The sequence below is a fragment of the Kitasatospora sp. NPDC059327 genome, assembly GCF_042752535.1.
Lineage (GTDB): Bacteria > Actinomycetota > Actinomycetes > Streptomycetales > Streptomycetaceae > Kitasatospora.
In genome coordinates this window covers 111,052-167,859 of sequence record NZ_JBHYYB010000003.1, presented here as the reverse complement: position 1 = coordinate 167,859, position 56,808 = coordinate 111,052, and the positions used below count along the sequence as shown (strand labels likewise).

Annotated in this window: 52 protein-coding genes (2 of these 52 cut by a window edge); 26 read left to right on the top strand and 26 right to left on the bottom strand. The window is 74.5% G+C overall.

Annotated features, from left to right (window positions below; genetic code table 11):
- A protein-coding gene (locus ACFXHB_RS03210; RefSeq protein WP_380571594.1) for a hypothetical protein crosses the window boundary here: on the top strand, positions 1-98 show its final stretch. It extends 160 nt beyond the left edge of the window; 98 of the gene's 258 nt are visible here — the last part of the coding sequence; its start codon lies off the left edge, out of view; its stop codon occupies positions 96-98.
- 93 nt (positions 99-191) lie between these two features.
- Here the strand turns inward: ACFXHB_RS03210 and hemB are convergent, their stop codons facing one another.
- The 7 genes from hemB to ACFXHB_RS03175 all read right to left on the bottom strand — a co-directional run bounded on the left by hemB (position 192) and on the right by ACFXHB_RS03175 (position 7,606).
- Positions 192-1,172 (bottom strand): porphobilinogen synthase, encoded by a 981-nt coding sequence (hemB, locus tag ACFXHB_RS03205; RefSeq protein ID WP_380571593.1) that lies wholly within the window; start codon positions 1,170-1,172, stop codon positions 192-194.
- A gap of 81 nt (positions 1,173-1,253) precedes the next feature.
- A complete protein-coding gene (locus tag ACFXHB_RS03200; RefSeq protein WP_380571592.1) occupies positions 1,254-2,921 on the bottom strand; it encodes a uroporphyrinogen-III synthase in 1,668 nt (555 codons plus the stop codon).
- Positions 2,918-3,928, bottom strand: coding sequence for a hydroxymethylbilane synthase (gene hemC, locus ACFXHB_RS03195; RefSeq protein WP_380571591.1), 1,011 nt, complete (start codon positions 3,926-3,928; stop codon positions 2,918-2,920). The genes ACFXHB_RS03200 and hemC overlap by 4 nt, the downstream gene beginning before the upstream one ends.
- A gap of 41 nt (positions 3,929-3,969) precedes the next feature.
- Positions 3,970-5,307, bottom strand: a complete 1,338-nt coding sequence (locus ACFXHB_RS03190; RefSeq protein WP_380571590.1) for a glutamyl-tRNA reductase — start codon at positions 5,305-5,307, stop codon at positions 3,970-3,972.
- 100 nt (positions 5,308-5,407) lie between these two features.
- Complete coding sequence (locus tag ACFXHB_RS03185; RefSeq protein ID WP_380571589.1) at positions 5,408-6,301, bottom strand: redox-sensing transcriptional repressor Rex; 894 nt, start codon at positions 6,299-6,301, stop codon at positions 5,408-5,410.
- Between the two features lie 101 nt (positions 6,302-6,402).
- Complete coding sequence (locus ACFXHB_RS03180; protein ID WP_380571588.1) at positions 6,403-7,149, bottom strand: exonuclease domain-containing protein; 747 nt, start codon at positions 7,147-7,149, stop codon at positions 6,403-6,405.
- Positions 7,150-7,321: 172 nt separating this feature from the next.
- Positions 7,322-7,606 carry a glutaredoxin family protein gene (locus ACFXHB_RS03175; protein WP_380571587.1) on the bottom strand — a complete coding sequence of 95 codons (285 nt, stop codon included), beginning with the start codon at positions 7,604-7,606 and terminating at the stop codon, positions 7,322-7,324.
- Positions 7,607-7,755: 149 nt separating this feature from the next.
- Between ACFXHB_RS03175 and ACFXHB_RS03170 the strand changes: the two genes are divergently transcribed.
- The 3 genes from ACFXHB_RS03170 (at position 7,756) to ACFXHB_RS03160 (ending at position 11,715) form a co-directional block, all read left to right on the top strand.
- Positions 7,756-8,745: an HAD family hydrolase gene (locus ACFXHB_RS03170; protein WP_380571586.1), complete on the top strand. Its 990-nt coding sequence runs from the start codon at positions 7,756-7,758 to the stop codon at positions 8,743-8,745.
- A gap of 650 nt (positions 8,746-9,395) precedes the next feature.
- Complete coding sequence (locus ACFXHB_RS03165; RefSeq protein WP_380571741.1) at positions 9,396-10,130, top strand: ECF subfamily RNA polymerase sigma factor, BldN family; 735 nt, start codon at positions 9,396-9,398, stop codon at positions 10,128-10,130.
- Between the two features lie 280 nt (positions 10,131-10,410).
- Positions 10,411-11,715 carry a DUF5667 domain-containing protein gene (locus tag ACFXHB_RS03160; protein WP_380571585.1) on the top strand — a complete coding sequence of 435 codons (1,305 nt, stop codon included), beginning with the start codon at positions 10,411-10,413 and terminating at the stop codon, positions 11,713-11,715.
- 171 nt (positions 11,716-11,886) lie between these two features.
- Here ACFXHB_RS03160 and ACFXHB_RS03155 read toward each other — a convergent pair whose 3' ends face one another.
- The 8 genes from ACFXHB_RS03155 to proC form a co-directional block, all read right to left on the bottom strand.
- Entirely contained in the window at positions 11,887-12,897 is a 1,011-nt protein-coding gene (locus tag ACFXHB_RS03155) for a lysophospholipid acyltransferase family protein (protein WP_380571584.1), read from the bottom strand.
- A 7-nt stretch (positions 12,898-12,904) separates the two neighbouring features.
- Positions 12,905-13,999 (bottom strand): NAD-dependent epimerase/dehydratase family protein, encoded by a 1,095-nt coding sequence (locus tag ACFXHB_RS03150; RefSeq protein ID WP_380571583.1) that lies wholly within the window; start codon positions 13,997-13,999, stop codon positions 12,905-12,907.
- 149 nt (positions 14,000-14,148) lie between these two features.
- On the bottom strand, positions 14,149-14,247 hold the full coding sequence (locus ACFXHB_RS03145; RefSeq protein ID WP_003948845.1) for a 30S ribosomal protein bS22: 99 nt from the start codon (positions 14,245-14,247) through the stop codon (positions 14,149-14,151).
- A gap of 190 nt (positions 14,248-14,437) precedes the next feature.
- A complete protein-coding gene (locus tag ACFXHB_RS03140) occupies positions 14,438-14,647 on the bottom strand; it encodes a helix-turn-helix domain-containing protein (protein ID WP_148644250.1) in 210 nt (69 codons plus the stop codon).
- Between the two features lie 226 nt (positions 14,648-14,873).
- On the bottom strand, positions 14,874-16,070 hold the full coding sequence (locus ACFXHB_RS03135) for an acetoin utilization protein AcuC (protein ID WP_380571582.1): 1,197 nt from the start codon (positions 16,068-16,070) through the stop codon (positions 14,874-14,876).
- A 149-nt stretch (positions 16,071-16,219) separates the two neighbouring features.
- Positions 16,220-17,425: an MFS transporter gene (locus ACFXHB_RS03130; RefSeq protein WP_380571581.1), complete on the bottom strand. Its 1,206-nt coding sequence runs from the start codon at positions 17,423-17,425 to the stop codon at positions 16,220-16,222.
- A gap of 100 nt (positions 17,426-17,525) precedes the next feature.
- Entirely contained in the window at positions 17,526-18,179 is a 654-nt protein-coding gene (locus ACFXHB_RS03125) for an HAD family hydrolase (RefSeq protein ID WP_380571580.1), read from the bottom strand.
- A 22-nt stretch (positions 18,180-18,201) separates the two neighbouring features.
- Entirely contained in the window at positions 18,202-19,029 is an 828-nt protein-coding gene (proC, locus tag ACFXHB_RS03120) for a pyrroline-5-carboxylate reductase (RefSeq protein WP_380571579.1), read from the bottom strand.
- A 177-nt stretch (positions 19,030-19,206) separates the two neighbouring features.
- Between proC and ACFXHB_RS03115 the strand changes: the two genes are divergently transcribed.
- The gene (locus ACFXHB_RS03115; RefSeq protein WP_380571578.1) at positions 19,207-19,656 is read left to right on the top strand and encodes a hypothetical protein; all 450 of its coding nucleotides are present in this window, start codon (positions 19,207-19,209) and stop codon (positions 19,654-19,656) included.
- A gap of 112 nt (positions 19,657-19,768) precedes the next feature.
- Positions 19,769-21,040: a hypothetical protein gene (locus ACFXHB_RS03110; RefSeq protein WP_380571577.1), complete on the top strand. Its 1,272-nt coding sequence runs from the start codon at positions 19,769-19,771 to the stop codon at positions 21,038-21,040.
- Between the two features lie 15 nt (positions 21,041-21,055).
- Here the strand turns inward: ACFXHB_RS03110 and ACFXHB_RS03105 are convergent, their stop codons facing one another.
- From ACFXHB_RS03105 to ACFXHB_RS03065, 9 genes are all read right to left on the bottom strand, one after another.
- Positions 21,056-21,589: a hypothetical protein gene (locus ACFXHB_RS03105; protein ID WP_380571576.1), complete on the bottom strand. Its 534-nt coding sequence runs from the start codon at positions 21,587-21,589 to the stop codon at positions 21,056-21,058.
- 146 nt (positions 21,590-21,735) lie between these two features.
- Positions 21,736-23,580, bottom strand: a complete 1,845-nt coding sequence (ilvD, locus tag ACFXHB_RS03100) for a dihydroxy-acid dehydratase (RefSeq protein ID WP_380571575.1) — start codon at positions 23,578-23,580, stop codon at positions 21,736-21,738.
- A gap of 118 nt (positions 23,581-23,698) precedes the next feature.
- Positions 23,699-24,478, bottom strand: a complete 780-nt coding sequence (locus ACFXHB_RS03095) for a class I SAM-dependent methyltransferase (RefSeq protein WP_380571574.1) — start codon at positions 24,476-24,478, stop codon at positions 23,699-23,701.
- Between the two features lie 28 nt (positions 24,479-24,506).
- Positions 24,507-25,310, bottom strand: a complete 804-nt coding sequence (locus tag ACFXHB_RS03090) for a sugar phosphate isomerase/epimerase family protein (protein WP_380571739.1) — start codon at positions 25,308-25,310, stop codon at positions 24,507-24,509.
- A gap of 640 nt (positions 25,311-25,950) precedes the next feature.
- On the bottom strand, positions 25,951-26,913 hold the full coding sequence (locus tag ACFXHB_RS03085) for a Ppx/GppA family phosphatase (RefSeq protein ID WP_380571573.1): 963 nt from the start codon (positions 26,911-26,913) through the stop codon (positions 25,951-25,953).
- A gap of 131 nt (positions 26,914-27,044) precedes the next feature.
- The gene (locus ACFXHB_RS03080; RefSeq protein WP_380571572.1) at positions 27,045-27,905 is read right to left on the bottom strand and encodes a glycerophosphodiester phosphodiesterase; all 861 of its coding nucleotides are present in this window, start codon (positions 27,903-27,905) and stop codon (positions 27,045-27,047) included.
- A gap of 226 nt (positions 27,906-28,131) precedes the next feature.
- Positions 28,132-29,436: an SUKH-4 family immunity protein gene (locus ACFXHB_RS03075; RefSeq protein WP_380571571.1), complete on the bottom strand. Its 1,305-nt coding sequence runs from the start codon at positions 29,434-29,436 to the stop codon at positions 28,132-28,134.
- A gap of 85 nt (positions 29,437-29,521) precedes the next feature.
- Positions 29,522-32,449 (bottom strand): toxin glutamine deamidase domain-containing protein, encoded by a 2,928-nt coding sequence (locus tag ACFXHB_RS03070; protein WP_380571570.1) that lies wholly within the window; start codon positions 32,447-32,449, stop codon positions 29,522-29,524.
- Between the two features lie 189 nt (positions 32,450-32,638).
- Positions 32,639-33,082, bottom strand: coding sequence for a hypothetical protein (locus tag ACFXHB_RS03065; RefSeq protein WP_380571569.1), 444 nt, complete (start codon positions 33,080-33,082; stop codon positions 32,639-32,641).
- 257 nt (positions 33,083-33,339) lie between these two features.
- Between ACFXHB_RS03065 and ACFXHB_RS03060 the strand changes: the two genes are divergently transcribed.
- Entirely contained in the window at positions 33,340-34,173 is an 834-nt protein-coding gene (locus ACFXHB_RS03060) for a hypothetical protein (protein WP_380571737.1), read from the top strand.
- A 100-nt stretch (positions 34,174-34,273) separates the two neighbouring features.
- Here the strand turns inward: ACFXHB_RS03060 and ACFXHB_RS03055 are convergent, their stop codons facing one another.
- Both ACFXHB_RS03055 and ACFXHB_RS03050 read right to left on the bottom strand, forming a co-directional pair.
- Positions 34,274-35,443: an NADH-quinone oxidoreductase subunit D gene (locus ACFXHB_RS03055; protein ID WP_380571568.1), complete on the bottom strand. Its 1,170-nt coding sequence runs from the start codon at positions 35,441-35,443 to the stop codon at positions 34,274-34,276.
- Positions 35,440-36,459, bottom strand: a complete 1,020-nt coding sequence (locus tag ACFXHB_RS03050) for an SAM-dependent methyltransferase (protein WP_380571567.1) — start codon at positions 36,457-36,459, stop codon at positions 35,440-35,442. The genes ACFXHB_RS03055 and ACFXHB_RS03050 overlap by 4 nt, the downstream gene beginning before the upstream one ends.
- Positions 36,460-36,624: 165 nt before the next feature.
- Between ACFXHB_RS03050 and ACFXHB_RS03045 the strand changes: the two genes are divergently transcribed.
- The 19 genes from ACFXHB_RS03045 to ACFXHB_RS02955 all read left to right on the top strand — a co-directional run.
- Positions 36,625-37,818, top strand: coding sequence for a sensor histidine kinase (locus tag ACFXHB_RS03045; RefSeq protein WP_380571735.1), 1,194 nt, complete (start codon positions 36,625-36,627; stop codon positions 37,816-37,818).
- Between the two features lie 32 nt (positions 37,819-37,850).
- Complete coding sequence (locus tag ACFXHB_RS03040; protein WP_380571566.1) at positions 37,851-38,540, top strand: response regulator; 690 nt, start codon at positions 37,851-37,853, stop codon at positions 38,538-38,540.
- Positions 38,541-38,815: 275 nt separating this feature from the next.
- Positions 38,816-39,763, top strand: coding sequence for a Rossmann-like and DUF2520 domain-containing protein (locus ACFXHB_RS03035; protein ID WP_380571565.1), 948 nt, complete (start codon positions 38,816-38,818; stop codon positions 39,761-39,763).
- Positions 39,763-40,686 carry a pantoate--beta-alanine ligase gene (gene panC / locus ACFXHB_RS03030; protein ID WP_380571564.1) on the top strand — a complete coding sequence of 308 codons (924 nt, stop codon included), beginning with the start codon at positions 39,763-39,765 and terminating at the stop codon, positions 40,684-40,686. Before ACFXHB_RS03035 ends, panC begins: the two co-directional genes overlap by 1 nt.
- A 206-nt stretch (positions 40,687-40,892) precedes the next feature.
- A complete protein-coding gene (panD, locus tag ACFXHB_RS03025) occupies positions 40,893-41,342 on the top strand; it encodes an aspartate 1-decarboxylase (RefSeq protein WP_360640373.1) in 450 nt (149 codons plus the stop codon).
- 17 nt (positions 41,343-41,359) lie between these two features.
- Positions 41,360-43,033, top strand: a complete 1,674-nt coding sequence (locus ACFXHB_RS03020) for an L-aspartate oxidase (RefSeq protein ID WP_380571563.1) — start codon at positions 41,360-41,362, stop codon at positions 43,031-43,033.
- Between the two features lie 2 nt (positions 43,034-43,035).
- Entirely contained in the window at positions 43,036-43,998 is a 963-nt protein-coding gene (nadC, locus tag ACFXHB_RS03015; RefSeq protein ID WP_380571561.1) for a carboxylating nicotinate-nucleotide diphosphorylase, read from the top strand.
- A gap of 36 nt (positions 43,999-44,034) precedes the next feature.
- Positions 44,035-44,820, top strand: a complete 786-nt coding sequence (locus ACFXHB_RS03010) for a type III pantothenate kinase (RefSeq protein ID WP_380571559.1) — start codon at positions 44,035-44,037, stop codon at positions 44,818-44,820.
- A gap of 323 nt (positions 44,821-45,143) precedes the next feature.
- Positions 45,144-46,709, top strand: a complete 1,566-nt coding sequence (locus tag ACFXHB_RS03005) for a peptidoglycan-binding protein (protein WP_380571558.1) — start codon at positions 45,144-45,146, stop codon at positions 46,707-46,709.
- A complete protein-coding gene (locus ACFXHB_RS03000; protein ID WP_380571557.1) occupies positions 46,706-47,401 on the top strand; it encodes an ABC transporter ATP-binding protein in 696 nt (231 codons plus the stop codon). The genes ACFXHB_RS03005 and ACFXHB_RS03000 overlap by 4 nt, the downstream gene beginning before the upstream one ends.
- Positions 47,398-48,633 (top strand): ABC transporter permease, encoded by a 1,236-nt coding sequence (locus ACFXHB_RS02995; RefSeq protein WP_380571556.1) that lies wholly within the window; start codon positions 47,398-47,400, stop codon positions 48,631-48,633. The genes ACFXHB_RS03000 and ACFXHB_RS02995 overlap by 4 nt, the downstream gene beginning before the upstream one ends.
- 130 nt (positions 48,634-48,763) lie before the next feature.
- Positions 48,764-49,465 (top strand): hypothetical protein, encoded by a 702-nt coding sequence (locus ACFXHB_RS02990; RefSeq protein WP_380571555.1) that lies wholly within the window; start codon positions 48,764-48,766, stop codon positions 49,463-49,465.
- A 149-nt stretch (positions 49,466-49,614) separates the two neighbouring features.
- Positions 49,615-51,174: a bifunctional lysylphosphatidylglycerol synthetase/lysine--tRNA ligase LysX gene (lysX, locus tag ACFXHB_RS02985; RefSeq protein ID WP_380571554.1), complete on the top strand. Its 1,560-nt coding sequence runs from the start codon at positions 49,615-49,617 to the stop codon at positions 51,172-51,174.
- 4 nt (positions 51,175-51,178) lie between these two features.
- On the top strand, positions 51,179-51,301 hold the full coding sequence (locus ACFXHB_RS02980; protein WP_329488349.1) for a hypothetical protein: 123 nt from the start codon (positions 51,179-51,181) through the stop codon (positions 51,299-51,301).
- A gap of 117 nt (positions 51,302-51,418) precedes the next feature.
- A complete protein-coding gene (locus ACFXHB_RS02975) occupies positions 51,419-51,856 on the top strand; it encodes a BlaI/MecI/CopY family transcriptional regulator (protein WP_380571553.1) in 438 nt (145 codons plus the stop codon).
- A gap of 9 nt (positions 51,857-51,865) precedes the next feature.
- Positions 51,866-52,402 carry an amino-acid N-acetyltransferase gene (locus tag ACFXHB_RS02970; RefSeq protein ID WP_380571552.1) on the top strand — a complete coding sequence of 179 codons (537 nt, stop codon included), beginning with the start codon at positions 51,866-51,868 and terminating at the stop codon, positions 52,400-52,402.
- A gap of 92 nt (positions 52,403-52,494) precedes the next feature.
- Positions 52,495-52,845 carry an Lsr2 family protein gene (locus tag ACFXHB_RS02965; protein WP_380571551.1) on the top strand — a complete coding sequence of 117 codons (351 nt, stop codon included), beginning with the start codon at positions 52,495-52,497 and terminating at the stop codon, positions 52,843-52,845.
- A gap of 700 nt (positions 52,846-53,545) precedes the next feature.
- On the top strand, positions 53,546-56,065 hold the full coding sequence (locus ACFXHB_RS02960) for an ATP-dependent Clp protease ATP-binding subunit (RefSeq protein ID WP_360634506.1): 2,520 nt from the start codon (positions 53,546-53,548) through the stop codon (positions 56,063-56,065).
- 351 nt (positions 56,066-56,416) lie between these two features.
- Positions 56,417-56,808, top strand: partial view of an immune inhibitor A domain-containing protein gene (locus ACFXHB_RS02955; protein ID WP_380571550.1) — the start only. It continues 1,963 nt past the right edge of the window; the window shows 392 of its 2,355 coding nt (coding positions 1-392); it begins with the start codon at positions 56,417-56,419; its stop codon lies beyond the right edge, outside the window.

Here is a 56,808-nt window from a genome sequence, read left to right as displayed (position 1 = left end):
CCCACACCTCGCACATCCACACCGGCGCCCACGGCTGGGGCGCCGCCACCTCCACCGACGCGGTCGGTGGCGTGGAGGGCTTCGCCCACGTCGGCTGACGCCCGGGCGGCACGACGGAGGCCGGACCCCGTGCGGGGTCCGGCCTCCGTCGTGCGGCGGGGTGACCGCCCGGGCGAGCGGGCGGGCGACGGCTACTTGATCATCGCGGCGGTCTCGATCGCCCAGTAGGTGAGGATCTGTTCGGCGCCGGCCCGGCGGATCGAGGTCAGCGTCTCCAGGATCATCCGCTCCCGGTCGATCCAGCCGTTGGCCACGGCGGCCTCGACCATCGCGTACTCCCCGGAGACCTGGTAGGCCGCGACCGGGACCGGCGAGGCGTCGGCCACCTGGCGCAGGATGTCCAGGTAGGCCATCGCGGGCTTGACCATCACCAGGTCGGCGCCCTCGGCGACGTCCAGCTCCAGCTCGCGCAGCGACTCGCGGGCGTTGGCCGGGTCCTGCTGGTAGCCCTTGCGGTCGCCCTTCAGCGAGGAGCCGACCGCCTCCCGGAACGGGCCGTAGAACGCCGAGGCGTACTTGGCGGTGTAGGCGAGGATCCCGGTGTCCTGGTGCCCGGCCTCGTCCAGGGCCCGGCGGACCACCGCGATCTGGCCGTCCATCATCCCCGACGGCCCGACCAGGTGGACGCCCGCGTCCGCCTGCACCCGGGCCATCTCGGCGTAGCGCTCCAGCGTCGCGTCGTTGTCCACGCTGCCGTCGGCGGCCAGCACGCCGCAGTGGCCGTGGTCGGTGTACTCGTCCAGGCAGAGGTCGGACATGACCACCAGGGAGTCGCCGACCTCGGAGACCACGTCCCGGATCGCCTGCTGCAGGATGCCGTCCGGGTTGGTGCCCTCGCTGCCGACCGCGTCCTGCACCTCGGGCACGCCGAACAGCATGACCCCGCCCAGGCCCGCCTCGGCGGCCTCGACCACGGCCTTGCGCAGCGTGTCGCGGGTGTGCTGGACCACGCCCGGCATCGACGTCACCGGGACCGGCTCGCGGACGCCCTCGCGGACGAACAGCGGCAGGATCAGCTCGGCCGGGTGCAGCCTGGTCTCCGCGACCAGTCTGCGCATCGCCGGAGTCGAACGCAGCCGACGGGGACGCACGTACGGGAATTCAGCGGACACGGCTTCTCTCTCCGAACGGTTGAACGGCTCCGGGGGCGACGTTCGCCGCCCCCGGACTCGGGTGACTCGGGCGCCGGGGCCTCAGCGGGCCTTGCGGCGCGAGCCGGGACGACGCTCGCTGGGCCGGTAGACCGGCTCGCCCGCCGCGGTCGCGGTGTCGCGGCGCCTGGCCCCGAAGTCTGCCAGGGCCTGGGCCAGCGCGGCCGCCGACGGCGCCGGGGCCATCACGTCGACCCGCAGGCCGTGCTCCTCTGCGGTCTTGGCGGTGGCCGGGCCGATGCAGGCGATGACCGTGACGTTGTGCGGCTTGCCGGCGATGCCGACCAGGTTCCGCACGGTCGAGGACGAGGTGAACAGCACCGCGTCGAAGCCGCCGCCCTTGATCGCCTCGCGGGTCTCGGCCGGCGGCGGCGAGGCGCGCACCGTCCGGTACGCCGTCACGTCGTCGACCTCCCAGCCCAGCTCGACCAGGCCGGCCACCAGGGTCTCGGTGGCGATGTCGGCGCGCGGCAGCAGCACCCGGTCGATCGGGTCGAACACCGGGTCGTACGGCGGCCAGTCCTCCAGCAGCCCGGCGGCGGACTGCTCGCCGGACGGTACGAGGTCCGGCTTCACGCCGAAGTCCACCAGGGCCTGCGCGGTGGTCTCGCCGACCGCCGCGACCTTGATCCCGGCGAACGCCCGGGCGTCCAGGCCGTACTCCTCGAACTTCTCGCGGACGGCGCGCACCGCGTTCACCGAGGTGAAGGCGATCCACTCGTAGCGGCCGGTGACCAGGCCCTTGATCGCCCGCTCCATCTGCTGCGGGGTGCGCGGCGGCTCGACCGCGATGGTCGGCACCTCCTGCGGCACCGCGCCGTACGAGCGCAGCTGCTCGGAGAGGCCGGTGGCCTGCTCCTTGGTGCGCGGCACCAGCACGTTCCAACCGAACAGCGGCTTGGTCTCGAACCAGGAGTGCGAGGCGCGGTGGGCGACCTGCTCGCCCACCACGGCTATCACCGAGGTCGCCGGGTCCACCGGGGCGGAGACCGGCGAGGGCAGCACCCGGGCCACCTTGAGGTCCGCCGCGATGGTGGCCAGGGTGGCGGTGAAGGTGCGCTGACGGGTGGTGGTGCCGGAGAGCGTCGCGCTGAGCGCCGACTCCGGCTTGCGGCCGTTGGAGACCAGCGCGTTGGCGGTGGCCGGCAGCTGGCCCAGCGTGGTGCGCACCACCAGGGTGGTCTCCGGCGCGCCCAGGTCCACCGGGCTGCCGGCGAGCAGCGCCGCGCCGTCCACGAACCGGACGTCGGTGCCGCCCACGCCGCGCAGCGGGACGCCCGCGTAGGCCGGGACGCCGACCGACTGGGCGACGCCCGGGATCACCTCGAAGTGGATGCCGTGACCCGCGCAGCCGAGCATCTCCTCGGCGGCGCAGCCGTCCAGACCGGGGTCGCCGTCGACCGTCCGGACCACGTGCTTGCCCGAGCGGACCGCCTCGGCGACCAGCTCGGCCAGGTCGAACTCCGGGCCCTCGGCGCCGGGGGTGTGCACCTGCACACCGGCCGGACAGTGGCTGCGCACGGCGGCGGCGGTCAGCGGGTCGGCGACCAGGATGTCGGCCGAGGCCAGCACCTCGACCGCGCGCAGGGTCAGCAGGCCCGGGTCCCCGGGGCCCGCGCCCAGGAAGGTGCACCGGCCCGCGGCGGGCGCCCCGCCCGGGAAGGGGCTGTCGGCCGGGAACGGGGTCTCGGTGGCGGCGGTGGGGCTCATCGGGCTCGCTCCCCCATCAGGGTGGCCGCGCCCGCGTCGAGCAGCCGGGCGGCCAGGGCGCGGCCGAGGGCCGCCGCCTGCCGCTCGGCGGTCTCGTCGAGGACGATCGGACCGTTGGCGGACATCTTCAACAGGGTGGCGCCGTCGACGGTGCCGACCACGCCCTCCAGCCGCAGTTCGGACGCGTGGCCCCAGGTGGCCAGCGCGGCGACCGGTGCGGAGCAGCCGGCCTCCAGGGTGGCGAGCAGGGCACGCTCGGCGGCCACCGCGACCCGGGTGGGGGCGTGGTCGAGGGCGGACAGCGCGGCGGCCAGCCCGCCCTGGGCGGCGGTGCACTCGATGGCGAGCGCGCCCTGGCCGGGGGCCGGGATCATCAGCTCGGGGTCGAGGTGCTCGGTGATCTCGGCGGCGCGGCCGAGGCGGTTCAGCCCGGCGGTGGCCAGCACCACCGCGTCCAGCTCACCGGAGGACACGAAGCCGATCCGGGTGTCCACGTTGCCGCGGATCGCGACCGTCTCGATCTGGGCGCCGCGGGCGCGGGCCCAGGCGTTGAGCTGGGCCATCCGGCGCGGGGAGCCGGTGCCTATCCGGGCGGTGCGGCCGGCGCCGGCCAGCTTCTCCACCAGCTCGCCCAGCGCCAGGCCCTCGCGCGCCACCAGGGCGTCGCGCACGTCCTCGCGCACGGGGACGGCGGCCAGCGCCAGTCCCTCGGGCTCGGCGGTGGGCAGGTCCTTCAGCGAGTGCACGGCGAAGTCGATCCGGCCCTCCAGCAGTGCGTCGCGCAGAGCGGAGACGAACACGCCGGTGCCGCCGATCTGTGCCAGCGCCTCCCGGGAGGTGTCGCCGTAGGTGGTGATCTCCACCAGCTCGACGGGGCGCCCGGTGACCCTGGTCACCTCGCGGGCGACCATGCCCGACTGGGCCATGGCGAGCGCGCTGCGCCGGGTGCCGAGCCGCAGCGCTGCGGTGGCGGCCGGGGCCTGGTCGGTGAGCGGTTGACCATTCATGAGGTGATCGTCCCGGTGGTACTCGTGGGATGGCTGACGGTTCATCTGGCGCCCCCGCCCGAAGGCTGCTGGGTGCCGATCGGGGTGCCCGAGACCGCGTGCACGGCCGCCGGGTCGAGGTCGAACAGCTCGCGCAGCGCGTCCGCGTAGGAGGCGCCGCCCGGCTCGGCCGCGAGCTGCTTCACCCGCACGGTCGGGGCGTGCAGCAGCTTGTCGACGACACGGCGGACGGTCTGGGTGATCTCGGCGCGGGAGCGCTCGTCCAGGGCGGGCAGCCGCGCGTCGAGGCGGCCCAGCTCGGCGGCGACCACGTCGGAGGCCATCGCGCGCAGCGCCACCACGGTCGGGGCGATCCGGGCGGCCCGCTGGGCGGCGCCGAAGGCGGTGACCTCGTCGGCGACGATGCCGGCGACGGCGTCGACGTCCCCGGCGCCGGGGCTGGCGGCGTGGGCGTGCGAGAGGCTCTCCAGGTCGACCAGGAGCGCGCCGGGCAGCTCGTGCACGGCGTGGTCGACGTCGCGCGGCATGGCGAGGTCGAGCAGGGCGAGCGGGGTCTCGCCGGCCCGTGCGGCGACGGCGGCGGCGACCTCCTCGGCCCCGATCACCACGCCGGCCGCGCCGGTGCAGGAGATCACCAGGTCGACGTCGGCCAGGGCCTCGGGCACCTTGGCCAGCTCGACCGTCCGGGCCACGCCGGCGCCGAGGATCTCGACCAGGCGCTCGGCGCGCTCGGGCGTCCGGTTGGCGATCAGCAGGTCGGTCACGCCGGAGCGGACCAGCGTGGCGGCGGCCAGCGAGCTCATCGAGCCGGCGCCGACCACCAGGGCGCGCTTGCCCGCGATCTCGCCCGCGCCGGCCGCGACCTGCTCCAGGCCGAAGGTGACCAGCGTCTGGCCGGCCTTGTCGATGCCGGTCTCGCTGTGCGCCCGCTTGCCGACCCGCAGGGCCTGCTGGAACAGCTCGTTCAGACCGCGGCCGGCGGTGTGCTCGTCCTGGGCCTTGGCCAGGGCGTCCCGCAGCTGGCCGAGGATCTGGCCCTCGCCGACCACCATCGAGTCCAGGCCGCAGGCCACCGAGAAGAGGTGGTGGACGGCGCGGTCCTCGTAGTGGACGTAGAGGTGGGAGGTCAGCTCCTCCAGGTCCACCCCGCTGTGGTGGGCCAGCAGCAGCGACAGCTCGGCGACGCCGGCGTGGAACTTGTCCACGTCCGCGTACAGCTCGATCCGGTTGCAGGTGTTCAGCAGCGCGGCCTCGGCGACGGTCGCGGTGGCCGCCGCGTCGTGCAGCAGCCGGGTCGGGACGTCACCGGTCAGGGCGGCGCGCTCCAGCACGCCGACCGGGGCGGTGCGATGACTCAGTCCTACGACGAGAAGGCTCATGCCCGCCCCCTGGTGCCACGGATGCCGGTCGTCGTCCGCCCGGCCCGCGGGGCCCGGAGGCCGATGCGCACCGCGCACGCCTTCCCGATGGTTCGCTCGCTCACGCCGGCATCACCGCGGAGAGCTCGCCCTCGCCGCCGGCCTTGCCGGGCTTGGCCGTCGCCTCGCCGTCCTGGGCCGGCTCGACGGCGGGACGGGCCTTGCCGCCGCCGGCGGCGGCACGGCGCAGCTTGGCCGCGGCCGCGCGGACCGGGCCGGGGGCGCGGTCCAGTACCGACTCGGTGCGGTCCGGCTCCTCGCCCGCCTTGCGCTGCTCGTGGAAGGCCAGGATCTGCAGCTCGATGGAGAGGTCCACCTTGCGCACGTCCACGCCGTCCGGGACGGTCAGGACGGTCGGGGCGAAGTTCAGGATGCTGGTCACACCGGCCTCGACCAGACGGTCGCAGACCTGCTGGGCGGCGCCGGGCGGGGTGGTGATCACACCGATGGAGACGTGCTGGTTCTCCACGATGGACTCCAGTTCGTCCATGTGCCGCACCGGCAGGCCGGCCGCGCTGCTGCCGACCACGGCGGGGTCGGCGTCCAGCAGGGCCGCCACCCGGAACCCGCGGGAGGCGAAGCCGCCGTAGTTGGCGAGCGCGTGGCCGAGGTTGCCGATGCCGACGATGACGACCGGCCAGTCCTGGGTCAGGCCCAGCTCGCGGGAGATCTGGTAGACGAGGTACTCGACGTCGTAGCCGACGCCGCGGGTCCCGTACGAGCCCAGATAGGAGAAGTCCTTGCGCAGCTTCGCGGAGTTCACGCCGGCGGCGGCCGCCAGCTCCTCCGAGGAGACCGTCGGCACGGAACGCTCGGAGAGCGCGGTGAGTGCCCGCAGGTAGAGGGGAAGACGGGCGACGGTCGCCTCCGGGATGCCCCGGGCACGCGAGGGTCGGCGCGCGGCGCCCTGGTCGGGCGTCTGCGAACTGCTCTGTGGTGATCGGCCGATTGCCACGGTGCTCCTGTGGGTGAAGCTGGGCTTTGGCAGCCAGGCTATGCGTTTGTGAACGTGTGCACAAAGATGGTGTCCGTTTTGTCCCCGCACAGTGATGCGCATCACGCCGACGAGTCCATAGCACCGGTGTGCGACGGCGCCGCCGCCGGGGGCTGTGCACCGGGTGTCCGCGGGCCGTACGGCGGCTCGCGGCGGAGCACCGGGGCGACCGCGCCGGCCCCCTGCGAGCGGGCCCGGCCCAGCCTCGGCCACGGCACCCGGGCCGCCTCGCGCAGCGGCGCCGCCCAGTCGTCGGGCGGGGAGGACGGCGCCCCCAGGCAGTACCGGAGCAGGCCCGCGGTGGCCCGGGCGTCCCCCAGCGCGGTGTGCGCCGGGAACCGGCCGAGCCCGGCCGCCTCCGCGCAGGCCGTCAGGCCGAAGCCGCCCGCCTCCGCCAGGTGCGCGCGGGCCAGCCGCATCGTGCAGAGCAGCGGGACGGGCGGCAGCGCCACCCCGATCCGGGCGAACTCGCGATCGAGGAAGGCGTGGTCGCAGGTGACGTGGTGGCCCACCAGCACCCGGCCGGCCAGCAGCTCCAGCAGCCGCGGCGCGATCTCGCGGAACCGGGGGGCGCCCTCGACGTCGGCCTGGGCTATCCGGTGCACGTGGGTCGGGCCGACCGGGCCCGCCGGATCCAGCAGGGTGCAGAACTCGGCCTCCGGACGGAGCCGGTCGTCCAGCAGCACGACGGCGACCTCGACCACCCGGTGGCGCCACGGGCTGCGGCCGGTCGTCTCCACGTCCACCACCGCGAAACCCCCGGGCGCCGGCGGGGCGACGGGCGTCCCTGGGGTCGGGCCGGGAAGCATGGCGACACTCCTCGTGTGCTCAGCCCCCCATGGGCGCAAACGAGTTCGATCGTAAGCCGACCAACGGCGCGGGCCCCAGGCCCGCTCCGGGATTCTTCACAACGATTCGGCGAACCGCCCCCGCCGGTCGGCGGGGCGGCGGCGCCCTCGCGCCGGGCCGGGCCGGGCGGCCTCAGGCCCCGAGGGCGGCCCGCAGACGGCGCTCGTCGACCCGCCAGAAGTCGTGCTGGCGGCCGTCGATCAGGGTGACCGGAATCTGCTCCCCGTACGTGCGGTACAGCTCCTCGTCCTGGGTGATGTCCTTCTCCTCGAAGGCCGCGCCCAGCTCGCCGGTCACCCGGACGATCACCTCCCGGGCGTCGTCGCACAGGTGGCAGCCCGGCTTGCCGACCAGGGTCACGGTGCGGTCGGCCGGCTTCGGGCTCTGGTTCTTGTCACGTCGCAGCAGTGGGCTCACCCGGCCATTGTGCGCCCGCCTTACACCCGGCCCTCGCCGCGGCCGGCCCTCCGCCCGGCCGGCCCGCCGTGCGCCGAACCGGCGCTGTTCACCCCGTGGGCACGTCGCCGTCACGGCTCCTCCCGGCCCGGCTGGCTATGCTCGGAGGCATGGCCGTGCTCCGAAGGCTCACCCAGGCAAGGCGTTCCACCACCGAGCGGAGCGCCCTGGCCGGCGAGGCCGCCGCCGAGGCCGCGGAGGCCGCCCTGCGGGCCGCGCCCCAGGTCCCGGCCACCCCCGCCGGGCCGGCTCCGGCCGCCACCGCCCCGGACCGGACCGCGAAGGCCCCCAAGGCGCCCGCCGAGAACCACACCCCCGAGCGGGACGACCCGCGCGCCGCCGCCTTCTTCGACTGCGACAACACCATCCTGCGCGGCGCCGCGATCTTCTACCTCGGGGTCGGCCTCTACCGCCGCGGCTTCCTCACCCGCCGCGACATCGCCCGGTTCGCCTGGCAGCAGGCCTGGTTCCGGCTGCACGGCACCGAGGACCCGGACCACATGGCCGACGCCCAGCACACCGCGCTCGGCCTGGTCGCCGGCAAGCGCACCGCCGACCTCGAAGCCATCTGCGAGGAGGTCTTCGAAGAGGTCATCGCCGAGAAGATCTGGCCCGGCACCCGCGCCCTGGTCCAGATGCACCTGGACGCCGGCCAGCGGGTCTGGCTGGTCACCGCCGCCCCGCTGGAGGTGGCCCGGATCATCGCCCGGCGGCTGGGCATGACCGGCGCGCTCGGCACCGTCGCCGAGGCCCGGAGCGGCCTGTACACCGGCCGGCTGGTCGGCGAACTGCTGCACGGACCGGCCAAGGCGGCGGCCGTCCGCGCGCTGGCCCGCCGCGAGCGGCTCGACCTGGACCGCTGCGCCGCGTACAGCGACTCGGCCAACGACATCCCGATGCTCTCGCTGGTCGGGCATCCGTACGTGGTGAACCCCGACGGCGCGCTGCGCCGGCACGCCCGGGCCCAGGGCTGGCGGGTCCGGGACTTCCGGACCGGGCGGAAGGCGGCCCGGGTCGGCCTCCCGGCCGCCGCCGCGCTCGGCGTGGCCGCCGGGGCGACGGCCGCCGGCATCGCCCTGCACCGCCGCCACCGCGCCTGAGGCCGCGCCCGCGCCACACCCGGCCCGACACGCCCCTCGACGGGTGAGCGGCCGTCAATCCGTACACCGAACAGGGCGCCCGTACGGGCTAACCCCCCTCCGCCACCGGAGAGCCCGGAGCGTCCGACCGAACCTGTCAGCCGGTGACCGGTTCTGATCGTTCGTCAGACGGGGAAAGTCAGGGGTTACCGAGGCCAACCACGGGGAAACCGGCCGTCCGACCGCTGAATTGGTCACCCGGTGCACCTGTTCGATCACGTTGAGCCGGATGAACGATGACACGTTCGGTCAGTGTCAGCCGAATATGCACGCCATGTGGATCCCAAACGACCACTTCGACCACACGGTGTAGCTGTCATTGCACAAAGCGTTATTCTCTCCTGGATGCACGTCACCCACGCGCCCCGCTCGAACGGGCGGTGTGGGTGTGCTCTCCGCGCAGGCGGAGGTGATCCGTCCACAGTTCTGCCTCTGGGAGTCCCGTGTACCCACCCGTCCGGAACGACGCGCCTGCACCCTCCCGCCCGTCGCCCGCCCCCCTGCGCTCCCGCACCAGCCTGCGCGGCCGCCCGGCCTCGGCCCGGCAGATCTCCACCGGTCTGGAGCTGCTGCGCACCCTGCTGCGCAGCCAACTCGTCGTCTCGCCCCAGCTGGTGACCGCCGGAGCCCCGCTCGGCCACCAGCAGCCGCACCCGGCCGGCCCGGCCCTGCGCACCACCGCCGCCGGCTCCACCGGCACCGGCTCCACCGGCACCGGCTCGCGCGGGCGGACCGGAGCCGCCGGCACCAGCGGCCGCAGCCGGGCCCGGACGGCCCCGGCGCCCGGCTACGAGACCGAGCACAACCCGATCATGGAGTTGGTCGAGCGTGCCCAGGCCGGCGAGAGCGACGCCTTCGGCAGCCTCTACGACCACTACGCGGACACCGTCTACCGCTACATCTACTACCGGGTCGGCAGCCGGGCCACCGCCGAGGACCTCACCAGCGAGACCTTCCTGCGCGCGCTGCGCCGGATCGGCACCTTCACCTGGCAGGGCCGCGACTTCGGCGCCTGGCTGGTGACCATCGCCCGCAACCTGGTGGCCGACCACTTCAAGTCCAGCCGGTTCCGGCTGGAGGTCACCACGGGCGAGATGCTCGACTCCAACGAGTGCGAACGCAGCCCGGAGGAGTCGGTGTTGGAGTCGCTCTCCAACGCGGCCCTGCTGGACGCGGTGCGCCGGCTCAACCCGCAGCAGCAGGAGTGCGTCACGCTCCGCTTCCTGCAGGGGCTCTCGGTGGCGGAGACGGCCCGGATCATGGGCAAGAACGAGGGCGCCATCAAGACGCTCCAGTACCGGGCGGTGCGGACGCTGGCCCGCCTGCTGCCGCCCGACGCGCGGTGAACGGGCCGATGACCGGGGGCGGCGGCGCGGACGGCGCCGGAGAGATACCCGGTGGACCGTCACCCACGGCGGCGGTCCGACACGTCCGGGTGAACGGTCGATCCGATGATCAGCCGTGCGTAACCGACCGCCCGCGCCGCTCGTTGGCCAGCGTGCAAGCCTCCACCAGGCGTACGGTCAAGTCGAATTGCGACCTCTCACCCGATGGAGTGGCTTTGGCCCGCCGAGGCAACCGTCCGGCAGGCCGGGGTGTCGACAACGACGAAGGGAGGTGTGGCCCGTGACGGCAAACGTGCTGGAGCACCGGCGGGTGAAGGCCTTCGCCGAGGCGCTGGAGGCCCACCAGGCAGAGGAACGCGGCGACGCCAGTGCCGGAACGGCCAACACCGCTTCCACCGGCGCCGGTTCGGCCGCGATGGCGGAGCTGGTCGGCATGGCCGGCGCACTCGGCGCGCTGCCCGGCCCGGCGCTGGCGCAGGAGGTCCGAACCGTCCAACGCGCCCAGCTGATGGCCGCGTTCGAGCAGGCGTTCGCCGGCGGACCGGGCGCCGCGGTGCCCCGCCAGCGCGGGCACCGGGCGGTCCGGAGCGCTCCGCGCGGCCGCTGGAGCCGCCGCTTCGCGATCGGTGGCCTGGTCGCCGGGCTCGCCGTCGGCAGCCTCGCCGGCGCGGCCGCCGCGAGTGCCAACGCCCTCCCCGGGGACACGCTGTACGGCATGAAGCGCGGCCTGGAAGGCCTCCGGCTGGACCTCGCGGGCTCCGACAGCGAGCGCGGCGAGCTGCTGCTGGACAACGCCGCCACCCGGCTCGGCGAGGCCAAGAGCCTGGTCGGCCGGACGGACGCGGCCGGCTCGCTCAGCCCGGGCACCGTCGACCAGGTCCGCAAGGCACTGGACGACATGCACGCCGACGCCCTCAAGGGCCGCGACCTGCTGCGCTCGGTCTACCGCAGCAACGGCTCGCTGGACCCGATGCGCGCCCTGGCGGGCTTCGCCCAGGACGAGGACGGCCACTGGAGCGAGTTGCAGGGCCGGCTGCCGGTCCAGCTGACCTCCCAGGCGCACCTGGTGGACCAGCTGTTCGACGACATAAGCGAGGACGTCGCGCCCCTGCGACTGGTCCAGGCCCCCGCCAAGAGCGGTGGACCGGCCGGCAGCGGGGCGGGCGGCGGAGCGGGCGCCCCGGCCGACGGCACCTCCCCGGCCGACACCCCGGCCGTCGGCGGCAACGCCGCACCGGGCGCCGGACCGGCCAAGGGCGGCGGCGCGGGAACCGCGAACGGCGGCAAGCCCGGCACCGGGCTTCTGGCCCCGTCCGCCGGGGCGAGTACGCCCGGCACCGTCGGCGGCGGCGCGCCCAGCGGCGCACCGAGCAAGGCGGCGGACGCGGTCGGCGGTCTGGTCGACAACCTCACCAGCGGGCTGACCGGTGCGAAGCCCTCGCCGAGCGCGGACCCGGCGCCGGACCAAGCGGCCCCGCAGCCGTCCGGCTCGCCCAGTGCCGCCCCCGGCGCCGCACCGCAGGGCGTCGAGGTGCCGCCGCTGATCCCCGGGCTGCTGCCCGGTCTGCGGATCCTCGGCGGCTGAGCCGGTCGGCCGCCGCAGCGGCCCGGCGAGTCCGGCAAGTCCGGCGAGTCCGGCAAGGAGGGGCCCGGCGGATCCGCCGGGCCCCTCCCGGGGCTGCCGGGCCCACCCGCGCGAGCTCGGGCCGGCGACACCAGGAGGGGCCCCGGGCGACCCCAGAAGAAGCCCGCGACCTCAGAAGAACACCGAACGCCGCTGCACCAACAGCTTGTAGAGCGTGTGCTGGATGGTCTCCCGCACCTCGTCGGCGAGGTCGAAGACCAGCATCGGGTCCTCCGCGGCCTCCGCCGGGTACCCGTCGGTGGCGATCGGCTCGCCGAACTGGATGGTCCACTTGGTCGGCAGCGGCACCGCGCCGAGCGGCCCGAGCCACGGGAAGGTCGGCGTGACCGGCACGTACGGCAGCCCCAGCAGCCGCGCCAGCGTCCGGAAGTTGCCGATCATCGGGTAGGTCTCCTCCGCCCCGACGATCGCGCAGGGGACGATCGGCACCCGGGCCCGCAGCGCCGAGGAGACGAAGCCGCCGCGCCCGAACCGCTGCAGCTTGTAGCGCTCGGAGAAGGGCTTGCCGATGCCCTTGAAGCCCTCCGGCCAGACCCCGACCAGCTCGCCGCGCTCCAGCAGCGCCCGGGCGTCCTCGTTGCAGGCCAGCGTATGGCCGGCCTTGCGCGCCAGCTCGTTGATGCCGGGCAGGACGAACACCAGGTCGGCCGCGAGCATCCGCAGGAAGCGCCCGCTCGGGTGGTGGTCGTGGATGGCGACCTGGGTCATCAGGGCGTCCAGCGGGATCGTCCCGGAGTGGTTGGCGACGATCAGCGCGCCGCCCTCCGCCGGGATGTTCTCGATGCCGCGCACCTCGACCCGGAAGTACTTCTCGGCGAGCGGGCGCAGCAGCGAGAGCAGCACCTCCTCGGTGAGCTCGCGGTCGAAGCCGAACTCGTCCACCTCGTAGTCGCCGGTGATCCGGCGGCGCAGGAAGGCGAGGCCCTCGGCGGCCCGGCCCTCCCAGCCCTTGCCCAACAGCCGGGTGGCGGCCGGGCCGAGCCGCCCGGACAGTGCCCCGCCGACGGCGTCGGCGAGCTGGTCGGCCAGGCCGGCGGGCCGGTCGGGCTCGCTCCAGCTGGGCGCGGACTCGATCGGGATGACCTTGGCCTCGCCCGGCGCGTTCTCGGCTGCGGCACTCATCGCGGGTTCAGCTCCTGGGTGGGCTCGGGTGCGAACGGGCGGCCGGCGCGTACTCCGGCCCGAGCAGCGCGGCCAGTCCGTCGGTGACGGCGGCGAGCCGCGCGGGCGGCAGCAGGCCGGCGGACTGGGCGGCGGCGAAGTCGGCGAAGGCCTCCGGGGTGGTGAACGCCGGCCGGTACCCGAAGGTCTCGCGCAGCCGGGTGGTGTCCACGACCCGGCCGTGGGTGAGCAGCCGCAGCTGCTCGGGCGAGAAGTCGACCATCCTGGTCTGCCGGGCCAGCGCCGCCATCCAGCTGATCGCGGGCAGCAACAGCGGCAGGGTCGGCCGGCCGAGCCGACGGGCGCACTGGGAGAGCAGCAGGACGCCCTCCCCGGCCACGTTGAAGGTGCCGGTGTTGACGGTGCCCGGCTCCGGGGGCCGCGCCGCCCGGCAGAGCACGGCGAGCACGTCGTCCTCGTGGGCGAACTGCAGCCGGGGGTCGTACCCGAGGACGGTGGGCAGCACCGGCAGCGCGAGGTACTCGCAGAGCGGGGTGTCGGCGGCGGGGCCGACGATGTTGGCGAACCGCAGTACGGTCACCGCGACGTCGGGGCGGCGCCGGGCGAAGCCGCGGACGTAGCCCTCGACCTCCACCGCGTCCTTGGCGAAGCCGCCGCCCGGCAGGTTCTTGGGCTGGGTCCGCTCGGTGAACACGGCCGGATCGCGCGGCGCCGAGCCGTAGACGCCGGTGGTCGACTTCACCACCAGGCGGCGCACTCCGGGTGCCTTCTGGCAGGCGCCGAGCAGCTGCATGGTGCCGATGACATTGGACTCCTTGACCGCGGCGCGGTTCGTGGAGCCCAGCCCGGTGGCGCTGACGGCGAGGTGCACGACGGTGTCGACCCCGTGCTCGGCGATCACCCGGGCGACCGCCGGACGGCGCAGGTCCAGCTGCTGGAAGCGGTACGGGGCGGCGGGGCTCGCCGGCTCCTCGACGGGGTGCCGGGGCGGCTGCACGTCCACGCCGACCACCAGGTCGACGCCGGGCCGGCGGCGGATCTCCGCGACGAACCGGGCACCGAGGTGGCGGGCCACGCCGGTGACGAGCACGACCATGCCCACGGTGCTGCACCCCATTCCTCGGCCTGAACCGGCCCTGCGTGCACCGTACCGCGCTGCCCCGTCGGGCTGTGAAACGACACCGCCCGCCCGGGCCACGAGGGCCTGGACGGGCGGTGGAAGCGCCGGGCGCGCCAAGGCGCGGCGGGCGCTTACTTCTTGTTGCGACGCTGCACGCGGGTCCGCTTCAGAAGCTTGCGGTGCTTCTTCTTGGCCATACGCTTGCGACGCTTCTTGATGACAGAGCCCACGGAACAACCCTCGCTCACTGAGACTCCCGTCCGTGAGAGACGGAGTCCATACGACTGACGGAGGGCCTAAGCCTACCGTCCGCGCGGCCAGGGCCGTAATCGTGCTCTCCGGACCGGGAAACTCGCGGGAAATCTCCGGCAAACGAGCGCGGGGTCCACCGGCTGTGAACCCCGCCCCCGTCAGCCCGCCCTACGCGCTTTCGAGCCGCACGTAGGACTCCTTGAGGTACTCGTGCACCGCCTGCTGGGGCACCCGGAAGGACCGACCGACCCGGATGGCCGGCAGCTCTCCGCTGTGCACCAACCGGTACACCGTCATCTTGGACACCCGCATGACCGCGGCCACCTCCGCCACGGTCAGGAAGACGACTTCCTGCAGGGGGCGTTCGCCGGAACTCATGACCATCACCCGACCCTTACCCGTGTGCAAGGCACCGGCTTCCCCTCCGGTGACTCCACCGGCACACGTGTATCCCCAGAGTAGTTATGGGTGGTACCAGTGGGAAGAGGGGGAAGCCCAGTCCTCGTACGGTGAGAGATAGTCCTGTTGCAGTACGTAGTCACTCGGCGATCTGTAGCAGTGACCGTGCGCACCGCCCCGCTCCTCCACAACCGGGGGCCTGGATTCAGGGCAGCAGGCCGTGGTGCGGCAGGACGGCGCGGCGGGTGGCCAGGATCGCCTGGTCGAGGCGGTCGGCCGGATCGTATCCCGCGTCGAAGTCCCGCCAGACCGGCCGGGCGCCGTCGGTCATCCGCAGCGGGGCCGGGCGGCGGGTGCGCCGGTAGACCTCGGCGCGCCAGGCCTCCGGCGTCTCGGTGGCCGGGTCGACGGGCCGCCCGGCGGCGGTGGCGACGAGATGGGTCCAGGTCCGCGGGACGACGTCCACGACGGCGTACCCGCCGCCGCCCAGGGCGATCCAGCGGCCGTCGGCGTGCTCGTGGGCCAGGGCGTGCAGGTCCTCGGCGATCAGCCGCTGGGCGTCCACGGTGACGGCGAGGTGGGCGAGCGGGTCCTCCACGTGGGTGTCCGCGCCGTGCTGGGTGACCAGGACCTGCGGGCGGAAGGCGGCCAGCAGCTCGGGCACCACGGCGTGGAAGGCGCGCAGCCAGCCGGAGTCGCCGGTACCGGCCGGCAGCGGCAGGTTGACCGCGGAGCCGGGCGCGGCCGGGCCCCCGGTCTCGGTGGCCCAGCCGGTCTGCGGGAAGAGCGTGGCGGGGTGCTCGTGCAGCGACACGGTGAGCACCCGGGGGTCGTCCCAGAAGGCCTGCTGGACGCCGTCGCCGTGGTGGACGTCCACGTCGACGTAGGCGACCCGCTCGGCGCCGAGTTCGAGCAGCCGGGCGATGGCCAGCGCGGGGTCGTTGTAGATGCAGAAGCCGGACGCCCGGCCGGGCATCGCGTGGTGCAGGCCACCGGCGAAGTTGACGGCGTGCGGGGCCTCGCCGCGCCAGACGGCCTCGGCGGCGGCGACCGACTGCCCGGCGATCAGCGCGGAGGCGGAGTGCAGGGCGGGGAAGGCCCAGTTGTCGTCGGTGCCGAGCCCGTGCCGCCGGTCCACCTCGTCGGGGTGGGCGGCGGCGTGCTTCACCGCCTCCACGTACGCGCGGGTGTGGACCAGCCGCAGGGTGGAGTCACCGGCGGGCGGTGCGGACCGGACGGTGACGCCCGGCCCGGAGTCCAGCCCCAGGGACTCCACCAGGCGCATGGTGAGCGCCAGCCGGTCCGGGTCCATCGGGTGGCCGGGACCAAAGTCGTAGGCGGTGACCGCCTCGTCCCAGAAGAGGTGCAGGCCGCAGGGGGTGTCACGCTCGGCTTCGGGCATGGCGTCCACGGTAGTGCGTGCGCGCGGTGCGACGGCCGCCAGGTCGCGTCCGACGGCGGTGCGGCGGCCGGGCGGGCGGGTCCCGGTGGGCCGGGGACCCGGTCCGGTCCGGTCAGATCCGATCCGATCCGATCCGCGAAGGCTCGGGGTCAGGCCCGCGCCGGGACGAGCGCCGGGGCCGGGGCGAACCGGTCGGCCAGCGGCAGGACGGCCAGCACCAGGAGCATCGGGGCGAGCAGCGCCCAGCGGTACGAACTCGCGTCCGCGAGCGCGCCCACCAGCGGCGAACCGATCAGGAACCCCACGTAGTTGAAGAGGTTGAGCCGGGCCACGGCGGCGTCCGAGTCGGCCGGCAGCAGCCGCCCGCCGGCCGCGAACACCTGCGGGATGATCGCGCAGATCCCGAACCCGAGCACGGTGAACCCGGCGATCCCGGCCCAGGCGCCGGGCGCGGCGGCGGCGATCGCGAAGCCCAGCGCGGCCAGCGCGGCGCCGCCGCGGACCACCGGGACGGCGCCCCAGCGCTGCACCGCGCGGTCGCCCAGCGCACGGCCGAGCAGCATCGCCACCATGTAGCCGAGGTAGGAGAGCTTGGCGACGTCCTCGGCACTGCCCAGACCGTCGGTCAGGTACTTGACGCTGTAGTTGGAGACCGAGGCGTCCGCGATGTACGCGAAGGCCATCGCCAGGCAGAGCGGCAGCAGCGGCCGCCACGGGACCACCCGGGCCGCCGCCTCGGCGGCCTCCCGGACGGCGTCACCGAGTTCGGCCGGCCCGGGGAACCGAGTGCCGGCCAGCAGCGCGAGCGGGGCGATCACCGCGGCGGCCGTCCCGAACAGCACCGGCAGGCCGAGGTGGTAGTGCGAACCGAGGCCGGTCACGACCGTCCCGAGGATGCCGCCGAGGCTGAACGCGGCATGGAAGCCGAGCATGATCGAGCGGCCGTAGCGGCGCTGCAGGCCGACCCCGAGCATGTTCATGCTGGCGTCCAGCGCACCGACCAGCAGGCCGAACGCGCCGAGCGCGAGCGCCAGTTGCCAGAGCGTGCGGCCGAACCCCGCGCCGGCCAGGCTGAGGCAGACGGCGGGCTGGACGACCCGCAGCACCGCCCGGGCGCCGGTCCGCCGCACCACCTGCTCGGAGACGATCGACCCCACCCCGGCCAGGATCGGCACGGCGGCCAGGAAGACCGGCAGCAGCGCGTCGCTCAGCCCGTACCGGTCCTGGATCTCGGGGATGCAGGTGACCAGCAGGGCGAAGGTGACGCCCTGCAGCAGGAAGCTCGCCGCGAGCGCGGCCCGGCCCGCCCGCAGCCGTGGCGGTGTCCCGGTACTGGGCGCTGTCCCGATCCTCACGCACACCCCGCTACTGGCCGGTACGACGATGTTGGCGAGAGCGTAGGGGGTGGGGCGGCTTTTGGGGAGGGGGTGCGCGGCCGGGACTCGCGACCGGTCCCTAACCGAGCAGCGCGGCGGCCTCGGCGAGGTCCCCGATCAGACCGGTGGCGCCCGCCGCCGTCAGCCGCGCCGGGTCGGTGAGCGCGGTGTAGCCGTACACGTCCATCCCGGCGGCCCGGGCGGCCAGCACCCCGTTGACGCTGTCCTCCAGCACCAGGCAGCGGGCCGGGTCGACGCCCAGGGTGCGGGCGGCGTGCAGGAAGAGGTCGGGCGCCGGCTTGCCGACGCCGACGTCCTGCGCGCTGAAGATCCGCTCCTCGGGGAAGTAGCCGCGCAGACCGGTGACGTCGAGGGCGGTGCGGATCCACTCGTGGTGCGCCGAGGAGGCCAGGCAGAACGGCACGGAGCGCTGCCCGAGCTCCTTCAGCAGCGTCTCCGCGCCCCGCACGGCGGTGAGTTCGGCCCCGAAGGTGGCGAACACCCGGGCGTGGAACAGCTCGTCGAAGCCCTCCGGGAGCCTCGCGCCGTCGTGGCGCTCGGCGATCACGTCGTGGATCCGGTGGGCCGCGGTGCCCATGAAGTCCCGGTAGGACTCCTCGATCGTGGTCGGGTAGCCGAGTTCGGTGAGGTACTCGGCGAGCAGCCGGTTGGAGAGCGGCTCGCTGTCCACCAGCACACCGTCGTTGTCGAAGATCACCAGGTCGTAGGCCATGCGGTCGAGCCTACTGGGCGGCCTACTTGCCGCCGGAGGCCAGCTCCCGCGAGCGGTCCCGGGCGGCCTCCAGGGCGCCCAGCAGCGCGGCCCGCACCCCGTGGTTCTCCAGCTCGCGGATGGCCGCGATGGTGGTGCCGGCCGGCGAGGTGACCGCCTCGCGCAGCTTCACCGGGTGCTCGCCGGAGTCCCGCAGCATCACCGAGGCGCCGATCGCGGACTGCACGATCAGGTCGTGCGCCACGTGCCGGGGCAGGCCGAGCAGGATGCCGGCGTCGGTCATCGCCTCGACCAGGAAGTAGAAGTACGCCGGGCCCGAGCCGGAGAGCGCCGTCGCCGCGTCCTGCTGGGACTCGGGCAGTCGCAGCGCCTTGCCGACCGAGCGGAAGATCTCCTCGGCCCGCTCCAGGTGCGCCTCGGTGGCGTGCGAGCCGCCGGAGATCACACTCATGCCCTCGTCCACCAGGACGGGCGTGTTGGGCATCACCCGGACCACCGGGGTACCGGCCGCCAGCCGCTCCTCGAACCAGGCGGTGGGGATGCCGGCCGCGGCCGAGATCACCAGCCGGTCCGCGCCGACGTGCGGCGCCAGCTCGTCCAGCAGGGTCCCCATGTCCTGCGGCTTCACCGCGAGGATCAGGGTGTCGGCGAGCTTGGCGGCCTCGTGGTTGCCCACCACGCCGACGCCGTACTTCGCGGCCAGCTCGGCGGCCCGCTCCGGCCGGCGGGCGGTCACCAGGACGTCCGCCGGGTCCTTCCCGGCCCGCAGCAGACCGGAGAGCAGCGCCTCCCCGATCTTGCCCGTCCCGAGGAAGGCGATCTTCTGCCCGTGCGCCGCGCCGCTGCCCATGCCCGCTCCTTGCATCCGTTCCTGCCGCCATCCTCGCACCGCTCCCCCGCGTGCGGCGGGACCGTCCACCCTCCGGAAGACCCGCGCCCGGCGCCCCGCCGGGCGCGGTGGGCCCTAGGGAGAAACTCGGGGTTCTCCCCTATGGCTTCGGGCCGTGCGCGGGCGCACCGTGGAGGCATGGCACACGGAGAGATGTCCCGACGTGAGAACCGGCAAGCCGCCGTCGCCGCCGCGACGCTGGGGCCGTGGCGGACGGCCGCGGGAGTCGGTGCGGTGGTGGGGGCGACCGCCCTGGGGATCGACGCGATCACCGGCGACTGGTCGCTGAGCATGCTGGCCGGTCCGGCCAGCTGGGCGCTGTTCTTCTTCTTCCTGGTCGGCACGGTGGGCGGCCAACTGCGCAAGGACACCGGCGACCGGCGGCTGCGCCGGTGGGCGGCCGCGCACCCGTGGAAGTCGGCGCTGCCGGCGGCGGGCGGGCTGCTGGTGCTGAACACGCTGGCGCAGACGATCCTCGGGGACGCGAGCCTGTTCGGCGCGTTCTTCCTCTCGCTGCTGCCGGCCGGCCTGCTGCTGGCCGTCGCGGGCGTGGTCGGTTCGGTGAAGCAGGCCCGCGGCAAGGGGTGACGGTCCGTCCGGTCCGGACATAGCGGACCGATCGCCGCACACCGCGCACGAGTTCATCACACGGTGTGCCCCCGATCAATGAACCGTCACACCCCGTCGGCATACTGGCGCGATGCCGATAGCCGAAGATCCAGAACCGCGCCCGTCCGAGGACCGGGCCCCGGACGGGGCGTCCGGAGCGGACGGGAAGGACCCGTTCGCCGACCTCGTCCTGGACGAGGAGTTCATCCGCGGCGCCACCGTGAAGGAGCAGGCGGGTCGCACCCGGATGCTCAGCGCCCGGTGGCAGCACACCCCGCCGGTCGACCCGGGCGGGCGGCGCTCGGTGAACGACGGCCCGCGGAAGGCCAAGCGGTTCGGCCGCGCGCCGAAGCCGGTCGACCCCTGGGGCACCCCGCGCCGCCGGCGGCCGCAGTGGCGGACAGCGCTGTACGTGCTGCTGGCCGTCCTGCTGGTGCTCGCCGCCGTCAACATCGACGGCCTGCGCTCCTGGTACTCCACCCACCTCGGCGACGCCTCCGACCGGCCCGGCAGCGCGCGGACCGTCGCGAAGCCGTCCGCCACGGCGGCCCTGCGGCCGACCGTCGACCACCCGTGGGCCGACTCCCCCGCCGAGAGCTGGGCCTCCGGAGCGGCCGGGATCGAGCTGCCGAAGGCCGCGCAGCCCACCGGCACGTTCAGTGCGGAGCAGGTGGCGGCGCAGCTGAACCTGATCCGGGACTACGTGTCGGCCGCCAACCTGGACCCGAAGCTGATCGCGGGCGGCAGCCCGGACGCCGCGCTGGCGATGCTGGACACCGTGACGCTCGGCACCGCCTCGCGGTCACTGGCCCACCCGTCGCCCGTGGACGACCCCAGCTCGTGGTTCACCCGGTTCGACCCGCTGGAAGCGATCCCGGTGTCCACCGAGGTCAAGGTGCGGGGCTGGATCAGCTACGAGGCCGACGGTGAGAACGGCGTGCGGGTGAAAACCGACATCACCTACGTGTACGCGCTGCGCCCCGGCCCGGAGGCGGCCCGCCGGGCCGCCTCGCCGCGCCCCGCCGCAGGTCCGCCCGCGGCCGTGCGGCCGGTGGGCCTCGTGACGCCCGCCGCCGACGCGGCCGGGGACACCTGGACGACCCGGACCATCGTCCGGCGCAGCGACACCTTCCGCTTCCACGATCCGGCGAAGTACCGCGTCGATCCGAAGAAGGTCTCCGTCGAGCTGACCGTGCCCAGCTTCGGCAACAGCGCCTGCGGCGTCAGCGACGGCTTCCTGCACCCGGAGTTCGACCAGTTCCCGCCGGTCCGGCCGAACCCGACCGGACCGACCCGGGACCCGTACGACCGCGACCAGGCCTTGGGGGGCAACGGCAGCTGCCACGTGCTCAGCCGCGGCTGACCGCCCCGCGGCGGCTCAGCGCTTGCGCTTGTCCCGGCCCGGCGCCCTGGTGTCGGGCCGGCCGCTGCGGCCGGCCCGGCGCCGCCCGTACTGGGCGGTGGCCCGCTCGTACCGGGCGCGCTTGACGGCCTCGCCGGGCGCCTCGACCAGGCCGCGCAGGAAGTAGGCGAACAGCGCGCCGACCCCGCCGATGATCCAGACCACGCCGAGCGACTTGTCCTCGGCCATCCAGCCGGTCAGCTGGTCCTTGCCCTCGCTGAGCAGCTTCCAGTTGCGCAGTCCGGACAGGCAGGAGCAGATCGCCACGGCGGCCACCAGCAGGCCGTTGACGAATCCGCCGTTGTCGGAGAGCCGGACGCCCTCGACGGCGAAGCGCAGGACGAACGCCCCGGCCGCGGCCGCGAGCAGGGCGCCGAGCGGGACGACGACCCGGCGCAGCCGGTAGTCGGTGCCGCGGTCGACCCAGCTGGTGCCGAACCAGCGGATCGGTTCCGGCTCGGGGGCGCCGGCGGGCTTGGGGGTGGGGGTGGGGGTGGGGTCCTCGGTCACACGGCCGATTATCACCCGACGCCCGTCCCTCGACCCAGCACCGGCGGCCCGGCACCCTCCGGCCGCCGGTCCGTACCCGGCGCCCGGCCGGGAAAGCGGCGGAGCCGTCCCGCCGGGGCGGAACGGCTCCTGGTGGCGCGGGAGGGTCAGCCGAGCTTGGAGACGTCCCGGACGGCACCCTTGTCGGCCGAGGTGGCCATCGCGGCGTAGGCCCGCAGCGCCTGGCTGACCTGGCGGTCCCGGTTCTTCGGCCGGTAGCCGCCCTCGGACTCCAGCTTCAGCCGGCGCTCGTGCAGCTCCTCGAAGGAGACCTCCAGCGAGATCGTCCGGCCGGGGATGTCGATGGCGATGATGTCGCCGTCCTCGACCAGGGCGATCGTGCCGCCGGAGGCCGCCTCCGGCGAGGCGTGGCCGATCGACAGGCCCGAGGTGCCGCCGGAGAAGCGGCCGTCGGTGACCAGCGCGCAGGCCTTGCCGAGGCCCCGGCCCTTGAGGAACGAGGTCGGGTAGAGCATCTCCTGCATGCCGGGGCCGCCCTTGGGGCCCTCGTACCGGATGACGACGACGTCGCCCTCCTTGATCCGCTTGGTGAGGATCGCGTCGACCGCGTCCTCCTGGGACTCGACGACGACGGCGGGGCCGCTGAAGGTCCAGATCGACTCGTCGACGCCGGCGGTCTTCACGATGCAGCCGTCCTCGGCGAGGTTGCCGTACAGCACGGCCAGGCCGCCCTCCACCGAGTAGGAGTGCTCGACGCTGCGGATGCAGCCCTTGGCCGCGTCGGTGTCCAGCGTCTCCCAGCGCTCGGACTGCGAGAAGGCCTCGGCGGAGCGGACGCAGCCCGGGGCGGCGTGCCACAGCTCGACGGCCTCGGCGGTCGGCGAGCCGCCGCGGACGTCCCAGGTCTTCAGCCACTCGGCGAGCGAGTCGGAGTGGACGGTGGTCACGTCCTCGTTGAGCATGCCGCCGCGGTAGAGCTCGCCCAGGATGGCGGGGATGCCGCCGGCCCGGTGGACGTCCTCCATGTAGTACGAGCCGTTGGGCGCGACCTTGGAGAGGCAGGGCACCCGGCGCGAGACGGCGTCGATGGCCCGCATGTCGAAGTCCAGCTCGGCCTCCTGGGCGGCGGCGAGCAGGTGCAGGATGGTGTTGGTCGAGCCACCCATCGCGATGTCCAGCGCCACGGCGTTCTCGAAGGCGGCGCGGTTGGCGATCGAGCGGGGCAGGACGCTGTAGTCGTCCTGCTGGTAGTGCCGGTTGGTGATCTCGACGACGGTCTGCCCGGCCCTCTCGTACAGCGCGCGGCGGGCGGTGTGGGTGGCGAGCACCGAGCCGTTGCCGGGCAGCGAGAGGCCGATCGCCTCGGTCAGGCAGTTCATCGAGTTGGCGGTGAACATGCCCGAACAGGAGCCGCAGGTCGGGCAGGCGTTCTCCTCGATGATCGCGATGTCCTCGTCGGAGACGTTCTCGTTCACCGCCTGGGAGATCGCGTCGACCAGGTCCAGCTTGCGCACGGTGCCGTCGACCAGGGTGGCCTTGCCGGCCTCCATCGGGCCGCCGGAGACGAAGACGGTCGGGATGTTGAGGCGCAGCGCGGCCATCAGCATGCCCGGGGTGATCTTGTCGCAGTTGGAGATGCAGATCAGGGCGTCCGCGCAGTGCGCGTTGACCATGTACTCCACCGAGTCGGCGATCAGGTCGCGCGAGGGCAGCGAGTACAGCATGCCGCCGTGGCCCATCGCGATGCCGTCGTCGACCGCGATGGTGTTGAACTCGCGCGGGATGCCGCCCGCCTGCTTGATCGCCTCGGAGACGATCCGGCCGACCGGCTGGAGGTGGGTGTGCCCGGGGACGAACTCGGTGAAGGAGTTGGCGACCGCGATGATCGGCTTGCCGAAGTCCTCGCGGGCTACGCCGGCGGCCCGGAGAAGCGCCCGGGCGCCTGCCATGTTGCGACCGTGGGTGACCGTACGGGACTTCAGCTCGGGCACTGTGCTCCACTCCTTCGGAGGCTGCTCGCGGCCCCGCCGGGAGGGAGGGTGCGCGGCCGCTGTGTCTTCCGAGACTACGCCCGCCGTCCGGCGGCCGGACACCGCGTCCGCGATGCGGTCAGGCCGCGCCGCCCGGGGCCAGTGCGACGGTGAGGTCCAGCACGTAGGGCTCGGTCACCCAGCCGTCCGGGAACTCGGCCAGCAGCGCCTCGCGGTCGGCGGCCAGCAGCGGGGCGCGCCGCTCGGGCGTCAGCGAGGCGAAGTAGGAGCGCGAGGTGAGGTCCGTGATCAGGTGGTCGACGGTGATCCGGCGCTCCCAGCGCAGCACCGCCGTGCGGACCCGCAGGCCGTGGGGGGCGAGCTGACCGACGATCTCTCCGGGAGCGCCGTACCCGTGGTAGAGGCCGGCCATCGCGGCCGCGTGCCGCTCGCCCATCGCGCGCACCCAGCCGACGCCGCTGTCCTTCACGTTCCACCAGGTCGCCAAGGCGCCGCCGGGACGCAGCACGCGCAGCGCCTCGGGGATGGAGAGCTCGGGCCTGGTCCAGTGGAAGGCCTGGGCGTAGGTGACGAGGTCGGCCGAGCGGTCGTGGAAGGGCAGCTCGTCGCCGCTGCCCCTGACCAGCGGCAGGCCCGGCGAGGAGGCCAGGAACTGCGCGCCCATGCCGGGAGTGGGCTCGACGGCGACCACGTCGGCGCCGCGGGCGGCCAGCAGCCGGGTGGAGATGCCGGTACCGGCGCCGACGTCCAGCACCCGGGCGCCCTTGAGGGTGCGGCCGGCCAGGCGCTCCAGTTCGTCGAAGAGTTCGTCGGGGTAGGAGGGGCGGGCCCGGTCGTACTCGGCCGCCACCGAACCGAACGATCCCGCGAGCCGCCGGAAGTCCGGACCGTCCGTCATGTCTCCCCCTCGGTACGACAGTTCGTGGTCAGCGTAGCCGGGCGGGGGTGGCCAGATGAAGACGGGTGAAGGCGAGCGCCTCGGCGAGGTCGGCCTCGCGTTCGGCGGGGGACGCGGAGCGCCGGGTGTTGACCTCCAGCACCACGTGGCCGTCGAAGCCGGTCCGGGCGAGGTGCTCCAGCAGTTCGGCGCAGGGCTGCTTGCCCCGGCCCGGGATCAGGTGTTCGTCCTTGCCCGAGCCGCTGCCGTCGGCCAGGTGGATGTGGGCGAGCCGGTCGCCCATCCGCTCGACCATCGCGAGGGCGTCGATCCGGGAGGTGGCGACGTGCGAGAGGTCGATGGTGAAGTGCCGGTACTCCTCCTCGGTGACGTCCCAGCCGGGGGCGTAGGCCAGCATCTCGCGGTCGCGGTAGCGCCAGGGGTACATGTTCTCGACGGCGAAGCGGACATCGGTCTCACCGGCCATCCGGTTGACGCCCTCGACGAACTCGCGGGCGTACTGGCGCTGCCAGCGGAACGGCGGGTGGACGACGACGGCGCTCGCGCCGAGCTTCTCGGCCGCCGCGCGGGCCCGGACCAGCTTGGTCCACGGGTCGCTGGTCCAGACCCGCTGGGTGATCAGCAGACAGGGCGCGTGCACGGCCAGGATCGGCATCCGGTGGGCGTCGGAGAGCCGGCGCAGCGCCTCGATGTCCTGGCTCACCGGGTCGTTCCAGACCATCACCTCGACTCCGTCGTAGCCGAGCCGCTCGGCCAGTTCGAACGCGATGGCGGTGTTGGCCGGGTAGACCGAGGCGGTGGAGAGCGCCACCTTGGTGTCGGGGATGTGCAGGCCGGGGTGCGGCGGCAGGACGAGCCGGTCGGTGGTGCGCAGCAGCGGGGCCGGGCGGGTGGCGGCCTGCCGGGCGGCCTTGACGGACTTCACGGACTGGACGGCGGCCTTGGCGGCGCCGGCGGCGCGCGCGGTCCGGGTCTCCCGGGACGCGCCCTCGGCGGGTGCGGTGCCGGGGGCCGTGCGGGCGGCGGGGGCCGGTCCGGCCGGCCTCCCGGGGGACTTCCCCGCAGGCTTCCCCGAGGACTTCCCCGCAGGCTTCTCCGCGGTCTTCTTCACGGCCTTTCGCACGGCCTTCGTCGCCGCCTTCTTCACCGCGGCGCCGGGGGTCCTCCCGGCTGCCCGCGGGGTCTTCCCGGCGGTCGTCGCCTCGGCCGCCGCGACGCTCTTCCCGGCCTTCACGCCCTTCACGGCCTTGCCGAGCTTGCGGGTGCGGGGGGCGTCGGCGGCCGCGGGCGACCGGTCCGCGCGGCGCGGGGCGTCCGACCGCGGCTGCCCGTCCCCGGGAGCGCGGCCCTCCCGCGTCCCGTCCTCGCCCGCTGGTTGCGCCACGGGAGACAGCGTAAGCGGACCGCGCCCGGAACGGGGAGCGGCCCTCCCGGTGCGGCCGGGCCGGACCGCCCTCGGGCCCGGCCGGAGCTCAGGTGGCGAGCGCGGGCCGGCGGCGGTCGACGGCGGCGTCCATGGTGTCCAGACGGCGCAGGATGATGCCCTCGCGCAGCGCCCAGGGACAGACGTCGAGCTCGTCCAGGCCGAAGAGGTCCATCGCGGCGTCGGCGACCAGGGCGCCGGCCAGCAGCTGCTTGGCGCGGCCCTCGGAGACACCGGGGATCCGCGCCCGTTCGGCGACGGTCATCGCGGAGAGCCGGGGCAGCCAGGCGGAGAGGTTGCCGCGGGTCAGCCGGCGGTCGGCGTAGGGGCCGGCGTCGGCGGGGGCGGCGCCGGTCATCCGGGCCAGTTGCTTGAAGGTCTTGGAGGTGGCGACCGCGTGGTCGGGGGCGCCGAGCCGGGCGATCTCGCCGGCGACGGTGGCGATCTCGGCCCGGATGTGGCGTCTCAGCTCGCGCAGGACGTCGGGGTCGGCCACGTCGCCGGGCAGCCAGCGGCCGGTGAGCCGGCCGGCGCCGAGCGGCAGCGAGCAGGCGACGTCGGGCTGCTCGTCCAGACCGCAGGCGATCTCCAGCGAACCGCCGCCGATGTCCAGGTTGAGCAGCCGGCCGGAGGACCAGCCGAACCAGCGGCGCACGGCGAGGAACGTGAGCCGCGCCTCGTCCTGCCCGGAGAGCACCCGCAGGTCGACGCCGGTCTCCTCGGCGACCCGGCGCAGCACCTCCTCGCCGTTGGCGGCCTCCCGGACGGCGGAGGTGGCGAACGGCAGGATGTCGACCACGCCCTTGTCCTCGGCGACCCGCAGCGAGGAGGCGACCATGCCGACCAGCTTCGCCACTCCGGGCTCGCTTATCGCGCCCCGGTCGTCGAGGAGTTCGGCGAGCCGCAGCTCGGCCTTGTGGGAGTAGGCGGGCACCGGGGCGGCCCCGGGGTGGGCGTCCACCACGAGGAAGTGGACCGTGTTGGAACCTACGTCGAGAACACCGAGTCGCATAACTCTCCACGCTACGCGATCCCGCCCCGCCGCAGACCTGGCACGTCGGTACTCGTTCCGGTCCGGCGGGCTGGTCCGGCGGGTTGGTCCGGACCACCGGCGGCGGCCGGGTCCGGTCCGGCCGACCGGGCCTAGTGCCCGCGGCTGTCGGGCGGGGCGGCCGGGCGGGCGGTGCGGCACTCGGCGTCGGCCCAGCGGCGGGCCCGGCCGGGGGCGTCGGTGATCAGGCCGTCGGCCTTCCGGTCGCTCATCAGCTGCCAGGACTCCTCGTCGTCCAGGGTCCAGACGTAGACCTCGCGGCCGGCCGCGCGCTCCGTCCCGATCCGGGCGGCGGTGGCCAGCGTCGTGTCCAGCGCGATGCCGTACAGCGGCAGGCCGCCGGGGTCGTCGGCGAGCGAGGCGCCCTGGATGAGGACGACCGGCAGGGCGGGGGCGACCGCGTGGGCCTGGCGCAGGTGATCGGCGGAGAACGAGTAGAGGAACACCCGGGCGCCGCTGCCGGCCGCGAGCCGGGCGATCCGGGCCACGTCCTCGGCGCGCTGCCACTTGATCTCCATCAGCAGCCTGACCCGGCTGCCCGCGAGACGCCTCAGCAGCTGGTCCAGCGTCGGCACGGGCTCGGCGGGTCCGGGGCCGACGGTCACCCGCAGACCGGCGAGCTGAGCGGCGGTCAGGTCGGCGACGGCGCCCCTGCCGTCGGTGGTGCGGTCCACGGTGGCGTCGTGCATCAGCACCGGAACGCCGTCCTTGGTGGTCTGGACGTCGGTCTCCAGCCAGTCCGCGCCCTGGTCGAGGGCCTTCTCGAAGGAGGCCATGGTGTTCTCGGGGGCGTCGAGCGGTGATCCCCGGTGGCCGATCACCACCGGTGCGTCGCAGACCTGCCGGGCGGCGACCGGGCCGGCCCGGAGTCCGGGCGCGGAGGCGCAGCCGGCGGCCAGGACCGCGAGGGCGGCGAGGAGGGCCGCGTGGGCGGTGCGGGGCGAGGCGGTCACGGCTCGGGCTCCAGCTCTGGTTCGGACGCCGGGAGGTGGGACACCCGGGACGGTGCGACACCCGGCAGGGTACGGGCGCCGGGAAATCCTCGAACGGCCGCCGTGGGACCGGCAAGCCGGCCGACCGGCGCGTCGGTTCCCCTCAGCCTGCGCCCGCCGCCCGGCGGGCCCGGTCGCGGCGCACCGCGGGTCACCCGGACGCCCACCCGGTGCGGCGGGCCCGCCCCTACAGCAGACCGTCCCACAGCTGCTCGACGATGACGGCCCACCAGTTCTCCGGGTCGTCGAAGACCGTCGGGTCGATCGCCGCCAGGGCGCGCTGCAGGTCCGCGACGGCGGCGCCGGCGGCCCGCGGGTCGAGCCCGCGGAGGCCGGGCAGCCGGCGGGCGAACAGGGCCAGGCCGCGGACGAAGGCCGCCGGCCCGGCGTTGCAGTGCCGGGCGGTGGCGTAGTCGGGGTCGACGGCCCGGACGGCGCCGCAGGCGGTGTCCAGCGTGATCAGCGCCCAGCCGTCGGTGCCGAGCAGCAGCTGCGGGGCCAGCGCGAGGCGCTCGCGCTCGGCCACCCGGGTGCCGCGGCCGATGTCCGCCAGGTGGGCGGCCACGGGGGGCAGCACCGTACCGGGCCGGGTGCCGTCCGCGACGGCGTCCGGCCGCGGGTGGTGCAGGGCGAAGAACCCCTCGACCACGACCGGCACACCGACCGTGAGCAGCACCCGGGCGGTGGCCTCCGGAAGGTCCGCCCGGGCGACGTCGGCCGGGTCGAAGCGCTGGACGCCCCCGGCACCGAACACCTCCACCAGCAGGGCCGCCGGCTCCCCGTCCGGTTCGGCGGCCGGGGCCGGTCCGGCGGGCGGGAAGGGCACCCGGTTGCGGACCGGTCGGCCGGGCTCGGCCGGCAACCCGCGGACCGCCGCCGCCCGGTGGTCGAAGCGCGGCCCGTACGCCAGGTCGGCGTCCACCCGGACCCCCGGCAGCTCGGCGGCCAGCGCGTACGCCCAGTAGCCGCCGGGCAGCCCGCTCAGCCGCAGATCGGTGTGGACGGCCAGCACGTCCTCCGCCCGGACGCCCCGCTCCCGCAGCCACCACCAGCCGCGCAGCGCCGGGTGCGGCAGGCCGGGCGCCGACCGCAGCACCAGGGACCGCACCTCGCCGAGGTCGTCGCGATAGGTCAGCTCGGCCCGGGTGCCCGGCCCGGTGGCCGGCGGCAGGGCCGGGTCGTGGGCGCCGGCCCCGAGGAAGTCCCGGTAGAGCGTGGTCACTTCGTCCACCGGTAGGGACGGCCAGACGGTGAACCGCCCGGTCGCCCGGTCCACCACGGCGCAGGCCGCCCCGACCTCCTCGGGCGCGCGCCGCTCCCCCGTCAACGGGTCCACCCCGACCGGTGAGGGCTCCGCCCAGACCACCCACCCGAGGTCGAACTCGTGCGAGTGCACCCGCCGGCTCCCGGTCGAGGCGTCGGCGGAGGCTCTGGGCAGCTCGCCGTTGATCCAGCGGTGGGCGGCCTCGATCGCCTGCGCGCGGGTGGTCACAGGGTGGTGCTCCTTGCGTGGACGCGGTCGGGGTACGGCGGGCGGGCGGGGTACGGCTCGCGGTCGGGGTGCGGCGGGCGGGGTGTCACCGGGTGCCGCTCGTCGCGGGTTCGGGGCGGCGGGCACCGAGGTCGAGCGGGCGGCCGTCCGGACCGAGGGCGATGGCCCAGAGGCCGTGACCCCCGTCGTGCAGGGGCTCGGCCCCCCGACGGCCGACCTGGTGGTCGAGGTAGGTCACGGTGTCCCGGTGGTTGACGGCGTTCCAGGCGTGCGGGCGGCCGAAGCCGTCCAGGGTGAGCAGGACGGCCTGGGAGCCGTGACCGGCCCGCCGCAGTTCGCCGGCCAGGCGGCCGAAGGCCGGACCGCCGTCGCCGAGGTCACGGAACGGCGCGCCGAGTTCGCGCTCGGCGCGGTCGCGGCCGCCGCGCTCGCCGGCGTCGCCCTCGGTGGGGACGCGCGGCGCGGCGCAGGTCGGCCGGCCGGTGAAGGTGTCGACGGCGGAGAGCGCGATCTCCAGGCTGTTGTTGGCCCGGCCCGGGGCCTGCGGGCCGGTGGCGTTGACGACCTCCGTCCAGCCGCCGGCCGCCGGGTCGGGGTGGCGCACGGGCAGGCCGTCGCCGTTCCGGGGCACCCGGCGTTCGACCTCGCGCCGGTGCTCGGGGTCGACCGGCGCCAGCCCGCCGGGCAGGCCGTACGGGCGGCTGTCGGCGATGGTCCGCAGCCGGACCTGGTGCTCCTCGGGGCCGCTGCCGAGCAGGGCCCGCCGGGCGAGCTGGAGCGCCATGGCGTGCGCGGTGGCGACCGGGACGGCGGCCCAGGCGAGACCGTGCCCGCCCTCGGCCGGGGAGGCGTCGGGGCGGCGCCGGTGGTCGTCCGGGTGGCCTTCGGGGCGGCCGGCACCGACGGGCAGCGGGACCGTCGGCTGCGGGACGGGCACGGTGACGGGCGCGGTGACGGGGTGCGGGGTGCCGGTGGCCCCCCGCGGACCGCCGGCGCCGAGACCCGCGCCGACACCCGGGCGGGCCTCGGCCGGGGCGTGCTGTCCGGGGGAGGCGCTGCCGGGTACCCCGGGCGTGCCCGGCGCACCGGCCGCCGGAACACCGGCCGCCGGGACACCCGCCGCCGGAGCACCCGGGCCGGGGACGACGACCGGGCCGACGGGCCCGGCCGGGACCGCCGCACCGGGGTGGGCGGCCCCCGCCGACGCACCGGCACCGACCCCGCTGCCGAACGGCGCCGGCCCGTGCCCGGCCGCCACCGGCCCGCCGTAGGAGCTGCCGGGGGTACCCGCGAACGGGCCCGGACCGGTCGGCCCGGCCGCCACCGGCACGCTGTACGAGCCGCCGTAGGAGCTGCCGTACAAACTGCCCTGGGCGCCACCGCCGGACGGGCCGTCCGGCGCCGACGGGTAGTGCGCGGGTGCGGCCGGACCGGACGGGGCGGGCGGCGCGAGCACCGAGTCGGTCCGTACCGTCACCGGGGCGCCCCCGCCCCCGGGGTGCGCGGCCGGGGCCGCGGGCGGCAGGTGGTAGTCGTCGTCGGCCGGACCGGCGGAGCCGATCGGGCCACCACCGCCGGGGTGTGCCGGGGCCGCCGGACGGCCCGCGCCGTCCGGGTGGCCGGCCGGCGCCCAGTCACCACCACCACCGGCCGCCACCGCGGCCCGCACCGGCCCGACGCCACCGGACCCGTCCGCCTCCGGACGGCCCGCCGCCCCGTCCGGCCGGGGGTGCCCGCCGGCATCCGGGCCCGCCGTCACGACCACGTCGTCCGGCCCGACCCCGGGAACCCCGGCCCCGGGCACGCCGGGCGCCCCGGGCACGCCCGGCAGTACGGCGCCCGGCCCGTCGGCGAGCGGGCCGCCCGGCCTGCCGTCCAGCCCGTGGCCGTTCCTTCCGGCGCCCGCCGCGAGGTCGGCCAGCGGCACGCCGCGGACCTCCTTGCCGTTCTGGTCGGTCAGCACCGGCCGGCCGTCCTCGCCGAGCACCGGCCGCCCCTGCTCGTCCAGCTCCACGGTGAGGTCCTCGACCCCGACCAGGGGCTTGCCGTCCGGCCCCGCGACGACGAGCAGCCCGCTCGCGTCCGCCACCGGGGTGCCGTCCGCCCGGACGATGACCGGGTCGCCGTGCTCGTCCAGCACCGGCCGGCCGGCCGCGTCGAGCTTGACCACCAGACCCGGCACCCCGACCACGGGCCTGCCGTCCTGACCCAGCACCACCGCCAGGCCCGTGCCGTCCGCCCCCAGCACGCCCGGCTCGGCGAGCGCGGCGGGCAGCCCGGCGGCGACCGGGTCGAACGCACCACCGGTGAACGACGCCGGCCGCACCCTGGTCCCGCCGCCCGGCGCGAGGCGCAGCAGCGCGACCACGGCGGGCTCCTTGAGCGTGCCGTTCAGCCCGTCCTTCATGGCCCGGCCGAGTTCGTCCAGCAGGCCGCCGATCTTCAGCCCGGCGCTCTCGACCGCGATCGCCGCCATGGCCTCGGCGACCTGCTCGGTGGCGGCGTCCCGGACACCGCCGGCCACCGTGCCGAGGGTCTGCCGCAGACCGCCGAAGACCCCGCCGGGCGCCGCCTCGCCGGTGCGGGCGGCGGTGGCGACCCCGGCCGCCGCGGCCTTGGCCCGGGCCGCCTGTTCGTCGGCCTTCCGCAGTTCGGCCGCCAGCTCGGTCAGGGTGGCGACGAGCTCGGCCTTGCAGCTGTCCACGGCCCGGGCGGCCGTGTCGAAGGCGCCGGCCACCAGGGTGGTGGCGGTGTGCGCGTCGTCCAGATGGCCCTTGCCGCCGCCGCTGAACGCCCGCCAGTACTCGCCGAAGGCCTCCACGGCGCGGCCGGAGTTCTCCCCGGTGACGCGCTTGGCGGAGTCCCCGCCGCGCTTGCCGAGGCGTTCGGCCTCGGTGCCGAAGTCGCGCCAGAGGCCGGCCGCCCTGCGCAGTCCGTCCTCGTCGGCCTGCGGCCACCGGTGGCCGGTCCTGGCCAGCACCGGCGCCAGCTCCTCGGGCAGCTTCCGGGACATGCGCCTCCCCCTTCGACGTACGGACGTTCGACGTGCGGACCGCGACGTGCGGCCTGGAACGCGGCCGCCGACGGGCCGGGCCCCGGACGGGCGGCCCCGCAGCGCGACCCTGAACCCGCGGCCCCGGACGGGCGGCCCACCGGCGTGCGGCCCACCGCTTACGGCCCCACCCGCCGGACCGCCGGACCGTCAGGCCGACCTGTCCTTGGGGACGGTGGTCGGGGCCCCCGGGGTTGCGGCCGGCGTCCCGGGATTCCCGCCCGCCGCCGGGCCGCCGGGCCCGCCTTTGCCCGGGCCGCCGCCGAAGCCCGCGGCGGCCGTCGTCTCGGCGTCGACCGTCCGCTCCGCCATGGTGTGCAGCCCGGATCCGACCTGCCCCAGCTGCCCGGCCAGCCCGCGCAGGCCGCCGAGCAGCCCACCGCGCGCGCCCTGGTAGACGGCCGCGAACCCGCTGCCCGGCCGGTCCAGCCCCCAGGGGCTGCCGAGCGCGGTGAGGGACTGCTCCAGACCGGCGGCGGCCTTCCCGAAGTCCTCCGAGATCTTCTCGAACTCCCGCCCCTCGCCGTGCAGTTCCCACGGCTTGAGGGCGAACCTGCCGCTCCCGGCGTCACCGCTGCTGCTGCCGCTGGCCATCCCCGTACCTCCCCGTAGCGGACCGGCCGCCATCCTAGGGGTGCCACCGGGCCGGGCCGCAGCACGCCGATGACCTCTTCACCCCGCCTTCACCCCGTCCGGCGGCGGCGTCGTCGGCCACCGCGCGACGAAATCACCGCAAATGCCCCGGCCACGGGCGGTTCGCACCGCCGTGAAGGCTCTACCCTTGCCGGGTGGCAGCAGCAGAGACGTCCAAGAAGAAGCCCAAGGCCGGCGCGACCCCGGTCGACCTCGCGATGCCGACCCTGCGCGCCGAGGTCCCGCTCGACGCCCCGCGCCCCGAGGTCCCGCTCGACTTCCCGCGCGCCTGGGTCGAGTTCGCCGACCCCGACGACGAGGAGCAGGTCTTCCGCTGCGACCTCACCTGGCTGACCTCCCGCTGGACGTGCATCTTCGGCCGGGGCTGCCAGGGCATCCGCGAGGGCCGGGGCGAGTCGGACGGCTGCTGCACGCTCGGGGCCCACTACTCGGACGAGGACGACGAGCAGCGCGTGGCCGGCCACGCGGCCCGGCTGACGCCCGAGATCTGGGAGAACTTCGCGCACGGCACCGACGCCAAGGGCCGGATCAGACTCGACGGCGGCATCACCATGTTCGACGAGGACGGCGACCGGCAGACCCGGCGGGTCAACGGCGCCTGCCTGTTCCTCAACAGCCCCGGCTTCCCCGGCGGCGCCGGCTGCGCCCTGCACACCCTCGCGCTCAAGGAGGGCAAGGAGCCGCTGGAGACCAAGCCGGACGTCTGCTGGCAGCTCCCGGTGCGCCGCACCTACGACTGGATCGACCGCCCGGACGACACCCGCTACCTCCAGGTCACCATCGGCGAGTACGACCGGCGGGGCTGGGGCCCGGGCGGCCACGACCTGCACTGGTGGTGCACCGGCAGCCCGGACGCGCACACCGGCCCGGACCCGGTGTACATCAGCTACCGCCCCGAACTGACCGAGTTGATGGGCCCGGCCGGGTACCAGGTGCTGGCCGGCCTCTGCGAGCAGCGGATCGCCACCAAGGGCGACCGCAAGGTGGCCCCGCACCCGGCCGACCCGGCGAAGAAGACCGGCAGGAAGTAGTCCCCCGCCCGCGTCGCCGCCGCCCCGCGCCACCCGCCGGGGCGGCGCCGCGCACCCCGGGCACCGCGCACCCGGGCGCCGCCGCCCGCCCCGGGCGCGGCTACTTGTCGATGTCGCCGACGACGAAGAACATCGAGCCCAGGATGGCCACCATGTCGGCGACCAGGGTGCCGGGCAGCAACTCGGTGAGCGCCTGGATGTTGTTGAAGGACGCCGAGCGCAGCTTCAGCCGCCACGGCGTCTTGTCGCCGCGCGAGACCAGGTAGTAGCCGTTGACGCCGAGCGGGTTCTCCGTCCAGGCGTAGGTGCTGCCCTCGGGGGCCTTGAGCACCTTGGGCAGCCTCAGGTTGACCGGGCCGGGCGCCAGCGTGGCGAGCTTGTCCAGGCAGGCGTCCGCGAGGTCCAGCGAGTTGACCGTCTGCTCCAGCAGGCACTCGAACCGGGCCAGGCAGTCGCCCTCCTCGCGGGTGACCACGGTCAGCACCTCGCGCAGCTCGTCCGAGCCGTACGCCAGGTAGGGCTCGTCGCGGCGCAGGTCGAAGTCGAGCCCGCTGGCCCGCGCGATCGGACCGCTGACCCCGTACGCCTCGGCGTGCGCCTTGCCGAGCACGCCGACGCCGGCGGTGCGGGCCCGGAAGATCTCGTTGCCGAGGACGAGTTCCTCGAAGACCGGCAGCTGCGAGCGGACGGTGGCGACCGCCGCCCGGACCCGGCCGAGCCAACCGGCCGGCACGTCCTCCTTGAGGCCGCCGACCCGGTTGAACATGTAGTGCATCCGGCCGCCGGAGGCCTCCTCCAGCACGTGCTGGAGGTCCTCGCGGCCGGTGAAGGCGTGGAAGATCGGGGTGATCCCGCCCAGCTCCAGCGGGTAGGAGCCGAGGAACATCAGGTGGTTGAGGACGCGGTTCAGCTCCGCGAGCATGGTGCGGATCCAGACCGCGCGCTCGGGCACCTCCATGCCGAGCATCCGCTCGACGCCGAGCACCACGCCCAGCTCGTTGGCGAACGCGGAGAGCCAGTCGTGCCGGTTCGCCAGCATGATGATCTGCCGGTAGTCGCGGGCTTCGAAGAGCTTCTCCGCGCCGCGGTGCATGTAGCCGATCACCGGCTCCGCGGTGACGATCCGCTCGCCGTCCAGCACCAGCTTCAGCCGCAGCACACCGTGGGTCGCGGGGTGCTGCGGGCCGATGTTGAGCACCATGTCGGTACTCCCCGCCTCGCCGGTGAAGTTCTCGGCTCCCGCCCCGATGCCGACCGTGGTCTCCCTCATGACCCGAGAGTCTGCCATCCCCCGAGGCCGGCGAGGCTCTCCGGTACCGACATGCGGACGGCCTGCGCGAGCCAGCCGAACGCGCCCAGGCCCGCCGGGTCGGTCAGCTCGGCGCCCTCCCCGGCGCCGCCGAGCGCCCGCAGGTAGGCCACCGGGTCGGTGGAGGCCAGCGCCAGCGGCGGGCGGGCCCCGCTCACTCCGAGCGCCCGGAGCGCCTCCCGCTGGGTTGTCCACAGGCTGTGGAGGGCGGGCGCGGCCACCGCGTCCAGCGCCACGTGCGCGGTGAGGTCGCAGGAGCCGTCCGGTACCGGGCGCACCTCACGGCCCGCCCGGAAGCCGGTCAGGGTGGGCAGGACCGGGCGGCTCCCGGCGGTGTGCCCGTAGTCCGCCGTCACCGCGAGGCCGCGCTCGATCCCCGCGACGGCCGAGGCCCAGCGGGCGTCACGGGGGGTGCCGAACTCCACCACGTCCCCGGGCTCCGGGGCCGGCCACCAGCGCGCGGCCCACGCCGCGTCGGCCTCGTCCACCGCGCCGCCGAGCCGCTCCTCGCCGGTCGCGGTGTCCACCTCGACGTAGCGCAGCACCCCGTCCCCGTCCACCTCCGCGAGGTCCAGCGGCACGTTGTCCAGCCACTCGTTGGCGAACAGCAGGCCGCTGACGCCGCGCGGCACCTCGTCCGTCCACAGGGCTGTGGACGGCAGTCCGGCCGGGCGGCCCGCCGCGATCTCCACCCCGTAGGGCCGCAGCCGGGCCAGCACCCGGTCCGGCAGCTCGGCCAGCACCCCGGCCAGCAACTCACCGCGACCGGCCCCGACGTCCACGAAGGCCAGCTCCTCCGGACGGCCAAGCGCCGCGTCCACGTCCAGCAGCAGGCGGGCGACCGCGCGGGCGAACAGCGGGGAGGCGTGCACGGAGGTGCGGAAGTGCCCGGCCGGGCCCTCCGGCCTGCGGTAGAAGCCGCCCTCCGGGGCGTAGAGGGCCTCTTCCATGGCGGGCCGCCACCGCATCCAACTCATGCCGCGGGACGCTACCCGGCCGCGGGCCGACCCTCCCAACCGGAGCCGGGGGTTCTCCGACCTAGGGAGTAGAGCGGATCGCCCTCCCGGCGGACCCGACCACGCTCCGCGACTGCCTACGCTTGAGACGTGCAACGACTCAACGCCTGGCTCCGCCGTCACCCCATGGTGGTCGACTCCGCCTGGGCGGCGATCGTGCTGTTCTTCGGCCTGCTCCCCAACGACGCCGGCCAGGGCGGCTGGCAGGAGACCGTCCAACTCGTGGTCGCGGTCGTCCTGCCGCTGCTGATGGTCTTCCGGCGGCGCCTGCCCGACCTCACGGTGGCCGCCGCCGTCGTGGTGGGGCTGACCCAGGTCGCGCTCGACGTCGACCCGGGCGGCTCCAGCATCGCCTACCTGGTCTTCGCGTACACCGGGGCCGCCTTCGGCTCCGCCTGGATCTCCCGGCTGGCGCTCGCCGCCGGCCTGTCCGCCGGGCCGCTGGTGTTCTGGGAGCAGGGGCTGCTCAAGAGCCAGTACCACCGGGAGACCAGCACGACGACCTTCCACCCCTACGGCGTCGGCGAAACCCTCCTCATCATGGGGCTGATGACCAGCCCGTTCATCCTGTGCTGGGCGTGGGGCCGGCTCACCCGGGTGCGCCGCGCCTACCTGGTCGAGCTGGAGGACCGCGCCGCCCGGCTGGAGCGCGAGCGCGACGCCCAGGCCAAGGTGGCGGTCGCCGCCGAGCGCGCCCGGATCGCCCGTGAGCTGCACGACGTGGTCGCGCACAACGTGTCGGTCATGATCGTCCAGGCCGACGGCGCCGCGTACGTGCTGGACAACTCGCCCCAGCAGGCCAAGGAGGCGCTCGGCACGATCGCCTCGACCGGACGACAGGCCCTCGTCGAGATGCGCCGGCTGCTGGGCGTGCTGCGCACCGCGGACACCGCCGAGGAGTACGTGCCGCAGCCCGGCGTCGAGGAGCTGCCCGACCTGCTGGAGCAGGTCCGCACCGCCGGCCTCCAGGTCGACTTCGCCACCTCGGGCGACCCGCGCGAGCTGCCGCGCGGCGTCGAGCTGACCGTCTACCGGATCGTCCAGGAAGCGCTGACCAACGTGCGCAAGCACGGCGGCCCCGACGTGCACGCCCGGGTCGCGGTCGACTTCGGCGACCGCGAGCTGGCCGTCCTGATCGAGGACGACGGCCGCGGCTCGACCGACGAGCAGCTGACCTCCGGCGGGACGGACGGCCAGGGCCACGGCCTGATCGGGATGCGCGAGCGGGTCGGCATGGTCAGCGGCAGCCTGGACGTCGGGCCGCGCCCCGGCGGCGGCTTCCGGATCCGCGCCGTCCTGCCGCTCAAGGCAGCACACTGACCACGTTGCCGCCCACGAACCAGGAGACCACCTTGACCATCCGCGTGATGCTCGTCGACGACCAGGAGCTGCTGCGCACCGGCTTCCGGATGATCCTGCAGTCCCAGGGCGACATCGAGATCGTCGCCGAGGCCGGCGACGGCGCGCAGGCCCTGGAGAAGCTGCGGCACACACGGGTGGACGTGATCCTGATGGACGTCCGGATGCCCCGCCTCGACGGGGTGCAGGCCACCCGCCGGATCTGCCTCGCCGAGGACGGCAGCCCGCTGGCCGACGCCCCGCACGTCCTCATCCTGACCACCTTCGACCTCGACGAGTACGCCTTCGCCGCACTCAAGGCCGGCGCCAGCGGGTTCCTGCTCAAGGACGTGCCGCCGACCGAGCTGGTGGCCGCGATCCGCGCGGTGCACGGCGGCGACGCCGTGGTCGCGCCGACCACCACCCGCCGCATGATCGACCGGTTCGCCGAGGTGCTGCCCACCGCCGCGAGCGCGCCCGGCCCGAACACCCTCGGCCCGCTCACCGAGCGCGAGCGCGAGGTGTTCCTGCTGGTCGCCCAGGGCCTCTCGAACGGCGAGATCGCCGCCCGGCTGGTCCTCTCCGAGGCCACCGTGAAGACCCACGTCGGCCGGATCCTGGCCAAGCTCAACCTCCGCGACCGGGTCCAGGCCGTGGTGCTCGCCTACGAGGCGGGCCTGATCCGGGCCGGCGCGGCGGACTAGCCGGGGGCTCCGGGGACCGGCCCGGCCGGGGGCGCCTCCCGGGCCGTGCGGAACGGCCGGTCCGGGCCCTGCGGGGGATGAGGGCCGGACCGGCCCCGGCCGTAGAATGGGCCGGTGCGTCCGGTACCCGCCGAGGACCGGAACGGTAAGAGTGAGGACCAGGGCCCAGCCGTGAGCGAGCGAACCGGGCTCACCGTCGAGAGGTGCGCCATGGCGACTGCCCCCGCCGAGCGCCGGGACCGCCCCCGGCCCGGAACCGGCCCGGAGGTGGCCGCGTGAGTGGCTCCGACAGCGCCGCCCCCTCCCCGCCCGCCGACGGTTTCGGCGATCCGGCGGACCCGGGCAACCGCCCGGCGCGCCTCACCGTCGGGGTGGTCGGCACCGGCCGGGTCGGCCCGGCCCTGGGCGCCGCCCTGCAGCTCGCCGGGCACCGGGTGGTCGCCGCCTCCGGGGTGTCCGCCGCCTCCCGCCGCCGCGCCGAGCAGCTCCTGCCGGGCGTCCGGATCGTCTCCCCGCCGCAGGTGCTCGCCGCCGCCGACCTGGTGCTGCTCACCGTCCCCGACGACGCGCTGACCGACCTGGTGGCCGGCCTCGTCGCGACCGGCTCGGTGCGCCCCGGCCAGCTGGTCGTGCACACCTCGGGCGCGCACGGCGTCGCCGTCCTGGAACCCGCCACCCGGGCCGGGGCGCTGCCGCTGGCACTGCACCCCGCGATGACCTTCACCGGCACCCCGGTCGACCTCGCCCGGCTGGCCGGCTGCCCGTTCGGGGTCACCGCCCCCGACGAGCTGCGCCCGGTCGCCGAAGCCCTGGTGGTGGAGATGGGCGGCGATCCCGAGTGGGTGCCGGAGGGGGTCCGTCCGCTCTACCACACGGCCCTCGCGCACGGCGCCAACCACCTGGTCACCCTGGTCGCCCAGGCGTCGGAGCTGCTGCGCACGGCCGGCGTCGCCGAGCCCGGCCGACTGCTCGGCCCGCTGCTGGGCGCCGCCCTGGACAACAGCCTGCGCTCCGGCGACGCCGCCCTCACCGGCCCGGTCGCCCGGGGCGACGCGGGCACCGTTCGGCGCCACCTGGCGCAGCTCAGTACGGTGTCCCCGGACATCCCTGCCGCCTACCGGGCGATGGCCCGCGCCACCGCCCAGCGGGCGCTGGCCCACGGGACGATCGACGAAGCGTCGGCGGCGGCGCTGCTGGACGTACTGAACGAGGAGAACCACTGATGGCACGCGGCAAGCAGCCCGGCAAGGCCCAGCGGGCGCCGAAGGTCCACCGGGCCGTCGTGACCCGGACCGTCACCGACTTCGAGGCGGCCTTCTGGCCGGACGAGCAGCCGGTGGACAACGCGGTCGTGATGACCATGGGCGCCCTGCACGAGGGTCATGCCGCGCTCATCCGGGCCGCCCGCAAGCAGGTCGGCCGGGAGGGGCGGGTCGCCGTCACCGTCTTCGTCAACCCGCTGCAGTTCGGCGCCGGCGAGGACCTCGACCGCTACCCCCGCGACCTGGACGCGGACGTGCGGCTGGCCGAGGAGAACGGCGCCGACGTCGTCTTCGCGCCGTCCGTCGAGGAGGTCTACCCGAACGGCGAGCCGCAGGTGCGCCTGGCGGCCGGCCCGATGGGCGAGCGCTTCGAGGGCACCACCCGGCCCGGTCACTTCGACGGGGTGCTGACCGTGGTGGCCAAGCTGCTGCACATCACCGACCCGGACTTCGCCTTCTTCGGCGAGAAGGACGCCCAGCAGCTGGCGATCATCCAGCGGATGGTGGCCGACCTGGACTTCGACGTCGAGATCGTCGGGGTGCCGACCGCCCGCGAGGAGGACGGGCTGGCGCTCTCCTCCCGCAACCGCTTCCTGTCCGCCGAGGAGCGCGAGCGCGCGCTCGCGCTGTCCAAGGCCCTGTTCGCCGGCCGCGACGTGGCCGCCCAGGGGCCGAAGGCCGTGCGCGAGGCCGCCGCGGCCGCCCTCGCCGCCTCGATCGAGGCCCCCGGCGCCGAAGGCGTCGCCCTTGACTACCTCGCCCTGATCGACCCGCACGACTTCACCGAGGTGGCGGACGACTTCCAGGGCGAGGCCGTGCTGGCCGTCGCCGCGAAGGTGGGCTCCACCCGCCTGATCGACAACGTCCACGTCATCTGCCGCTAGGCAGAGGACCGGCGAGCACAGAATCTGCCGCTAGGCAGAGGACCGGCGAGCACAGAATCTGCCGCCAGGCAGAGGACCGGCGAGCACAGAATCCGCCGCCAGGCAGAGGACCGGCGAGCCCGGCCCCCCGCCAGGCACCGGCACCATCCGCAGGACCGTCCGGAAGCACTTCCCCTCAGGCATGCACTCATTGGAGGCGTGACCCCATGCTCCGCACCATGCTCAAGTCCAAGATCCACCGGGCCACCGTGACCCAGGCCGACCTGCACTACGTCGGCTCCGTCACGGTGGACGAGGACCTGCTCGACGCCGCCGACCTGCTCCCCGGCGAGCTGGTCCACATCGTCGACATCAACAACGGCGCCCGGCTGGAGACCTACACCATCGCCGGCCCGCGCGGCACCGGCGTGATCGGCATCAACGGCGCCGCCGCGCGCCTGGTCCACCCCGGCGACCTCGTCATACTCATCGCCTACGGGCAGATGGACACCGCCGAGGCCAAGGGCTACCTGCCGAAGGTGGTCTTCGTGGACGCCGACAACCGGATCACCGGCCTGGGCGGCGACCCCGCCGAGGCCGGGGAGGGCACCGGACTGCTGCGCGGCGACGCGGCGTACGGTGACGGCAACGGCGCGGCCCCGACCGCCGCGCGCTGAAGGAGCCACTGAACGCCATGCCCGCCACGCACCGCCTCACCGCCCCCGCCCCCGGCTGGACGACCACCACCGACGTCGTCGTGGTCGGCTCCGGCGTGGCCGGCCTCACCGTCGCCCTCAACGTCCGCGAAGCCGGCCTGCGGGCCGTGGTGGTCACCAAGGCGATGCTCGACGACGGTTCCACCCGCTGGGCCCAGGGCGGCATCGCCGCCGCCCTGGGCGAGGGTGACACCCCCGAGCAGCACCTGGACGACACCCTGGTGGCCGGCGCCGGGCTCTGCGACGAGGAGGCCGTGCGCACCCTCGTGACCGAGGGTCCGGAGGCCGTCCGCCACCTGATCGCCACCGGCGCCGCGTTCGACCGCGGCGACGACGGCGAGATCCTGCTCACCCGCGAGGGCGGCCACCACCGCCGCCGGATCGCGCACGCCGGCGGGGACGCCACCGGCGCCGAGATATCGCGCGCCCTGGTCACCGCCGTCCGGTCCGACCCGGGCCTGGAGCTGATCGAGCACGCCCTCGTCCTGGACCTGCTCACCGACGCCGCCGGGCACGCCGCCGGCCTCACCCTGCACGTGATGGGCGAGGGCCAGCGCGACGGCGTCGGGGCCATCCGGGCCCGCGCGGTGGTCCTGGCCACCGGCGGCATGGGCCAGGTCTTCTCCGCCACCACCAATCCGGCGGTCTCCACCGGTGACGGCGTGGCGCTCGCACTGCGGGCCGGGGCCGAGGTCACCGACCTGGAGTTCGTCCAGTTCCACCCGACGGTGCTGTGGCTCGGCCCGGAGGCCGAGGGCCAGCAGCCGCTGGTCTCCGAGGCGGTCCGCGGCGAGGGCGCGCACCTGGTCGACGCGACCGGCACCCGCTTCATGCTCGGGCAGCACGAACTGGCCGAGCTGGCCCCGCGCGACATCGTCGCCAAGGCCATCACCCGGCAGATGCAGCTCCGGGGCACCGAGCACATGTACCTGGACGGGCGGCACTTCGGCGCCGAGATGTGGGAGCAGCGGTTCCCGACCATCCTCGCCTCCTGCCGGGCGCACGGCATCGACCCGGTCACCGAGCCGATCCCGGTCGCCCCGGCCGCGCACTACGCCTCCGGCGGCGTCCGCACCGACCTCTCCGGCCGCACCACCGTCCCCGGCCTGTACGCCTGCGGCGAGGTGGCCTGCACCGGGGTGCACGGCGCCAACCGACTGGCCTCCAACTCGCTGCTGGAGGGCTTGGTCTTCGCCGAGCGGATCGCCGCCGACCTGACCGCCCGGCACCGCGCGGACGACCTGCCCGAGCGTTCGGTGGACGTCGCCGCCGCGCGCGCCGCCCACCCGGTGCCGCTGCCCGCGCCCGAGGCGCGCGCCGAGGTCCAGCGGCTGATGTCGCGCGGGGCCGGTGTGCTGCGCTCGGCCGCGTCGATGGCCGACGCGGCCGCCGGGCTCACCCTGCTCGCCGAGCAGGCGGTCGCGCACGTCGTCGAGGAGAAGCCGGCCGACCCCCGGGTGGAGACCTGGGAGGCCGCCAACCTGCTGCTGGTCGCCACCGCGCTGGTGGCGGCCGCCGCGCAGCGTGCCGAGACCCGCGGCTGCCACTGGCGCGAGGACTTCCCCGAGCGGGACGACGCCCACTGGCAGCGCCATCTGATCCTTACCCTCACCGCCTCCGGCGATCCTGTCAGCACCCCTGAGGAGCAGTAACCATGACCCACTCCCACGAGGAACTCCCGATGGCCGGTGGCTGCGGCGACGGCTGCGCGTGCGGGGACGGCGACGGCTACGAGACCGGCCTGGACCCCCAGCTCGCCGAGCTGCTGGAGGAGGCCGGCCTCGACCCGATCGAGGTCGAGGACATCGCCACCCTGGCGCTGGCCGAGGACCTGGCCGGCGGCGAGGACGTCACCTCCGTCGCCACCGTGCCCGCCGACGCCGTCGCCACCGCCGACTTCACCGCCCGCGAGGCCGGTGTGGTGGCCGGTCTGCGGATCGCCGAGGCGGTCGTCTCGCTGGTCTGCGAGGAGGAGTTCGAGGTCGAGCGGCACGTCCAGGACGGTGACCGGGTCGAGGCCGGCCAGGTGCTGCTCTCCGTCCGCAGCCGCACCCGTGACCTGCTGACCGCCGAGCGCAGCGCGCTCAACCTGCTCTGCCACCTGTCCGGCATCGCCACCGCGACCCGCGCCTGGGCGGACGCCCTGGAGGGCACCGGCGCGGTGGTCCGTGACACCCGCAAGACCACCCCGGGCCTGCGGGCCCTGCAGAAGTACGCGGTCCGCTGCGGCGGCGGCGCCAACCACCGGATGGCGCTCTCCGACGCGGCCCTGGTCAAGGACAACCACGTGATCGCGGCCGGCGGCGTCGCCGAGGCGTTCCGGGCCGTCCGGGCCGCCTACCCCGACCTGCCGGTCGAGGTCGAGGTGGACACCCTGGAGCAGATCCCGCCGGTCCTGGAGGCCGGGGCCGACCTCGTCCTGCTGGACAACTTCACCGTGCCGCAGCTGAAGCAGGCCGTCGAGCTGGTGGCCGGGCGGGCCCGGCTGGAGGCGTCCGGCGGACTGACCCTGGCCAGCGCGCGCGAGGTCGCCCAGACTGGGGTCGACTACCTGGCCGTGGGCGCGCTCACGCACTCCTCGCCGATCCTGGACATCGGCCTGGATCTGCGCGCCTGATCACCCTCTGATCACCCCTCACGCAGAAAGCACCCCATGCTGCTCACCATCGACGTCGGCAACACCCAGACCACGCTCGGCCTGTTCGACGGCGAGGACGTGGTCGAGCACTGGCGGATCTCCACCGATCCGCGCCGCACGGCCGACGAGCTGGCGGTGCTCCTGCAGGGCCTGATGGGCTCGCACACCGCGGTCAACGAGGCCGCGGTGGAGGGCCTGGCGATCTGCTCGTCCGTCCCCTCCGTGCTCCACGAGTTCCGCGAGGTGACGCGCCGTTACTACGGCGACGTCCCCGCGGTGATCGTGGAGCCGGGGGTGAAGACGGGCGTGCACGTCCTGATGGACCACCCCAAGGAGGTCGGCGCCGACCGGATCGTCAACGCGCTGGCCGCCAACCACCTGTACGGCGGCCCGTGCATCGTGGTCGACTTCGGCACCGCCACCACCTTCGACGCGATCAACGCCCGCGGCGACTACGTCGGCGGCGCGATCGCCCCCGGGATCGAGATCTCGGTGGAGGCGCTCGGCGCGCGCGGCGCCCAGCTGCGCAAGATCGAGCTGGCCCGGCCCCGCAACGTGATCGGCAAGAACACCGTCGAGGGCATGCAGTCCGGCATCCTCTACGGCTTCGCCGGCCAGGTCGACGGCCTGGTCGAGCGGATGGCCAAGGAGCTCGCCAAGGACCCGGACGACGTCCAGGTCATCGCCACCGGGGGGCTGGCCCCGCTCGTCCTCGGCGAGGCCGGCACCATCGACGTCCACGAGCCGTGGCTGACCCTGATCGGCCTGCGCCTGGTGTACGAGCGCAACCGGCCCAGCTGACACCGGACTTCACCGGGCCCGCCACCCCTGCGGCGGGCACCGGATCCCCCCGGGCGGGACATGCGCCGCGCTTTCCGTCCCCTTCTCGCGTTCCCGGCCGACGCGGCCCCGCGCTGTGTTAGTTTCACGCCCCGGGCCGGGCAACGCGCCGGACCGGCGGCCGGGGGAGGCCGATGGGCACCGGGGGGTGCGGGCCGGGACCGGGCCCGCCCGGGGAGCCCGTCCACCCGGCCGGACACACTGCCGCCCCGTCACGCACGGGGCGGGCGAACCGTAGGGGGCCGCTCGTCCGGGCGGTCCGGCAGCCGGATCGAGGGTGGGGCGTGTCGAACGTCGAGAGGTCCGGAGCGGCTCCGGACGACCCGGGGGCCGACCCCGCCGGCTCCGCCGGCCCCGGGCCGCGACGGCGCCGCCGGCTGCTGCTGGTGGTGGTCGTGGTGGCCGCGACGGCCGTCTCCACCGCCGGGCTGGCGGCCTCCCTGGTCATCAGGTCCCCCGCGCAGGCGGCGGCCGAGACCGCGCCACCGCCGGCGGACGTCCTGACCGCCGTCGTGGAGCGGCGCGTGCTGACCGACTCGGTGGTGCTCCGCGGCCAGGTCGGCGCCGGCCGCACGGTCGAGGTGGCGCCGACCGGGAGCGGCGGACCGGCTGGCGCGCGACCGGTGGTCACCAAACTGCCGGTGCGGGCCGGCGACCAGGTCGCGGCCGGGCAGTCGGTGCTGGAGGTGGCCGGGCGGCCGGTGTTCGCCCTCCGGGGCGAGCTCCCGGTGTACCGGGACCTCCGGCCGGGAGCCGCCGGACAGGACGTCGAGCAGCTCCAACAGGCCCTGAAGGCCCTCGGGTTCGCCGCGGACGGCGACCCGGCGGGGCGCTACGGCGCGGCCACCGGGGCGGCGGTGACGGCCTTCTACGCCGCGCACGGCTACGACCCGCTGCCGGCCTCTCCGGACGGGGACGCCCAGGTGTCGGCCGCGCAGGACGCGGTGACCGGCGGCGAGCGGGCCCTGGCGGACGGCAAGGACGCGCTGAAGGCCGCGCAGAAGCGGCTCGACGACGCGCTGGCCGCCCAGCGGGCCCGGCAGGAGGCCGAGGACGCGGCCTCCCCGACCACCGTGCCACCCACCCCGGACACCGCCGCCCCGGCCGGCGAGAACCCGGTGGACACCGCCCGCGCCGCCGTCGAGACGGCCCGCAAACAGGTGACCCGCGCGGGCGAGGACCTCGCCAGGATCCGGCGGAAGGCCACCGACGTCCGGGCCGCCGTCGGCCCGATGGTCCCCGCCGCCGAGCTGCTCTTCCTCCCCGGCCTGCCGGCCCGGGTGGCCACCGTCGCCGGCCGGGTCGGCGGCGAGGTCACCGGCACGGTACTGACGGTCTCGGCCGGGGCGCTGGTCGTCAGGGGCAGCCTGACCGCCCCCGACAAGGGCCTGGTCCGCCCGGGCCAGCAGGTGGAGATCCTCTCCGAGGTGACCGGGACCACCGCGACCGCCACGGTGGCCTCGGTGGCCGACGCCCCCGGCGACGGGCTCCCCCCGGCCGGCGGCACGGGCACCGTCGGCGCCGGGCAGCCGGGTGCGGACCGCTCCGGCTACCCGCTGGTGGTCGAACCGGACGCCCCGCTCGACCCGCGGCTGGCCGGCCAGGACGTCCGCCTCACCGTCCGGGCCGCCTCCTCCTCCGGCCCGGTGCTGGTCGTCCCGCTCTCCGCCGTCTCCGCGACGGCGGACGGACGGACGGTGGTGACGGTGTACCGGGCCGGAGAGCGCCGCCGGGTCGAGGTGGCCCCGGGCATGGTCGGCGGCGGCAGCACGGAGGTGCGCCCGCTGGGCGGGGACACGCTCGCACCGGGCGACCAGGTGATCGTCGGGGTGCGGGACAGCACCCGGTGAGCACCCCCCTGGTCGAGTTCCGCCAGGTCGGCCTGACCTACCCCGGGCCGCCCCCGGTCGTCGCGCTGACCCCGTGCGACCTGTCCGTGGACCCGGGCGAGTACGTCACCGTGACCGGCCCGTCCGGCTCCGGCAAGTCCACCTTCCTCAACATCGCCGGCCTGCTGGACACCCCCACCACCGGCCGGTACCTGCTGGACGGCATCGACACCGGCCCGCTCCCGGACGGCGAGCGCGCCGCGCTGCGCGGACGCCGGATCGGCTTCGTCTTCCAGTCCTTCCACCTGCTGCCGCACCGCTCGGCGGCGGAGAACGTCGCCCTCGCCCTGCTCTACACCGCCGCGCGGGGCCGCCGGGCGGCCGCCGAACGGCGGGCGCGGGCCCGCGAGGCGCTGGCCCGGGTGGGCCTCGACCACCGGGCGGACGCCCTGCCGACCAGGCTCTCCGGCGGTGAGCGGCAGCGGGTCGCGATCGCCCGCGCGCTGGTCGGGCGCCCCGCGCTGCTGCTCTGCGACGAGCCGACCGGCAATCTGGACACCGTCACCGCGCGGTCCGTCCTCGCCCTGCTGGACGAGCTCCACGCCCAGGGCCTGACCGTCCTGCTGATCACCCATGACCCGCAGGTGGCCGCCCGCGGCCGGCGGACGGTGGCGATCCGCGACGGGGTGCTGCGGGAGGTGGGCGCGCCATGAGGTCCCGCCGCCGCGCCCGCGTCGTCGAGCCGTCCCGGCTGCCGCTGCGGGACCTGCTCGCCGAGGCCCTCGCCGGGGTGCTCCAGCGGCCCGCCCGCTCGGCGCTGACCGGCCTCGGCACCGTCCTCGGGGTCGGCGCCTTCGTCGCCGTCCTCGGGCTGACGGCCACCGCCTCCTCCCAGATCGACTCCCGCTTCAGCGTGCTGACCGCGACCGAGGTGACCGTCCGGGACACCGGCGGCCCGCGGCCGGACCTCACCGGGCTCTCCTTCCCCGCCGACGCCGACGACCGGATCCGGCGGTTGAACGGCGTCGAGGCGGCCGGCGTCCACTGGCCGGTGCGCCTGCCCGCCGGGTCGGTCCGGGCCGCCCCGGTGGGCCGGCCGGCCGGCGGCGAGCAGATCCCGGTGCTGGCGGCCTCGGCCGGTCTCCTGACGGCGGTCGAGCCGCACCTGGCCCAGGGCCGGACCTTCGACGCCTGGCACGACACCACCGGCCGGCAGGTGGCGGTGCTCGGTTCCGCCCTGGCCGCCCGGCTCGGGATCGGCACGCTCGACACCCAGCCCGCCGTCTTCCTGGCCGGCCGCCCGTTCACCGTCATCGGCATCGTCGACGACGCGCGCCGGGGGCCCGACCTGCTGCTGTCCGTCGTGGTGCCGCGCGGGACCGCCGCCCGGCTCTGGGGCGGGCCCACCCAGGACCGGGCGAGCATGCTGGTCACCACCAGGATCGGCGCCGCCCGGCAGATCGCCGACGAGGCCGCGCTCGCGCTGGACCCGGCCCACCCGGAGCGCTTCACCGCGCTGCCGCCGCCGGACCCGCGCACCCTGCGCTCGGGCGTCACCTCCGACCTCGACCGGCTCTTCCTGCTGCTCGCCGGGATCTGCCTGGTGATCGGGGCCGCCGGGATCGCCAACACCACCCTGGTCGCCGTGCTGGAACGGACCGGCGAGATCGGCCTGCGCCGGGCGCTCGGCGCCCGGGGCCGCCACATCACCGGCCAGTTCCTCTGCGAGTCGGCGTCCGTGGGCCTGCTCGGCGGCCTCGTCGGCAGCTCACTGGGGGTGCTGACGGTGCTCGGCGTGGCGCTGGCCCGGGACTGGACCCCGGTGGTGGCCCCGGCGACGGTGGCCGCCGCCCCGGCGGTCGGGCTGGTCACCGGTCTGCTGGCCGGCGCCTACCCGGCCTGGCGCGCGGCCCGGATCCAGCCGGCCGAGGCGCTGCGGCGCTGAGCGGCCGGGCCCTTCGTCCACCGGACATTCACCGGGCCAAACGTGGGGGATCGGCGCGACGTTACCGACAAATCGGATATTCCTCACGTAGTGTCAGCTCATGCCTACGCCACACGGATCGCGCGGCGGCATGGCTTTCAGCGCCGACGAAGTCCGCGTGCTGCGCCGCGCCCTCGCCCAAGCCCTGCACCCCGCCGTCCCCGCCCATCTCCACGTCCCGGACCGGCTGCCGTTCGCCGGCGCCGGCGCCGAGCTGTGGGCGGAGGACGTCCAGGACGCCCTGCGCCTGACCGAGGCGATCGACGAGGCCGTCCAGGAGGGCGGCCGGCTGCGCGCCTTCCTGCTCGCCGACCTCGGCCGCTACCGGGCGGCGCTGCCCGGCAGCGCCGCCGGGTACCTGGAACGCCTGGAGGAGGCGGTGACCGACGGCTACCTCCCCGGGCCCGAGGACCTCACCGCACTGCGCGGCCTGACCCGTCAGCCGTGCGGCCAGCACGAGCGGTCCCGCCGCTCGCGGCTGGCCGGGCGCTGTCACGCACTGGCCGAGGCAGCCGTCCGCGAACGGCTCGCCCTCACCACCGGTCAGCGCCACCTCGTCGCCGTACCGAGCCCCGCCGCACCCCCGAGCAGTCTCCCCACCCCTGTTGGAGGACGGATCCCGATGAGCAGCACCGAGCCCGGCGCAGAGCAGCCCGACGCCCCCCGGACCCCGCCCCGCCCCCACCGGATGCCGACCCCCGCCGAACTCTTCGGCCGTCGCCCCAAGCCCCCGGTCCGGCCCGCGCCGCCCGCCGCCGCCGAGGAGCTGGAGCTGGCCACCGGCACCGGCTGACCGGGCCGCCCGCGAAAGAGGGGGAGACCGCTCCGACGGTCTCCCCCTCTTCCGCGCGGCCGTACGCGACGGGCGGCCGCCGCCCGCCGGCCGCGCGGCACGGCCAACCCGTGGCGGATCGCCGCTCCGGGGCTGGCTACCCTGGTGGGGTGAGCGATCAGAGCCCCATCCCCGCGACCGACGACCTCCCCGAGCAGATGCGCGTCCGGCGCGAGAAGCTGGACCGGCTCCGGGCGGCCGGCATCGACCCGTACCCGGTCGGCTTCCCCCGCACCAGCACCATCGCCGACCTGCGGGCCAAGCACCCGGACCTCGCCCCGGACATCGCGACCGGCGAGCGGGTCGGCATCACCGGCCGGGTGATCCTCTCCCGCACCGGCGGCAAGCTCTGCTTCGCCACCCTGCGCGACGGCAGCGGCGACCTCCAGGTGATGCTCTCCCTGGACAAGCTGGGCACCGAGCGGCTGGCGGCCTGGAAGTCCGACATCGACCTCGGTGACCAGGTCGGCGTCGAGGGCGAGGTGATCACCTCCCGCCGCGGCGAGCTGTCGGTGATGGTGGACGCCTGGGCGCTCACCGCCAAGTGCCTGCGCCCGCTGCCCGACAAGCACAAGGGCCTGACCGACCCGGAGGCCCGGGTCCGCCAGCGGTACGTCGACCTGATCGTCAACCCCGAGGCCCGCGAGATCCTGCACCTGCGCAGCAAGGTGGTCCGCTCGATCCGCCGCACCTACGAGGAGCGCGGCTACATCGAGGTCGAGACCCCGATGCTGCAGCCGGTGCACGGCGGCGCCAACGCGCGTCCGTTCAAGACCCACATCAACGCGTACGACATCGACCTGTTCATGCGCATCGCCCCCGAGCTGTACCTCAAGCGACTGGTGGTCGGCGGCGCGGAGAAGGTCTTCGAGATCAACCGCAACTTCCGCAACGAGGGCGCGGACTCCACCCACAACCCCGAGTTCACCTCGCTGGAGTCCTACGAGGCCTACGGCGACTACGACACCCAGGCCGAACTGATCCGGGCGACGATCATCAACGCCGCCCGGGACGCGCTGGGCACCACGGTGATCCGGGGCCTGGACCCGCACGGCGTCGAGCACGAGATCGACCTGGCCGAGCCGTGGGCCGAGGTGAGCGTCTACCCGGGCATCTCGAAGCACCTGGGCACCGAGGTCACCCCGGAGACCGGGGTGGAGGAGCTGCGCGGCCTGGCCACCGAGCACGGCATCCCGTTCGAGAAGGACTGGGGCCACGGCCAGATCGTGCTGGAGATGGTCGAGCGCCTGCTGGAGGAGAACGCCGTCGCGCCGACCTTCATCAAGGACTACCCGACCGAGGTCTCCCCGCTGACCCGCCGGCACCGCTCGATCGCGGGCGTGGCCGAGAAGTGGGACCTGGTCATCTTCGGCACCGAGATCGGCACCGCCTACTCCGAGCTGGTCGACCCGGTCGAGCAGCGCGCCCGGCTGACCGCGCAGTCCCTGCTGGCGGCCGGCGGCGATGTCGAGGCGATGCAGGTCGACGAGGACTTCCTGCGGGCCCTGGAGTACGCGATGCCGCCCACCGGCGGCCTCGGCCTCGGGGTGGACCGCCTGATCATGCTGCTCACCGGCAAGAACATCCGGGAGACCGTGCTCTTCCCGCTCGTGAAGCCGGAGCCCAAGGCGTCCGCCGCCACCGCGGCGGACAAGACCGAGGAGGAGTGACCTGATGGACTACGTCAGCGCGATCGTCCCGCCGCTGGTCATGGCGATCGGCTTCGGCTTCCTGGTGCGGGCCATCATCCGCAGCCAGGGCGGGGCCCAGAAGGCCAAGGAGGACGCGGTCGACTGACCCCGTCACCGGCCGCGAGCACCGGCGCGCCGTCATTCCCGATTCCGGGGGTGGCGGCGCGCCGGTTTGCGGCACTTCACAAGATTTGCCCCATTCACTCCCTATCCTGGCCGCACTATGGTCCGGCAACTCGGCGAACTTGAGAACGCCATCATGACCCGGGTGTGGCAGTGGAACCGACCGGTCACGGTTCGCGAGGTTCTCCTGGATCTGCGGTCGGAACGCGAAATCGCGTACACCACGGTGATGACCGTCCTGGACAAGCTGCACAGAAAGGGCTGGCTGCGCCGGGACCGCGTCGGGCGGGCCTATCGATATGAACCGGTCTCCTCCCGCGAGGCGTACACGGCGGCCCTGATGAACGACGCCTGGGCCACCAGCGACAATCCCGCGGCCGCCCTGGTGCACTTCTTCGGCCTGATGTCACCCGAGCAACGGGAGGCGCTGCGCGACGCGTTGCGGGTGGCCGCTCTGTTCCCGCCCGATCCGGTGGGGCCGGACTCGGCGGAATCCGGGACGGATACCGGGGAGACCGGGGCGGGGCCGGCACGATAACGTCCCGCCATGGAGGTCACCATCCGCCGGGCGCGGACCACGGACGTGCGGGCAGTGCGCGGGCTCATCGACGCCTACTCGCGCGACGGCATTCTGCTCGACAAGCCCACCGTCACCCTGTTCGAATCCGTGCAGGAGTTCTGGGTCGCGGAACGCGACGACACCGGGGCGGTCGTGGCCTGCGGCGCACTGCACGTGATGTGGGAGGACCTCGCCGAAGTGCGCACGCTCGCGGTCGATCCGTCCTGCCGCGGCCACGGCGTCGGACACCTCCTGCTGGAGAAGCTGCTGCAGACCGCGCGCTGGCTCGGCGTCCGTCGGATTTTCTGCTTGACGTTCGAGGTGCCCTTCTTCGCGAAACACGGTTTCGTCGAGATCGGCGAGGCCCAGGAAACCGATGATGGTACGACAGACCCGGCGGCGATCGCTACGGATGTCTATGAAGAACTTCTCCGCTCGTACGATGAAGGTGTCGCGGAGTTCCTCGACCTGGAGCGGGTGAAGCCCAACACACTGGGCAACTCACGCATGCTGCTGCACCTGTGAGCGGCTCCCGACCCGGGCAGGGGTTTGTGTTTTCCGGAGAAAGGCGCTTTCCTTTCCTTAGGCAATGGGTCGTTTAGCGGAAAGGGAAGCCCGTGGCACAGAGGGTGCAGGTCATTCTTGAAGACGATCTCGACGGCGGTTCGGCGGACGAGACGGTGACGTTCGCGCTCGACGGCGTTGCCTACGAGATCGATCTGAAGAGCGCCAACGCGGACAAGCTGCGCGGTCTGCTGGCGCCTTACGTGGACAAGGGCCGCAAGCAGAGCGGCCGGCTCGCCGGCGCCCGCCGCCCGGGCCGCGGCACGGCTCCGCGCCCGGCCGGCGGCGCGCCGGACACCGCCAAGATCCGTGCGTGGGCCAAGGAGCAGGGCCTGGAGGTCAACGACCGCGGCCGGGTGCCGAGCACCGTCCGCGAGGCCTACGACAAGGCCAACGCGGCCTGATTCCGGCCACGCCGGACCGCCGGAGCGGGTGCGGGGCTCCAGGGGTCGCCCGAGGCGTACCTGGCACATGCGCGGGGCGCGGAGGAATCTTCTCCGCGCCCTGCGGCGCATGCCCGTCCGGCCCGCCCGACCCGTCCGTCCGGCCCCGCGGACACGGCGGCGGCCCCGGGCACGGGCGCCCCTTCGGGCACCCGGCCGGGCAGCACCGGATCGGGCGGCGGAACAATCACGAGCTGTGCAACGCTGTAGGGGCGAAGCGGTAACGCCGACACCACCGGGATGGCCTACCGACCCCGACGGTCGGAGCTGACCCACCGTCACCGCCGGCCGACTTCTCGCCAGGCGAACACCGCCACCGCGGAAACTGCGCGAGAACCGCCCCGATACCGGGTATGAATGCAGGTGGACGGCGCCAGGGGCACCGTCCGGGGCAGTACGTGCGACCCGCCGGAGACCGTCCGGATCCGCCCGGGCCGGTGTTGTTCGCCGATGGCGTAGCGGTATCTGGTGCATCCGGCCCACCTGTGGGAACACCGTCTCCCAGCATCAGGTTGGGATTGGTGTCGGCTGGTCGCGCAGCATCTCGCTCCCGTACCGGGGAGTGAATCCGTGGGCCGCGCCGCTGAGCGGGACTAGCATGCGGAAGGACAGGGCGGGGACCGACCCCGAACTGCCCGACCGCTCTGAGGAGCGATAAACGATGTTCGAGAGGTTCACCGACCGCGCGCGGCGGGTTGTCGTCCTGGCTCAGGAAGAAGCCCGGATGCTCAACCACAACTACATCGGCACCGAGCACATCCTCCTGGGTCTGATCCACGAGGGTGAGGGTGTCGCCGCTAAGGCCCTGGAGAGCCTCGGGATTTCTCTTGAGGCCGTTCGCCAGCAGGTCGAGGAGATCATCGGCCAGGGCCAGCAGGCCCCGTCCGGTCACATCCCCTTCACCCCCCGGGCCAAGAAGGTCCTGGAGCTGTCGCTCCGGGAGGCCCTGCAGCTCGGCCACAACTACATCGGCACCGAGCACATCCTGCTCGGCCTGATCCGCGAGGGCGAGGGCGTCGCCGCCCAGGTCCTGGTGAAGCTCGGGGCCGACCTCAACCGGGTGCGCCAGCAGGTCATCCAGCTGCTCTCCGGCTACCAGACCGGCGGCGGCAAGGAGTCGGCCACGGCCGGCGGGCCCGCCGAGGGCACCCCGTCGACCTCGCTGGTCCTGGACCAGTTCGGCCGCAACCTCACCCAGGCCGCCCGCGAGGCCAAGCTCGACCCGGTCATCGGGCGCGAGAAGGAGATCGAGCGGGTCATGCAGGTGCTGTCCCGCCGCACCAAGAACAACCCCGTGCTGATCGGTGAGCCCGGCGTCGGCAAGACGGCCGTGGTCGAGGGCCTGGCCCAGGCGATCGTCAAGGGCGAGGTCCCGGAGACGCTCAAGGACAAGCAGCTCTACACGCTGGACCTGGGCGCCCTGGTGGCCGGCTCGCGCTACCGCGGTGACTTCGAGGAGCGCCTGAAGAAGGTGCTCAAGGAGATCCGCACCCGCGGCGACATCATCCTGTTCATCGACGAGCTGCACACCCTGGTCGGCGCGGGCGCCGCCGAGGGCGCCATCGACGCCGCCAGCATCCTCAAGCCCATGCTGGCCCGCGGCGAGCTGCAGACCATCGGTGCCACCACGCTCGACGAGTACCGCAAGCACCTGGAGAAGGACGCCGCGCTGGAGCGCCGCTTCCAGCCGATCCAGGTCGCCGAGCCGTCGCTGCCGCACACCATCGAGATCCTCAAGGGCCTGCGCGACCGCTACGAGGCCCACCACCGGGTCTCCATCACGGACGCCGCCCTGGTCGCCGCCGCCACCCTGGCCGACCGCTACATCTCGGACCGCTTCCTGCCGGACAAGGCCATCGACCTGATCGACGAGGCCGGCTCCCGGATGCGCATCCGCCGGATGACCGCGCCGCCGGACCTGCGCGAGTTCGACGAGAAGATCGCCGACGTGCGCCGCGAGAAGGAGAGCGCGATCGACGCGCAGGACTTCGAGAAGGCCGCGTCCCTGCGCGACGACGAGAAGCAGCTCCTGCAGGCCAAGGCCAAGCGCGAGAAGGAGTGGAAGGCCGGCGACATGGATGTCGTCGCGGAGGTCGACGAGGAGCTCATCGCCGAGGTCCTGGCCACCGCCACCGGCATCCCGGTCTTCAAGCTGACCGAGGAGGAGTCCTCGCGGCTGCTGCGCATGGAGGACGAGCTGCACAAGCGCGTCATCGGCCAGAAGGACGCCATCAAGGCGCTCTCCCAGGCCATCCGGCGCACCCGCGCGGGCCTCAAGGACCCGAAGCGTCCCGGCGGCTCGTTCATCTTCGCCGGCCCGTCCGGCGTCGGTAAGACCGAGCTGTCCAAGACGCTCGCCGAGTTCCTCTTCGGCGACGAGGACGCGCTCATCTCGCTCGACATGTCCGAGTTCTCGGAGAAGCACACCGTCTCCCGGCTCTTCGGTTCGCCCCCCGGCTACGTGGGCTACGAGGAGGGCGGGCAGCTGACCGAGAAGGTCCGCCGCAAGCCGTTCTCCGTCGTCCTCTTCGACGAGGTGGAGAAGGCCCACCCGGACATCTTCAACTCGCTGCTGCAGATCCTGGAGGACGGTCGCCTGACCGACTCCCAGGGCCGCGTGGTCGACTTCAAGAACACCGTCATCATCATGACGACCAACCTCGGCACCCGGGACATCTCCAAGGGCTTCAACCTGGGCTTCGCGGCCACGGGTGACTCGACCACCGGGTACGAGCGGATGAAGGCGAAGGTCGGCGAGGAGCTCAAGCAGCACTTCCGCCCCGAGTTCCTGAACCGCGTCGACGACATCGTGGTGTTCCACCAGCTGTCCGAGGAAGACATCATCCAGATCGTCGACCTCATGATCGACAAGGTGGACGGCCGCCTCCGGGACCGCGACATGGGCCTGGAGCTCAGCATCGAGGCCAAGAAGCTGCTCGCCAAGCGCGGCTACGACCCGCTGCTGGGTGCCCGACCGCTGCGCCGCACCATCCAGCGCGAGATCGAGGACCACCTCTCCGAGAAGATCCTCTTCGGCGAGCTGCGGGCCGGCCACATCGTGGTCGTCGGCGTCGAGGGCGAGGGCAAGGAAGCGAAGTTCACCTTCCGCGGCGAGGAGAAGTCCGCGGTCGCCGACACTCCGGCCGCGGTGGCCTCGCCTGGTCCGGACCTGACGAAGTAGTAACAGTTAACAGATAACAGCGCACAATCTGGGCCCCCGGCGTTCGCGCCGGGGGCCCAGACGTTTTGCGCCCCGCGCCGAAAGCTGTGATCCACCCCACGAGCTCGCAGGTCGGAGGCCTGGTCGGGCGGCGGTCCGGGTGCGATCGACCGAGCAGCCATCTTTAATGCCAACGATGTTGACGGATCGTCAGCTGATAGTGGGTCGCGGAGCATAGCGCCGTAGCCATGTCACGGTCAAGGTCTATCTTTTCCGTCCACGCTTGGATCAAATGTCGTCCACCTGTCTTTCATTGGTTTACCGGAAGGCCAAGAGCCGGACCGGTTTGGGGAGGACGTCACAACGTTGAAGATGACCAGGAAAGCCGCCGCGGCCGTCACGGCCGGGGCGGTCATAACCGCTCTGGGTGCGGGTCTGTTCCCGAGCGTGGCCACCGCGGCCGGCTCGGCACCCGTCCCGAACGACCCTGCTGACGCTGTCCAGTCGGTCAAGACCGACCACAACCTGCCGGGCCCGCTGACCGAGAAGGTCGAGGCCGAGCAGAAGGCCGCCACCGAGCAGCTGCTCGCCGGCACCGCGAAGGTCGAGGAGCACGGCGGCAGCACCAGCATCAAGCTGGGCAAGGACAAGTACGTCGAGCTCGCCCGTGAGCGTACGGACAAGATCTTCACCATCCTGGTCGACTTCAGCGACCAGGTGGACAACACCACGAAGACGCCGGACGGCAAGGTCAAGTTCGGCGG

Bases quoted from the DNA above. Each gene is read 5' to 3' on its own strand.
- ACFXHB_RS03200 (WP_380571592.1), bottom strand. From the start codon at position 2,921: ATGAGCCCCACCGCCGCCACCGAGACCCCGTTCCCGGCCGACAGCCCC.
- hemC (WP_380571591.1), bottom strand. From the start codon at position 3,928: ATGAATGGTCAACCGCTCACCGACCAGGCCCCGGCCGCCACCGCAGCG.
- ACFXHB_RS03190 (WP_380571590.1), bottom strand. From the start codon at position 5,307: ATGAGCCTTCTCGTCGTAGGACTGAGTCATCGCACCGCCCCGGTCGGC.
- ACFXHB_RS03180 (WP_380571588.1), bottom strand. From the start codon at position 7,149: ATGCTTCCCGGCCCGACCCCAGGGACGCCCGTCGCCCCGCCGGCGCCC.
- ACFXHB_RS03170 (WP_380571586.1), top strand. From the start codon at position 7,756: ATGGCCGTGCTCCGAAGGCTCACCCAGGCAAGGCGTTCCACCACCGAG.
- ACFXHB_RS03155 (WP_380571584.1), bottom strand. From the start codon at position 12,897: ATGAGTGCCGCAGCCGAGAACGCGCCGGGCGAGGCCAAGGTCATCCCG.
- ACFXHB_RS03140 (WP_148644250.1), bottom strand. From the start codon at position 14,647: ATGAGTTCCGGCGAACGCCCCCTGCAGGAAGTCGTCTTCCTGACCGTG.
- ACFXHB_RS03135 (WP_380571582.1), bottom strand. From the start codon at position 16,070: ATGCCCGAAGCCGAGCGTGACACCCCCTGCGGCCTGCACCTCTTCTGG.
- ACFXHB_RS03125 (WP_380571580.1), bottom strand. From the start codon at position 18,179: ATGGCCTACGACCTGGTGATCTTCGACAACGACGGTGTGCTGGTGGAC.
- proC (WP_380571579.1), bottom strand. From the start codon at position 19,029: ATGGGCAGCGGCGCGGCGCACGGGCAGAAGATCGCCTTCCTCGGGACG.
- ACFXHB_RS03115 (WP_380571578.1), top strand. From the start codon at position 19,207: ATGGCACACGGAGAGATGTCCCGACGTGAGAACCGGCAAGCCGCCGTC.
- ACFXHB_RS03110 (WP_380571577.1), top strand. From the start codon at position 19,769: ATGCCGATAGCCGAAGATCCAGAACCGCGCCCGTCCGAGGACCGGGCC.
- ACFXHB_RS03095 (WP_380571574.1), bottom strand. From the start codon at position 24,478: ATGACGGACGGTCCGGACTTCCGGCGGCTCGCGGGATCGTTCGGTTCG.
- ACFXHB_RS03085 (WP_380571573.1), bottom strand. From the start codon at position 26,913: ATGCGACTCGGTGTTCTCGACGTAGGTTCCAACACGGTCCACTTCCTC.
- ACFXHB_RS03070 (WP_380571570.1), bottom strand. From the start codon at position 32,449: ATGTCCCGGAAGCTGCCCGAGGAGCTGGCGCCGGTGCTGGCCAGGACC.
- ACFXHB_RS03065 (WP_380571569.1), bottom strand. From the start codon at position 33,082: ATGGCCAGCGGCAGCAGCAGCGGTGACGCCGGGAGCGGCAGGTTCGCC.
- ACFXHB_RS03060 (WP_380571737.1), top strand. From the start codon at position 33,340: ATGCCGACCCTGCGCGCCGAGGTCCCGCTCGACGCCCCGCGCCCCGAG.
- ACFXHB_RS03055 (WP_380571568.1), bottom strand. From the start codon at position 35,443: ATGAGGGAGACCACGGTCGGCATCGGGGCGGGAGCCGAGAACTTCACC.
- ACFXHB_RS03050 (WP_380571567.1), bottom strand. From the start codon at position 36,459: ATGAGTTGGATGCGGTGGCGGCCCGCCATGGAAGAGGCCCTCTACGCC.
- ACFXHB_RS03045 (WP_380571735.1), top strand. From the start codon at position 36,625: ATGGTGGTCGACTCCGCCTGGGCGGCGATCGTGCTGTTCTTCGGCCTG.
- panC (WP_380571564.1), top strand. From the start codon at position 39,763: ATGGCACGCGGCAAGCAGCCCGGCAAGGCCCAGCGGGCGCCGAAGGTC.
- panD (WP_360640373.1), top strand. From the start codon at position 40,893: ATGCTCCGCACCATGCTCAAGTCCAAGATCCACCGGGCCACCGTGACC.
- ACFXHB_RS03020 (WP_380571563.1), top strand. From the start codon at position 41,360: ATGCCCGCCACGCACCGCCTCACCGCCCCCGCCCCCGGCTGGACGACC.
- nadC (WP_380571561.1), top strand. From the start codon at position 43,036: ATGACCCACTCCCACGAGGAACTCCCGATGGCCGGTGGCTGCGGCGAC.
- ACFXHB_RS03010 (WP_380571559.1), top strand. From the start codon at position 44,035: ATGCTGCTCACCATCGACGTCGGCAACACCCAGACCACGCTCGGCCTG.
- ACFXHB_RS02995 (WP_380571556.1), top strand. From the start codon at position 47,398: ATGAGGTCCCGCCGCCGCGCCCGCGTCGTCGAGCCGTCCCGGCTGCCG.
- ACFXHB_RS02990 (WP_380571555.1), top strand. From the start codon at position 48,764: ATGGCTTTCAGCGCCGACGAAGTCCGCGTGCTGCGCCGCGCCCTCGCC.
- ACFXHB_RS02980 (WP_329488349.1), top strand. From the start codon at position 51,179: ATGGACTACGTCAGCGCGATCGTCCCGCCGCTGGTCATGGCGATCGGC.
- ACFXHB_RS02975 (WP_380571553.1), top strand. From the start codon at position 51,419: ATGGTCCGGCAACTCGGCGAACTTGAGAACGCCATCATGACCCGGGTG.
- ACFXHB_RS02970 (WP_380571552.1), top strand. From the start codon at position 51,866: ATGGAGGTCACCATCCGCCGGGCGCGGACCACGGACGTGCGGGCAGTG.
- ACFXHB_RS02960 (WP_360634506.1), top strand. From the start codon at position 53,546: ATGTTCGAGAGGTTCACCGACCGCGCGCGGCGGGTTGTCGTCCTGGCT.